This is a genomic window from Brevibacillus sp. IT-7CA2 (assembly GCF_949767855.1).
Classification (GTDB): Bacteria; Bacillota; Bacilli; order Brevibacillales; family Brevibacillaceae; genus Brevibacillus.
This window is the reverse complement of record NZ_CATKQT010000022.1, coordinates 576,190-633,860: the sequence shown is the minus strand read 5'-3', so window position 1 is coordinate 633,860 and position 57,671 is coordinate 576,190. Positions and strand designations below refer to the sequence as shown.

Genomic DNA, 57,671 nt, shown 5'->3' with positions numbered 1-57,671 from the left:
AAAGGTACGTTAAGAAAAAATTAATCGCCTTTTGCAGCCCAAAAGAATCACTTTTGTTCACGATTTTCCTCAACCAACATACGACGCAGGATTTTGCCGACCGCTGATTTTGGCAATTGTTCCCGGAATTCAATCAGTCTGGGTACTTTGTATCTGGCAAGATGTTCGTTGCACCATTGCATGATTTCCTCTTCTGTCAGCGTATGATCTTTTTTTATGACGATGGCTGCTTTGACTGTTTCTCCACGAAAGGCATCCGGTATCCCAAATGTACATGCTTCTGCTACGGCCGGATGCTGGTACAGAACCTCATCAATCTCGTTAGGATAAATGTTGTACCCTCCCGCGATGATCATTTCTTTTTTTCTACCGACAATGTACAAGAATCCATCTTCATCCATCATGCCTGTATCACCTGTGTAGAGCCAACCGTCACGTAGGGTGTGAGCTGTCTCCTCTGGCTTTTTCCAATAGCCTTTCATGATTTGTGGTCCTTTTAGCAGAATCTCTCCCGTAGCACCGACGGGCATTTCTTCCAAACCTGTCTCGAGATCCACAATTTTTACATCTGAATTCGGGACGGGTATTCCGACACTCCCTGTTTTTCTGACACCTTTTCCAAAGGTTCGAACGGTTACCGCGTTGGATTCCGTCAAGCCATAAGCTTCAGAGATGCGAACTCCCGACTTTTGTTCAAACGCTCGCAGTACTTCCAGCGGGATCGGAGCAGCCCCCGATCTGCATATTTTTAATGAGCGTAAATCATCTTCGTGAAAATTCGGATGATGAATGAGGGCCACAAAGACAGTCGGTGGCGCTGACAGATGAGAAGGTCGATACTTTCGGATGATAGGAAGGGCATCGTTAATACGGAAGTGCTTGATGGGAATATAGGCTGCTGCATGGAAGACGGAGGCGATCATGACCATTAAGCCAGCACCGTGAAACATCGGGAAAACGCCAAGAAATCGTTCTCCTGGACGTTGAAGAGCTCCTTCGTCTGTGATGGAGGTATGGTACGTGGATGCTATTGTATTGTAATGCGTGATCATGACCCCTTTTGGTGTTCCTGTCGTTCCCCCTGTGTACTGGAGCACAGCAATATCTTCTCTACTATTAACTTGCAACGGTGGAAGAGTCTCGTTTTGTTCATCGATCCATCGGGATAAACAGTCATAACCATTTTGAGCGTGATCTGCGTTTATGATCGTAAGCTTGTTTTTAAAACTTGTACGTTCCAGTTTCTCGATCTGGCTGCTATCGCAAATTAACCAATTCGGCTCCGAATCCTCCAGCATAAATTCCAATTCTCGCTGCTGATACATGGGATTCAGTTGAACGACAATCCCACTTAATCTTTGAACAGCGAAATAGGTGATGATGTATTCTTTGCAGTTGTATAGCATGATACCCACACGATCGCCCTTCTTGCATCCACGTCGATACAAGGCAGCGGCCAAGCGGTCCACAGCATGCTTGAGGTCTTTATAGGAGTACGCGATATCCGCTTCGATAACAGCTGTATGATTGGGGAAATCTTGAGCAGCACGCTCCAGAAAATGGTAGATAGAGCAAGAGGGAATTTGTAATTCAAACGGAATCGTTTTCGGATAAAAGGCGTGCCATGGCTTCTTCATGCTACCATGCTCCTTCCATGTTTAGTCCACTCTTGATTTGTTCTTCGGTTATGAATTGATGGGATAACAAATAATCGATTTGCCCCACTGTTTCGAATAAGGTGAAGCCAAAGGTGGATTGATAGCTTTTCGGGAATAAACGCTGACATACCTCAAAAATGGTCATCAATTCTTCCATGAGCCACTCTCTTACTTGCATTGCACGCTCGTGCTGTCTTTCTAACCGATGCTGTATCAATTCGTTCGGATTCAGGATATCTTCTCCATGCCCGGGCAAGACTCTCTGGATCGAAAACGATAACAGCCTGCGAAGTGTTTCGTTCATTTGCAACTGTGGTTTTTCGCGTTCTTCGCCTCTGTGCAGAGGTGGCTCTATAATTGGATTCGGCGAAATATGGGGCAACAATACATCTCCACCGATAAGAATCTTGTCTTGTCGATGAAAAAGTGACAAGTGGCCTTGAGCGTGACCAATCGTATGGAGTGCCATCCACTGTGGGAGTCCAGGTATTTCTGCTCCCTCTTCAACGTAGATATCCAGGCTGCGCTGCGCATTGGAAACAACTTGCCTATGTTTGTAGGCAAGATACGGTTGGGCTATATGAGGAGGTACACCAATCTGATGAAAAAAATCTTGAAAGAAAAAATCATGCTGCTCCAAAAATGAAGAGGTTGGATGCAGCCACCGTTCAGAAGAAGGGTGGCCAATTAACTTCACATCATGATCAAAGTAGTGAACAAGACCTGTATGATCCACATGGGAGTGAGTAAGGATAATCTGCTGAATATCCTTCACCTGATACCCAAGGGATTTCAATTGAGCTGTAAATGCGTCCCAAGCCCCCTTCACGTTTTGGCCTGCATCTACAAGTGTGAGGGTATCGTTATGAATTAGAAAAACGTTGACTCCCTCTGCCTGAAAAGATGTGGGGAGATTGATTTTAGAAATCTTGTCTTTCCCATTCATCGTAGGTTCACCTTCTTTATCGAACGAACGCCCGCCGCTGATAGCCCAAAAATCCCGTTAAGGAGTGACGATATTGGATGAAAGCTGAAAGCTGTCCAATAGAGCGAACAATTCGTTCAGTTTACTTCTGTCGCCAAATAATTCGAGAGAACCATCTGCTATTGCCTGGTCGAGTGTAAGTAGGCCAAGTCCAAGTTTATTAATAGTTGCTTTCTCTACCGTTAGGCTTGCGTCGGGGTGATCGTCCGAGTGATTCGCTTTATGGATGAAGACACTGTTTTCGAGATAAATGGCATACGATTGGCCTGTATCTGATACATTCACATTCATCGTAATTTTTTTACCTTCTGCTTTTGGTCCGTTTACTCTCACAGCGAGCAGCTTCAGGATTTCATCGACTGGCAAATGGAGAGCCGTTGTGGCTGTATGAAAGCCTCCCTGCTTTACACCATTTCGCAATTCATGAGCCCCAGCCAAATAAATGTTTCGCCAGATCACCGATTCCGCCTGATATCCCAGTTGTTCATACGTGTTTTCCAACAAAGCTTTCGCTTCGCCATGATCGGGGGCGGCCATCACGACATGTTTGAGGACCTGAGCCACCCACCGATACTCTCCTCTTTCAAAATCCACCTTTGCCTGATTCATCACATTGGCTGGTCCACCCATATACTGCACATATTTTTTTGCGGCTTCTACTTGCGGCAATGGATCGAGATCAGACGGATGACCGCTATAGTAGCCCAAGTAAAAATTGTAAATCCCCTTGACATTATGCTTCAGCGTGCCATAATACCCTCGATTTCCCCAATATTTATCGAGCGTCTCGGGGAGCTTCATTTCTTCTGCTATTTCCTCCATCGTATAACCATGATTAGCTAGACGCACCGTTTGGTCGTGCATGTATTTGTACAGATCACGCTGCATTTTCAGATGTGCTAAAGCGCTTTCTTTCCCCATCACAGGCCAGGCATGGGCCATCATTAAGGCTTCAATCTCTTTATCCATGAACAAATCAATCGTTTGATCCAGTGCATTCGCCCACGCTAGCGCATCACGCGTTTTTGCACCTCGTACCGTGTAGATTTGATGCATCGATTTATTGGCATTCTCTGAGGCGTAGATGACTTTGTAATCGTGAATATAAAAATGCATCTCGGATGGAGCTTCTGTGTTTAGCGTCAATAAAAAGGTAAAGGTAATGCCATCGATCTCCATCGTGTGTATGTCGTTTTCAATCTCCATCGTTGGCAGTTCAAAGCTGATTCTACCAGAACCCAAACCATGACCAATCCCGACATTTACTTGGCCCTTGGGATCAATCGGCAGCATAGATCCGCTCTGATACTGGGAACGACGGCTCATAATGGTACCTAGCAGCATTTGTTCACTAATTGCTTCTTTTGTAAAATTTTTAGGAGCAATGATGTTTATTTCCGAATTTTCGGAGTATGGTAGCACTCCTTGAATCCCGCCATGATGGTCTACATGACTTTGACTGATAATGACAGCGGTAACCGGTTTTTTCGGTCGATGCTTATAATAAATCTCCATGGCTGCTTGGGCAGATTCTACAGATGTTTGCGTATCACAAACAATGATGCCTGTTTTTCCTTCGATAATAATCGTAGTAGCCAAGCCTTGACCACGAACCTGGTAAATCCCATCTACTACTTTAAACAAACCTGTGATGGCCTGTAATTTTCCATTTCGCCACAAGCTTGGATTGACGGTCTCCGGAGCAGGATCTTGATCAAGAAACGCAATCTTCTCCAAGTCCCATGCGACTCTCCCATTTTCACCCATCACTTTCGTTTCCAAAGGGGCGATAAACCCTCGGTGTGCATCTTCAAAATCTTGATTGTCGTCAAACTTGTACACCTCTTCATGCACCTTTTTTGTATACGTTGTGGCTACACCAGATTGTGTTGATTGATTCAATGTCATACAACATACCTCCAGTTAGCTTTTCTTTAAGCGGTTACCGTTTCAGACATCGTTGCTTCTTTCACGTTATCAGGTTTTACAAACCATAAGAAAAGAATTCCAAAAGTAAGGAACAAGCCCGCCATGATGTAGATCGACTGATGGAAGCCAAGAGCAAGATTGGCGCCAGCAGCTTGTACGAAAACACCTGTAGTAATGGGGGCAATCAACTGGGCAATGTTGTTACCCAAGCTCAAAATACTGGACATGAAGCCAGCTCGATCAGGCATCATTTTGATCAAGATTTGCACCGCCATCGAGACATTCGTATAAGTCGCACCTTTTGCCAAGCAAAGAGCAGCGAAAATCCAGGTGATCGAATTTCCTGCCAGCGGAATGAAAGCAAGAGCGAGTCCACCGATGATCGTGCTAATTCCAGCAATCCAGACACGAGCTTTTCTGTAGCTCTGTGTTTTTTTAAACACGCTGTCGGATAGAGAGGATATGAGAAAAACGAGCACAATGGATACAATGCCTGTTCCCATGATGGTGTAAGCCATCTCCATCGGTTCCAATTTTATTACCTTCGTTAAATAAACAGGAGCCCATAATGCCTGCCACGTGACGAGCCATATCGCAGAGGCCGATAAGGCAATCGTTAAAAAACAGGCGGGGTGACGCAGGACTGGAGCAATATCTGTCCATTTCAATTTGCGAGCCTGCGGTACAGGTGCATTTTGCTTACGTTTGTCTTTACGGTCTACCAGCTTCCAGATGATGAATAGTACCAAACTGGCAAAACCAAGCAGCACAAAGGTCCAACGCCATCCATATGTTTCAATCAAACTGACCAGAATGGGTGCAGAAATGATTCCGCCGATAGATGATCCGGCAATGTAAACGGACACAGCCAAGCCTCGTGACTCTGCGGGGAAAATTTTCGAAATGTGATTCAGCCCCGCTGGAACCATTGGCCCTTCGACTGCCCCCAACAACACGCGATACAAGATCAGCATGATCAATCCCGAAATGGCAAACGAGCCAATTTGAACAAGACTCACGCCGATTAAAACAAGGAAAATCATTTTGGTTGTTCCGAAGCGATCGGACCAAGTTCCTCCAATCAGGCTGGTGACAATGAAAATGATGAAAAAGCTACTCCCGACAATTCCCCATTGCGAAGCGGTTAAGCTAAATTCATTCATGAGAGGTTCAGCTGCGAACCCGATAACGACTTTATCAGCATAGGTAATAAGGGAAGCAAAAAATAATAGCATAAGACTTATCCAACGCATGTCAAACACCCTTTCATCATTTTGTTTACAAGTGCGACCGATACAAGAGTGTTTTCTTTTTCAACGGATAGGATCAGGTAAGATGGATTGTGTGTAGGAATGAACTCCCATATCCCGCATGTTTATTACGTTAGATTGCCTGCTCCTTTCCCTCTGTGTCTGAAAATTGCTGATGAGACGCAGCTCTACATTCCCAAATTTTTTGCAATAATGGTCTTCATGATTTCCGTCGTGCCCCCGCCAATTGCCAAAACAGGAATGTCACGATAACGGCGGGCAATCGGATACTCCTCCATAAAACCGTATCCCCCATGCAATTGTAAGCAACGGGCAGCGATTCGCTTTACCATTTCCGGTACAAATGCTTTTGCCATGGATACCTCCGTATCGATTTTTTCGCCCTTCATATGACGCGAAATGATGTCATTCAAGAAGCTACGTGCCAATGACATTTCTGTTGCCATCTCTGCGATTTCGAACTGGGTATTTTGGAAGCTGCTGATAGGCTTTCCGAATGCTGTTCTTTGCTTGACATAGGCAATTGTCGACTTCAGCATCTCTTCCGCGACGATATAGGCAGAGTTTGCCGCACTGATACGCTCTTGTGCCAGTTTATCCATCAGTATGCGAAAGCCTTTCCCCTCTTCACCCAGCAGGTTCGATACAGGAACGCGGACATCTTCAAAGATGAGCTCTGTCGTATCCCAGGATCGCTGACCTAATTTTTTCAATTTACGGCCATTGGAAAAGCCAGGTGTCCCTCTTTCTACAATGATAACGCTTACACCTTTGTGGGCAGGAACAGCATTCGGATCTGTTTTTACGACAACAAAGAACAATTCCGCATTCAAGCCATTAGAGATGAAGGTTTTCTGCCCGTTAATGACATAGTGTTCGCCATCTCTGACGGCACTCGTCCGTATACTGGCCAAATCTGATCCTGTACCTGGTTCTGTCATGGCAACACCTGTAATGATCTCACCACTGACAAATTTGGGTAAATATTTTTTCTTCTGTTCTTCTGTCCCGTACGTTTCCAGATAAGGAACGGTAATCGTGCTGTGCAAGGATGCTCCTACAATACCGCCCCCTATTCGATGCGCTTCTTCTCCAAGGATTAAATTAAATCCGAAATCGAGTCCGAGCCCGCCATATGCTGGATCGACCTGTGTAGCGAGAAACCCTTGCTCACCCATTTTCGTAAAAACTTCGCGGGGGGTGTACTGGTTCTCTTCCCACTCCTCTAGGTGGGGGGCGACCTCTTTATCGATAAACTTGCGAAGAGATGTCCGAAACATCTCGTGTTCTTCCGTAAAATACGACCGTTTTGTTTTGAATAGATCGTATGTAGCTTGCTTCACTTGATAAGCTGTATTGGACATATCAATTTCCTCCATTCCTAATTTGTTCACGATTTTCCTCAACGAGCACCCTACGCAAAATTTTGCCGACCGCAGATTTCGGTAATTGTTCCCTGAATTCTATCTGCTTGGGGACTTTGTATTTGGCCAATCGCTCTCTGCACCATTCCACGATCTCTTCTTCCGTTAAGGAATGTCCCTGCTTTACAACAATCACTGCTTTGACCGTTTCCCCGCGGTAAGCATCTGGTATACCAAATGTACAGGCTTCGGCAATAGCTGGATGCTCATACAATACTTCGTCAATCTCGTTTGGATAAATATTGTACCCACCTGCAATGATCATTTCCTTTTTACGTCCGACAATGTACAGGAACCCATCCTGATCCATGATTCCTGTATCCCCTGTATGGAGCCACCCGTCACGTAGCGTCCGAGCTGTCTCCTCTGGTTTTTTCCAGTAACCCTTCATAATCTGAGGTCCCTTTAACAGAATCTCACCTGGTTCGCCTACTGGCAGTTCTCGTAGACCTGTTTCGAGATCCACAATTTTAACGTCAGAGTTGGGTACCGGGATACCCACACTGCGCGGCTTTCTTTCCCCGGTCTGAAAGGTACGAAGCGTAATGGTAGCTGATTCGGTCAGTCCATACACTTCTGAGATACGCACTCCCGATTTTTGTTCAAAAGCTCTCAGCACTTCCAGTGGCATCGGTGCCGCACCCGATCTACATACTTTTAACGAGCGTAAATCGTCGTCTTTAAAATCAGGATGCTGTAACATGGCGACAAAAGCTGTCGGCGGTGCAGAAAGCTGTGAAGGGCGGTACTTTCGAATTAGGGGCAGGGCCTCTTGGATACGGAAATGTCTAATGGGAATATAGACGCTCGCATAGTAAATGGCGGACAACATGACCATCAGTCCAGCTCCGTGAAACATCGGAAATACACCAAAAAAGCGTTCATCTGGACGACGAAGAGCCCCATCGTCTGTGACAGCAGTATGATATATATTGGCGGCAGAATTGTAATGGGTGATCATGACGCCTTTGGGTGTTCCCGTCGTTCCGCCTGTATACTGAAGAAAAGCAATATCATCTTGACTGTCGATCACAAGCGGCGGGAGCTCGTCGTTTTCTTCCTCGATCCAATCGAAAAAATAGGCATCCCCATTATGATCGCTATCCGTGGTAATGACCGTAAGCTTCGGTCTATAGCGCATACGCTCCAATTTCTCTATTTGATTACTCTCGCAAACCAACCACGTCGGCTCTGCATCATCCATCATAAAATTTAATTCATGCTGCTGGTACATAGGATTCAGCTGCACGACAATACCACCTAGACGTTGTACACCGAAAAAAGCAATGACATATTCTTTGCAGTTGTACAACATGATCCCCATCCGCTCGCCTTTTTTAAATCCTCGTCGATGCAGAGCTGCTGCAAAGCGGTCAACCCCAAGCTTGAGTTCGGAATAGGTGATGGTTGTGTCACTCTCTATGATAGCTGCATGATCGGGAAAATCTTGACTTGCCCGCTCCAGAAAATGGTAGATAGAACAAGACGGAATTTCCAATTCAAATGGAATCGGTTTCGGATAAAACGCATGCCATGGTTTTTTCATGTTCAAAACGCTCCTCCATACTGACATAACCATCATTGACGAAATAGTAAGAATCTTGAATCAATGATATTTTTACACCGCTCGTTTTAAAAGTTTAGAAATGAAAAGATATGTTTAAAAAATCTTAATCCAAAAAAGAATGCCATTACCTTCCACAAAAATGCGGTGGACGTTTTTCCATAAAAGCGGCTACTCCCTCTTTTACATCCTCTGTTTGAAAGCATAAGCCTTGTCCGCACGTTCTATTTCTAAAAAATCCTCTAACGTGACATTGGTGCTGCGATTAACGAGTTGCTTGATCAACCCGATCAACAGACTCGGTCCTTCTGCTAGCGTATTGGCGATTGAATTGGCCCGATCAATCAACTCATCATCATCCACGACTTCATTGATCATTCCGAGCTGAAAAGCCTGTTCGGCCGAGATGCGGTCCCCCAGCATCATCAATTGCTTTGCTCGGTGAGGCCCAACGATTTGCGTTAAAAAATGAAGGGCACCAAAGTCAGGAAGAGCGCCTACTTTCACAAAACTCTGGATAAAGAAAGCAGAACGAGACGCTATTATCGGCTTTTCCACATTTCTGATCAAGTGCAGAAGCTGATGAATTTGTTTCAACCTCTTTCGAGTAACAAATGCATCATACGTATCGCCTTGAACGTTTTTCAGATTCCCTCCGGCTGAGAATACTTTTACTACGCCGGTAATGACCACAACCTTTATCCGGTCGTCATATTGAGCGGCTGCAAGGTATCTATCATGGGCGACATGACTTCCGTAATCGGATTTCGGAGCTTTGATCTATTCATTTTCAGTACGCATACCTTGTCACCCGTGTTCATTTCGCCACCTCTATTCATCTTCAATATAGATTGATTTTCTTCTTTGGCTTGTATTAGACTAAGATTTATCCACTTGATTTTTAATAACGCCTTGACTTAGCAAAGCGCCAATCTGTTGCTCAGAATATCCAATCTCAGACAGAATTTCATTTGTATGTTCACCAGATTTTGGTGCCAACTTTCGAATTTTGCCCGGTGTTTCAGAGAGTTTAATCGGTGGGGAAATCAGTTTTACCTCGCCAAGCTCTGGGTCATGAAAGGTTTGAAACATGTTTCGTTCCAAAAATTGAGGATCTTCCTCTAAATCTTCCAGTTGATTTATGGGCGAAACACAACAATCTACTGTATCAAAAATTTCCATCCATTCCTGTCTTGTTTTTTGCATCAGAATGGATTGAATCTCTGCCTTCATTTCATTTTGCTCAGCATCAGATGTGTGAATTTTCAGAACAAAACTTTTCCTACCGATGACTCTGCAAAAATTCTCCCAAAATTTTCGTTCTGATGCACCAACGGACAAGTATCTACCATCTTTCGTTTCGTATACGTCGTAATTGGCTTTTCTTCCAGACACATCAAGTTTGCCACGTTCTTGTCGTTCTTTCGTCGCTAAATAGGATGGCAGAAGCACCTGCAACCACGAAAGCGCTCCATCCATTATCGAAACATCAATAAACTGCCCTTTTCCAGAGCGTCCTTTTTCAAAAAGAGCCATTAATACTCCAATTGTTCCCATCAATGCTCCCCCACCTATGTCTCCAATCTGTACGGGAGGGACAACTGGTTTTCGATCACTTTCACCAAAAAATTCTAGCAATCCCGCATAACTGATAAAATTGATATCATGTCCCGCTTTTTTAGAATAAGGTCCAGTTTGCCCATACCCGGTTATGGCACAATAAATGAGTCCGGGGTTGATCATTTTTAAAATGTCATAGCCGATCCCAAGGCGATCCATCACTCCAGGCCGGAACGATTCCACCACAACGTCTGCGTTTTCAACCAGCTTCAAAAAAACTTCTTTCCCTTGCTCTGTTTTTAGATCCAAGCAAATACTTTTTTTATTGCGATTGACAGAATGAAAAAAGGCACTGTCGTCTCCGAGCTTTGGTTGTATCGCTCTGGCATAATCGCCAAGCTCTGTGTCTTCAACCTTTATCACCTCCGCTCCATAATCAGCAAGAAGCATGGTACAAAAAGGACCTGGTAACAATCTTGATAAATCTAAAACACGAACCGAGTCTAATGCAAAAGACAAATTCATCACCCTTTCGATCGTTCACAAACTCCCATATTGTAAACGCTGTCATTTCGAGTGTAAGTTTGCTTTTCATTTTTTAAAAGTTTAGAAAATTTAAGGTGTGTTATGTAAATATTAATAGCTCCCATAAGTGTGCAACCCTAATAAACAGCTTGAATGAAAATCAATGTTGGAGGAATGCAGCTATGCGTATCGAGCAACTGATATACATAACGGAAATAGCGAAAACAGGCTCTATTGCCAATACGGCGGAACGTCTTTTTGTCTCTTCCCCAGGTATTAGTCTTGCGATCAGCAGTCTGGAAGAAGAACTCGGTGTAAAGATTTTCGAACGCTCACGAACTGGACTGGAGCCAACCGAAACAGGAAAAAAACTAATCGAAAGAGCGCAGGACATAATAAACCGTATTGAGGAATTTAAAAGCGAGGCAAAATGTGAAGCCTCCGAAATCGAAGGACAACTCTCCATCTCTGCTGTTCCGGGCATGTGTAGGAGTATTGTCCCGAAAACATTGGCTGCCATTAACGAAAAATTTCCGAAAGTGCATTTGCAAATAAAAGAAACACATCTTTTTCAAGTGCGGAAAGATGTGTTGAATGGAGAGGCGGATATTGGAGTCATCTACTCTTTTCCCTCTTCCCAGGAAGAAAACCAGCAACTGGCAGCCACACATATCATTGACAGCTCCATGATGGTTTGCTTTCGAAAAGATTCTCCATTGGCAAATAAAGATGAAATTTTCATGGAGGAATTGCATAAATACCCTTTTGTTGCTTCCGCGAACGTGGGCGACACCAAAAAATTTCACGCCTTTATCTTTGGGGAATATCACAAAATAAACTTCCTGGTCCAGTCGCAAAACTATGAAACAAAAAAGCATTTTATTTCGCAAGGATTGGCATTATGCCTTGAATCGGACATAACGACCAAATCCGATCCGTTTTTTCAACGTGAGGATATTGTCGTTAGGCCACTCATTGCGAAAGAACAAAAGCTCTCTTATTATTGCATCAAGCTAAAAAACCAAAATTATTCCGTTGCAGGCAAGGAGTTTTTAAAAGAACTTCAAGCCCAAGCGAATCAAATCAAATAATGAATAGGTAGCGCCGATTGGAGGAAAATTACCATTTACATGATACCAAAAGGTGTTATATTATCATTAAGTAAAACCTAAAGGTGTTATATTTACAAAAACGAAACGGAGAGATTTTTGTGGAGCAAGTGCAAGATATTAAACAAACGATCGTTTTCGAGGCGCCTATCGAAAAGGTATGGGAAAAAGTATCGACTGCTGAAGCGATTTCTACATGGTTTATGCCCAACGATTTCCAGCCGGTGGTAGGTCATGAGTTTCATATCCAATCCCCTTTTGGACCTTCGCCATGCAAAGTGTTGGAGGTAGAAGCTCCTCATCGCCTTTCTTTTGCTTGGGATACAGACGGTTGGGTAGTCTCGTTTCTGTTGAAAGACTTGGGTGATAAAACGGAGTTTACCCTGATTCATGGTGGTTGGAAAGCAGCGGATGAGATCATCGGAAAAGCAAACGAGAAGAGCGTAGTGATCCGCGACAGAATGAATCAAGGTTGGGTTGGTATTGTTCACGAGCGTCTGAAAAAGGTTGTGGAAGGCTAAATGTCTGCTTCAGCAGAAAAAGTTGATGTATTTCAAGCGATCGCTGACCCTACTCGTCGAGAAGTACTTCGCTTGCTAGCTGAAAAAGATTTGCCGATCTCAGCGATTACCTCTCATTTCCCCATCAGCCGAACTGCTGTGGTCAAGCATCTCCATATTCTTGCGGATGCAGATTTGGTCACGGGACATAAGGTAGGTCGGGAGAAAATCTATCGGTTGCATCCTGGCCCCTTGACCGAAGTAAAACAGTGGCTTTCCTTTTACGAACAGTTCTGGAACAACAAGCTGTCCATGCTCAAGCATTTGGTGGAGACGGATGGACAAACGGAGCTTACGGTCGTGCAAACAGAGCCGGATCTACAAAGGAAATAGGTGTGTCTTGCTCTTCCCCCTTGATTGTTTTACGCAAATCAAGGGGGATTTTTGATCCATCGAAAGAAATAGCAAAAAGACTGCCGATTATCTCGACAGCCTGGTGTTGTTTGATTACACAGTCGATTACTTATTCAACAGCTCAGTCAGTTCGCTTGATTCGGTCAATTGCAACGGTGCGGTTCCATACGTTTTGCCATCTTCTGAACCAAACATATGGTCTTTGTTGTCACCGCTCAATACGAAGAACAATGTCTTCGCCTTCACTTCAGCTTTGTTCTCTGTGCCTACATGAGCCGGCAATGTGTTTGTTGTTATTTCCGCGTAGTTGAATTCAACAGCCAATGCTTCCTTCTTGTCCTTTTCCACCGCTTGCGTGCTTTCGTCAAAACGCATTTCATAAGCCGGTGTCGCAAAGCGTTTATCTGTTAAAGAAAGAATTTCCTTGAACTTTTCATCTTCTGGCTTCAGGGATGTTTTCTCTCCCTGCTTGTATACCACGATTTCTTGCGGAGCCACAAGTACTTGCTGCTCCTCTTTCTTCGCTTCTTCTGGCTTTTGTGTCGTTGCTTCACCAGCTGGCTGCTGGGCTTGATTTTGAGTATTTGGTTGCTCAGCAGTTTGCGTGTTGCCGCAAGCGGTCAGGACTGCTAGCAGAAGTGCTGCTGGGATCAATGTAGACTTTTTCATGTTGAGAACCACCTTTTACATTTTCTCTCCATTGCTCTACTCGGTTAATAAAAATAAGGGCGATCGCGAACAATCGCGGACACGCCCGTGCGGTTGAACTGATACATGGAGTGTTTTTAACCCATGCATTATATTATAATCAAATTAAAATTGCAAATAATCACCAGTTGAAGTCTCCAGGCAAACATACCTTAATGATGATGGGCAGAATGGGAAAAATATTTCGTGGTAGTAAAATAGAAATGACGGACTCGTGTCATAAGGAGATGCCAAATGAATCATCAAAAAGTTGTTCATTTCAGTGATAAGGACTTGGATGGCGAGTCGTGTGCGATCCTGAGTTATCTTGCTTTTTCCAATCAAGAAGTCGTTTCCCGCGGAGTGACTCCGTACACGGTCAATCAAGAAGTACAAAAGTTTATGGAAGAAGACCTTACCCGCGATATGTATGTTGTGATTACCGATGTGAGTGTCAGTGACGAGGTGGGTTCACTGATTCAGAAAAAAGTCGATGACGGGCATGCTTTTGTCTTGATTGATCATCACCCTACCGCATTTCCATTGGCTTCCAAGTACGAATGGGCAAACGTTATCACGGAAGAAGCGGGAAAAAAGACCTCGGCAGCCAGCCTTTATTATGATTACCTGGTAAACCAGGGGCATCTGACCCCTACAGGTATTCTCTCTGACTATGTGGAGCTGGTTCGTTCTTTTGATACGTGGGACTGGGATGCGACTGGGCTTGTTCAAGCAAACCAGCTCAACATTTTATTCTATATGGTCGAACGGGATACATTTGTGCAAAACGTGCTCGGACGCTTGCGTGGTGATGATGTACATACGGATCAGTTCGTTTTTAACGAAATAGAATCGATTCTCATCTACACAGAAGAAAAACGAATCAATGAATTTGAGCAAAAAAAACTGAAGCAAATGAAGGTGATCCCCGTAGAAATCGATTTAGAAGAGCCAAAAACGTATCAAGTCGGCGTTGTGTTCCTCGAACAATATCACTCCACAACAGGAAATTTCCTATGTAAGAATGCCGAGATGATCGATTTCGTCGCGATGCTCGATCCCGGGAAAGGCAGAATCAGTTTTCGTACCATTCGAGATGATGTGGATCTGTCCGTGATCGCACAGCATTATGGGGGCGGCGGTCATCCAAAAGCTTCAGGCTGCTCCTTTACGGGCGTTACGTTAAAAGCCTTCGTGTACCCAGCTCTGAAAACGAACTAGAACAAGACAAAGAGCCAAGCAATTGCTTTGGCTCTTCTTGTTTCCAGTTGCTGTACGTTACAGTTCAACAATCTTCGTAGCAATGTTATTGCAAAACTCCCTGTCATGCTCCACAAAAAGGATCGTTGGCGAGTGTTCGAGAAGCAGCTCTTCAATTTGCATGCGCGAAATGACATCAATAAAGTTTAGCGGCTCATCCCAAATATGGAGATGGGCTTTCTCGCAAAGACTTTTCGCAATCAATACTTTCTTCTTCTGACCGCCGCTAAAAGCGGAGATGTCCTTCTCAAATTGCACGCGGGAAAAATCCAGCTTTCGCAAAATCGATTTAAACAGGCTTTCATCAATCCCGTTGTCTCGCGCAAAGTCCGTTAGATTTCCCTTTAGATGGGAAGTGTCTTGAGATACATACGAGATTTTCAGTTGGCTCCCCTTTCGGAAGGTGCCAGAATGATCGATGTTTTCCCCGCAAATGAGCTTGAGAATGCTGGATTTTCCAGAGCCATTCTTTCCTGCCAGCGCAATACGCTCCCCCTGTTCAATCTTAAAATTGATATCTGAGCAAACCAGCTTCTCTCCGTAATAAATCGAAACCTTCTCTAGTTCGACCAATTGATTTTTATGATAAGCAAGCTGTGAAATCTTTAAGCTATCCTGGTTTTCAATGTTTTTCAGGAGCTTCGATTTTTCATCGATTGCGGATTGCTGTCTTTGCTCAATCGATTTGGAGCGTTGCATCATTTTCGCTGCCTTATGTCCAATATATCCTTTATCTACCTTGGAACCGGAATTTAAGGTACCATTTTTCGTTTTTTCCACGGCGTGCGACCAGTTGCTTGTTCGTTTCGCTGCATCCGATAAGCGTTTAATGTCTTTTTTCAGCTTCTCGTTCTCAGCGAGTTCATAGTTATCCTGACGCTGTTTATTTTCCCACCAATCGGAGAAATTGCCTTTTTGAACTTCGATGTTGGTCTTATTGATGGAAAGGATGTGATCGACGCAGTTATCAAGAAATGCTCGGTCATGCGACACCAGAATATATCCGCTTTTACTATTGAGGTAATCACTGACGAGCTGTCGTGCATGCATATCTAGGTGATTCGTTGGTTCATCAATTAACAAAAAGCTATTTTCCTTAAGAAATAAGGCTGCTAACATTACTTTCGTTTGCTCACCGTTGGACAAGGATTCGAAGGGGCGATACAGGACATCCTCCGATACATTGAGGAGCGAGAACTCACGCATTAATTCCCAAAGCTGATAGTCTGGGATAATATCTTCGATAATATCAAGCGTAAGATATTCCTTGTGCTCGACTTGGAAAGGAAAGTATTCAAAGCTGACATGCGCGGTGATCTTTCCGCTGTACTCATATTTTCCCAGCAACAGATTGAGGAAGGTCGTCTTCCCTCTTCCGTTTCTTCCTGTAAAGCCCAATTTCCAATCTGTATCGAGTTGGAAGCTCACGTTTTCAAAGATATTATCGAAACTGCCCTCATACGCGAACGTCAGGTTCGTCACATTGATTAATGACATACAATCATCCTCCTGTATTAAAAATCAAAAAGCTACAAGAAAGTTACCCTCTCTTGTAGCTCAAATAAATACAGCAAATCCAACTCAAAAAGGAGTTAGATAAGGATATATTGATTGAGTGAAAAGATAATGTAACTTTCTTGCGTAGAAAGAATAAAACATGCGATGAGTATCGCTTTTCTGTTTTATTTTTTAAGCAAGAAAAGAATCCATTATACCTTTCAGCTCCTGTCATTGATTTAACTGGATTTTATCATAACCATAATTTAGTTGCAACTTAATTTTACTTAGCTTACCCGGTGCTGCATAGGAGTTCCATCAACCATCGCGGTATTATATAATTTTTTCCAACAAAAGAAGGAATTTACAAAACTATTTTGAATTTATCTAATCGTAATTGAATTCATTTTATTTCTTGCATACATATGGAGGAGAAAAGCTATGAAAAAATTGGCAAAAAGTTTGGGTATTCTCGTTTTGGCATCATCATTCCTGATCGTCCCGACTCAAGCAGCAGATGCGGGAGCAAAAGGAAAAGAGTCTTTCGTCCGTCCACAAAAAAATATCTTTGAAGGAAACTGGCGGTACGGTGATACGTTAGTAGTGGCATACGATACGTTCTTTCCGAATGGATGGGTCTCTATTGAAAAAGAGCCACATCGTAATGGTCAGCTTGGCTATGAAGTAGCAAAATATATTATTGGCGCTAATTATGGACAGGTGGAAAGAATCTACAGCTTTAACATCCCTTCTGGCTGGGTAGAAATCGGTCGAGGTTATAACAGCAAGAGACAAGCTTATTTGGATATCAGAAATGAGACGAAAAAACGATACCAACCTCAAGAGCTGGAGAATAAATGGGTCGCTACCAGCCAGCCTGTACCCTATGGCTGGGTCGTAGTAAATCTAAATCTCTTTGAAAAACATATCGTAAATATCACCAGTATCCCTACTGAATCCAGCATTGAAGCGATCAAGCATCCTTCGCCATCCTTTGCTTATGAAATACCAAGAGGCTGGGAGATCACTGTAGACGGACAGAATTCTCGAATCCTCACGAGAAAGTACTAAGAAAAACGGATATAATAAATAAACGACCTGTAGGTAGCACGATGGAAAACCATTCATGCAACCCACAGGTCGTTTTCGTTATGCGAAATGAAAGCTCTCCTTCGCCTTCCAATTACATGTGCAATTGAATCCGATTTCCAGAAGGATCCTCCGTAACAAAATGACCGCTCTCCTCCCGAACGGACGCACCGATTTCTCTTAACTGAGTGATTACACGATTTCTCGCTTCCTCATTCGGGAGCACCATGACAAACGATTCGAGTCCTGGACTTTTAGGATGTGGCGGTGGAGCGCCGACACCCGCCCACGTATTCAACCCGATATGATGATGGTACTTTCCAGTGGAGATGAACAGTGCTTGTGCTCCATACCGGTTCACTACTTCAAAGCCAAGTCCTTTGGTATAAAAATGTTCAGCTTCGTTCAATTTCGATACATGCAGATGAATATGTCCCATAATGGTCCCAGCAGGCAGACCTTTCCACGCTGTTTGTTCCCCATTGGACAACAAATCTGTAAAATTCAGTGGATCCGTTGCCATGTCTACGGTGCCTTCATGCCAGCTCCATTGATTAGGATCACGATCGACGTAAATTTCAATCCCATTTCCATCCGGGTCCGATAAGTATAGCGCTTCACTAACGAGATGATCTGAAGACCCGATACGCAAATTCAACGCAGAGAAGTGTCGCACAACGCTAGCCAAATCAGAGCGTTTTGGCAACAATAGCGCAAAATGATACAAGCCTGTCGTATGATTTTGTTTCGGTAGAGCGTCATGGAGTTGTTCAATGGATAGCAGCACTGTTTTGCCGTCCGCAGTCAGTTCCGCCTTTGTGGCAGATTGGTTCAAGATTTTAAATCCGATCACCTCCTGATAATAAGCCAGGGATCGATCCAGGTTTTGCACCTTGAGATTGACTTGTCGGACAAATGTATTCGGGCTTTGATGAAAATTCATGGGAGTGTTCCTCCTCGTTTTTATAAAATGTTATTTTTCGTACTACAGTCAAGCTGACCATAAACGACTGTCTCTATTCAGTGATGAACTTGCATTTCTTTTACTTACTATTTGTAATAAGCTTACTATAATACATTATTTGTGGAATGTCACGAAAAAAAGAGCAATACGTTTCATTCGTATATGGCCCAACATGTATTCGGGCTAATCGGCTAGCTCACTTATCCCGTGTTCACTGAACAGCATAGAGCGCACCCCAAAAAGCTCATTACCCATACTCAAAATATTCCTATTCCAATGTTCGGGAGACAATATTTTCACTCGTTTCAGTAATTTCAGTATTGACTAAAATAACTGAAAATACTTAAGATAATACACATAACACATCTTAGGAGGTGATGCATATGAAAAAGGCTGCTTCGATCAGTGCTATGCTCTTGTTTGTTACTTCGCTCGTAGGGGTTCTTGGCTCGTACAGCATCATTATGGCATTACCACTTATTGGAGAGGAATTTCATCTGAACCCAGTGGAACAAGGTGCGATCGTGAGTGTTTATTTTTTGGGCTTCGCGATTTTTACCATTCCAGGAGGGATCATTGCTGATAAGCGAGGATCGAAGCAGATTATTGTGATCAGCTTGGTACTGTGGGCAATATTGACTGCGCTTACAGGGGCGGTCACAAGTTTTGCAGCCTTACTCGTTATCCGTTTTTTGTTGGGGTTTATCGATGCCCCACTACTGCCTGCTATGTTAAAAGCAATTGCCGAACGAACACCAGCCAACATCCGTACGACCACATTATCCATCGTTTCATCAGCCGAACCAATTGGGACTGGACTTGCCCCTTTTCTAGTAGCACCGTTGATTGCGATACTGGGATGGCAGGAAGCTGCTTTTGTTACAGCAGCAATCGGCCTGATCTTGGCCCCCATTCTCGGGATATTCCTTCCCCGTCCTTTCGTAATTGAACAACCTTCATGCTCTACATCAAAGTCGAAACCTATCCCTTTCATGTCTCTTTTCCGGAACGGGCATTTGTGGAAACTAACAAGTATGCTCTGCGGCGTACAAATCGTGATGGTTGGATGCTTGACATGGGTACCTACCTACTTAACAACTGAAAAACATCTCTCTATTACCCAATCAGGCTTATACGCATCGCTTCCTCTTCTCATTTCCATGCTTGGCAATTTGGCTGGCGGTTGGTTGTTTGACCGTTATTTTCATCAAAAGTTTCGAACGATGGTCATTCCGTCCCTTCTGTTCGCAACGATTTTCCTTACGCTTATGATCCTATCTGAAAATGTCAACCAGTTTTTGTTTTTTGAGTCGATCTCTTTGTTTTTTCTCTCCCTTACCACTCAACCTATTCTTGGACTTACCATGCGTATCATTCCCTCAGACGCTTTGGGCACTGCTAGTGGCATCTTGTTAACCGGAGGAAAACTGGCAAGTATTCTTACACCAATAGCGATGGGCGCATTCATTCAGGCGTTCTCCTTTCAAGCTGGTTTTTCCTTGTTGCTAGTAGGTGCAGGAATCGCTTTTGTTTCTTCCTTTCTTATCCATCTCAAAAGGAGTGAGGAGCTTGACTGATTTTATACAAAAACTGCTGCAAGACATGCCTGATTACTCGCGTTTTCTAACGATTGAGGAATTGGACACCTCTTCCCGTGAATTGGCAGCTGCCTTTCCACATCTTGTTACCCTCAGTACCGTTGGTCACTCTACTGACGGACACCCAATCCTCATGCTGCGAATTGGAAATGGTCAGCATCGCGCGCTGTTCGTCGGTTGTCCGCATCCGAATGAGCCGATTGGAGCTCTATCCCTAGAGTACCTCAGCAAAAAGCTATGTGAGGATACTGCCCTATTAGAGCAAATGGATTATACCTTTTATATCGTCAAAGAAATCGATGTAGATGGTTGCCGACTGAATGAAGGATGGTACGGCGGCCCCTTTTCTCCAGACCGTTACATCCGCAGCTACTATCGTCCCAGTATGCTCGAACAGGTTGAATGGACTTTCCCATATGCGTATAAAACGTTCAGCTTCAGCGAGCCCATTCCTGAAACCGTAGCATTTATGCGGGCGATTGATGAAGCCAAGCCGCATTTCCTCAACAGCTTGCACAGCTCCGATCAAACCGGAACGTTTTATTATGTATCGACTCCTCTTCCTGACGCTGTGTGCCAACAGATCATAAAACTGACCCATGACCATCAATTACCGCTGATGATCGGCGAACCGGAAGCGCCATTCATGCCACCTATCCAAGATGGTCTTTATCAGCTGCCTGAGCTGTCTACTATGTACGATTACTACGAAAGTATCCTGCCTACTGGAGAAGACCCTGCGAAAGCAATCCTCATGGGGGGCTCATCCCGCGATTATGCCGGGGCACGTTATCATACCTTTTGCCTTGTTTCGGAATTATCGTTGTTTACGGATCCAAGGATGGGAGATAAGTCTGAAACCAAACATAGCTACAAGGATGCTACGCTGGACATAGCCAAACTGGAAGAGGAACAGATTGCTTTTTTATCCAAACAGTACCAAAGCGCACAGGCATTCATAACGGTACCAACCAGATTTCAGCGATCTGTAGAGGATTTTCTGATCGGTATGGAGGAAAATCGCTCCCATCATTTAAAATTAGCGGAAAGTGATGCAGCTTTAGCGCGCTTCGCAACAGTAGCTGAAATGTTTGACTTGAAACTACGCAGTTTATGGAGCTCTCTATGCTGCTGCAGCATGCTGATCCGCATGCTAGATGCCCAGCCCGAAAACATCACCCTTTCAGAGATTCGAGCAGATTCAGAAAAATGGCTGGATCAAGGCTTGCAAGAGCTACTCTCCTTTTTTAACTGGTCGATGCGTCCGCTTCGCGAATTGTGCGGTGTCCAGCTAGGTTCTGCCTTGATGATCATGGAGTACCTTCGTCAAACCCATGAAAGCACTGCCACGCCACTAAAATAATGAATGCCGTGAGCGCCTGTCAGCAGAGCAGGCGCATTTTCTTTTGGTATTTTCTGAAGAAAGCGATGACGATTGGTAGTATAATAGACAAAAGCATGGAAATCGGGCAAAACGAGGAAAAAGGAGTCATGAAGTTGGACAAATTAACGGCGGAAACGATGCAATTGATTGAAGAAATGGCTCTCCATCACGAAAATCAAGGATTATCCAGAATTGCTGGTCGGATTATTGGACTGTTGATGGTCTCACAGGAACCCCTTTCATCCGAGCAGATTGCCACTACCTTGCAGGTCAGTCTAGGAAGTGTGTCTACCAATCTGCGCATTCTTCAAAAATTTGGATTCGCAGAAAAAAAGAGTGTGACTGGCGACCGTGTGAGCTATTACATCATGGCACCAGACTCAATTGAGGAAGAGTTTATACAGGGTTTAGAGAGAATCCTATCATTAAAGAATGTCATAGAAAAAGGAATGCAAATTGAAAATTTGAAGCAAAGTGAGCTAGTTATGCAGCGATTCCATGAGACGCTGGAAGCAATTGACCTATACAGGGAATCTCTCAACCAAATGCTCGCTGAGTGGAAGTCTCGTCGCATGTAACATCAAACAGCTCGTATCAATGGAAAAGTAGAAAGGCAGCTTAGGCGCTGAAAAAGCCACGGCTGCCTTTTTTCATAAGAGATGGCATCGATCATTTGACTGGTGATAGCTCGTTTTCCGTCACCCATTTGTAGTTCTTAACTTCTCCTCCCCCTGTCGTGGGAGTGTAATCGATCATATAGACAGTCGTTGTATTTGCCGTATCAAGCTTGGCTGATGCATCGAGCATCCCTTTCACATGATCCGCCTTCAAGACGACTTCCGTTCCCGGATTATACGGTTGCTTGATATGGTTCTTGATTTCTTCTTGAATGATCCATTTATAACCCTTCACAGGGGGCTCACCCGTTGTAGGCGTATAGGTCACTGAATAGGCTGTTGTGTCGTAAGCCCCCACAATTTTCGCTTTCGCCCCTTGCATCCCCGGTTGGTGACTTGCTTTCAAGATGACTTCACTCCCTATTGTAAACGTAGGTTTCGGTACAATCTCTACTTGCTCCAGCACATCCGGTGCAGCAGCACCGCCACATGCACTTAACCCCATCGCGGTAATCAGCATAAGTGATATCAGTTTCCATTTTTTCATTCCAAACACCTCGAATTCTTTGTTGTCTGTCCGTAGTCGATTTCCTCTTGATGTAAGGTATTATGGGTACACAAGACCTTCCTTATCCACTTTCATCCTGCTTGTTGCTTTACTTAAATGCATCCTTGGACGGGATTGACAAATCCTTGTTTTCAATCAACTGTAAAAGCAGAGTGTAGAATTGCTTCCGCTGCTCAATTGGCAAATCCTCGAGTATATCTTCGGCAATATCCGTTTGCAGTGCCAAAACTTGATCAATGCTGGATTGGGCTAATTCCGTGAGCTGGATCAAGGTGGCACGGCGATCAGTCGGATCAGGGATCCGCACCAGCAGCTTGTCACGCTCCAAGGCATCTATAAAATCTGTGACGGTGCGCGGCTTTACACCCAATTTTGCGGCGAGCTCGTTCATGCGAATTTTTCCAGCTTCTGAAACGATAGAAAGCAACCGTAGCCTTGGCCCAGAGATATGGTATGGAATATCAAGCGCAGCCAATTTGGTCTCGAATTCTCGCTGAATAGAATTGGTGGCACGAATCAGGATGTGAATGATATCAATCGCTGGTGGACTCATTTGATTGGGAAACATGGTAGACCTCCTTGACAATTGTGCGAAAAACGAATACCCTCTATTACAGAGGTTACTCACTATTTTATAGTTATTTAGTGAGGAAACTCACTATGAGGAAACGCACTAATTTCATCGGTATTCTCATTATTGTAGCGAATCTTACGCTATTTGCAAATTCGAGTGGTCTGAATGCCTATTGAGAACTACCCTGGAAATGGAGGAATACACATGAATCACTCCGATTTTGCCATGGAGAATAGCAACAAGCTCCTTCGAGTCCTTGTCGTCACCTTGATTTTTTCGGTCATGAATGGAACGATGTTTAATGTAGCTTTACCGGAAATTGCACAGGAATTCCATCTGATGCCTTCGCAGGTTAGTTGGATTATGACAGGATACATGACCGTCTATGCCATCGGCTCGGTTGTTTTTGGCAAGCTCGCTGACCAATATAGGCTCAAGGACCTTCTGACATATGGTCTCCTTATTTTCGCAGTCGGTTCCATTGCAGGGATGCTCGCCAGCGAATATTGGATGATCATTCTTGGACGTATCTTGCAAGCCTCTGGAGCATCGGTTCTGCCAGCGACCGCCATGATTATTCCGATTCGCTATTTCGCTCCTGAACAACGAGGACGAGCACTTGGTACGTCTGCTGTCGGACTCGCCTTGGGAAATGCGTTTGGTCCGGTGGTGGCGGGCCTAATGGCTAGCTTTGGAAGCTGGCGCATGCTGTTTCTTATTTCTTTGCTACCGCTCTTTACTCTCCCATTCTTCCGCAAATATTTGGACGATGAAAAGGGAGCGCCTGGATCGATAGACTTTCTCGGAGGAGGACTACTGGCTTCAACGGTTGCTTTGTTTCTCCTGTCGATTACTGAGAGTAGCGGACTGTTATTCGCAGGGGGAATTGTGCTGTTGGCCATGTTCATTGTCCGAATTCGGACTGCCGAACATCCCTTTATTCAACCTGCATTATTCCGCAACCGAAGCTTTTCAGTAGGCTTGTTCATCGCTTTTCTATCGACAGCCCTGAGCTTTAGTGTCATGTTCATGACCCCGCAATTTTTGAGCGCACTCAATCAGTTGTCTGCCGGAAACATCGGCTTTGTACTTTTCCCTGCCGCAATTGCCTCTGCACTCTTGGGACGCAAAGGTGGTTTGCTCGCAGATGAACGCGGGAACTTCTTTGTTGTCTCGCTAGCTGCTTTCTTAATGCTCGTATGCTTCAGCCTGCTCTCAACCTTCGTCGGCATCTCGCCAATCACCATTGCTGTCATTCTCATTTTGAGCAATGTAGGTCAAACCTTCATGCAAATTGCCTTGTCCAATACACTTTCGAGAACGCTCGTGAAGGAACAGACAGGCGTCGGCATGGGACTATTTTCGATGCTGAACTTCATCTCAGGTGCCGTTGCTATGAGCCTGATTGGAAAAGCACTAGACAATCAAAATGCAACGATGAAGATCAATCCACTGGCAAATCCGGCAGCATCTGTGTACAGCAATATCTTCCTCCTGCTAGCCATTCTCATCATGGGAGTTTGGATGCTGTATCGCCTGCAGTTCCATGCCAGTAAAACTCTTGTCCATACAGACGAACCATCCAAGTAAAATGTTTCATGTAAAAAGAAACCAGTTCTAAGGACCTGCTCGTGTCCTGAACTGGTTTTCGTTCTATTCCGCTGCAAGTAGTATGTACTGTCTGAATAAAGCAAGCGGCCGCAAAGACTGGTCGTACAGCTCACTGCTACACACAACAATCATCTTTTTCGAAGGAACAATCAGTATGTACTGCCCTCCAAAGCCAAGGGCAAAATAGTAGAAGTTGTCCTCTGTCCAGTCATCGCTTGAATCGATTCTTGAACCCATGCTGCTGGAGCGATTTGCTTGTCTTGCCATTGACCGACTTGCAGATAGAGTAATCCTAGCTTTGCCATATCACGCGAAGTAAGGCGTAATCCGTCTCCCCCGTTATGAATCCCTTGTCCGTCCGAATACCAATACGAATCTTCGATGTTCAGAGGTTGAAAGAGATACTTTTTGGCAAAATCATATGTGCTCATTCCTGTTGCCTTTTGCAGGATGGCAGACAATAAATGCGAACAACAAGAATTGTAATTCATCTTCTCTCCCGGTTGGTAAAGCAACGGTCGATCCAGCACAAATCGCACCCAATCCGGACTGTGGAGCATCCGGGGAAATGATTGCCACTCGCCGAACTCTGGCCAATCGAAGCCGGGTTCATCGTGAGCAAATGAAACAAGGTAATGGAACCTTTAGCGGGATCGACAGACTTTTGATCTTTTGAAGTTTTTGCGCTTGCTTTGCTTCTTGTTTTTATGATATTCGTAAGCCCGATAACCGACTTGAATGATGAGGCAGCTGACGACCTTTTCTTTTCTGATCTTTCTGTCAAATTCATTCAAAAGCTCTGTGTCTAACCGCGTTATTGCAGGGTCTGCAAGTGGAAACAAGGGGGAATGCCCGTGATTGTTCCTCCTCCGACCGATTGGTATTTAAGACTCTTTCCCTGGTATTTCCCCCCGAAGGTATCGTTCGCCCCATTCACACATGAGATCCATGATTGGTTTGAGCGTTTCACCCAATTCACTCAATTCATACTCGACCTTTGGCGGTACTTGGCTGTACACGGTCCTGATGACAATTCCGTCCTCTTCTAGCTCGCGAAGCTGCTGTGTCAGGATTTTTTGGCTAATGTCCGGCATTTGTTTTTTCAATTCGCTCGTTCTTTTTGGGCCATAGTATAACTGACATAAAATTAAGGTTTTCCATTTGCCACCTAAAACATCTAGCGTTGCTTCAGAAGGAATCTGGTATGTATGTTTGAGCTTTGGCCTCATTGATTGGCTATCCTCCCTCATTATTTACGATTTTTTCAGGAACCTTTTTGTTCCTATGTTACTTTTTGGTATCGAAAGCACAAAAAAGTGCGTACTTTTCACATTCCATTATATGGTTCATGATTCGGATATACCAGCACCTTACTTGTAAAACAGGAGGCAAGGAACATGGCGAATCGCGTACTGATCGCGGGAGGCAACATGCGAGATGAAAGCGCATCAAAGATTTTGGCGTACAAATTACTACAAAAATAGAGGGGGTATGAAAATGAAAGTACTGACAGTTGTTACCCATCCACGAACCAATTCCTTGACCTTTGCCGTTGCAGATCGTTTCGTTCAGGGCCTAAAAGATGCAGGACATGAGGTTGAAGTTTTGGATTTGCATCGCAGTGGTTTTCATCCTGTTTTATGGGAGGAAGATGAGCCAGATTGGAACAATGGAGATAAGAAATATTCCGCAGAGGTCGAGATTGAAATGGAGCGCATGAAAAAGCACGACGCGTTAGCCTTCATTTTTCCGATCTGGTGGTTCAGCATGCCAGCTATGCTAAAAGGATATATCGATCGCGTCTGGAACAACGGGTTTGCCTATGGTTCACGTAAACTACATCATAAACATGCATTGTGGATCGGTCTCGCAGCTGCTCCTGAAGATCATTTTCAAAAAAGAAATTATGACCAAATGATGGTTCACCACCTCAATGCAGGAATCTCCAGTTACGTCGGGATCGACGATTCGAGGGTTGAGTTCCTTTATGACACCTTGGCGCAAAATCCTGCGCATATCGAGCAGCTGTTGGACCGTGCATATCAATTGGGATTGCATTATGGGAGAAAAGAGAGCCTCCAGGTATAAAAAATGTCTTTCTATCGAAGCCAAAGGTGGGCGTTGCAACTTTATCGCCCACCCCTTCTGACTTACTGGATGTTTACAATAAAAAAGAAAGCCCCCTTTTCTTATACGAAAAAGAAGGCTTTCGGCTATGTGCATACGCGTTACGCAAGAACCTCAACTGTAAATCCACCAGGAGCTTTCACATAAAACGTCCAACCATGCGATCTTACTGGCGATGCTACTTTGAAACCATCTTCTTTTAAGCGTTGATTGATTTCATTTACTTTCTCTTCGCTCTCCTGGATGAAGCCGATATGAAATGTCTTGGGATATTGGACTTCGGCACCCTTCATTAAGGTAAACACCAAGCCGTTATCGTCAAATAAGACCCCAAAATTTTCGCCACGGGCATCTTCCGACGTATCTAGCTTTTTCAGGCCAAAATATTTCTCCAAGAAATCAGAAGCAGCTGGAACATCTGTAACAGTAAGATTGACGTGATTCAATTTCATAATGACCACACATCCTTTGCACGAGATTAATTCAAGCGTAGCACATTCATGCAAGTGCTAATCTTGACAGGCTCAGAGGCTGATCAGAGTCATGAATATCCGTCACCTATCTTTAAGGTTTCACGATAAACCTATTTGCTCACAGCTACTTTTGATTTGTTTACGATATGAATCGCATGACCTAACACCGCTTCGGCAGCCTCCAGCCATACCTCGCTTAAAGTCGGATGCGGATGCATGGTTAACGCCACATCTTCTACACGTGCAGCAAGCTCAAGTGCCAGCACACCCTCCCCGATCAGATTCGATGCATCAGCACCTACAACGTGCATTCCCAACAATAAATGACTTTCTTGATCCACTATCACTTCCGCAAAACCTTCTCCTTCATCCATGGCGAGTGCTCTGCCATTCGCTCGATAAGGGAACGCCGCTGTCTTGACTTTGTACCCTTGAAGCTCAGCCTCTTCGCGTGTCATCCCCACACCCGCTATTTGCGGCTCGGTAAAAATCACATAAGGTACAAAAGGGGAATCTACGCTGCTAGGTAGACCTGCAATCACCTCGGCAGCCACAATCCCTTGCTTCGTCGCACGATGGGCTAACGCAGGGCCAGGTGTTACATCGCCGATGGCATAAATATGCGCCTTGTTCGTACTGCCAGTCGGTGTCACGGGAATATAGCCTCGCTCGTCCATTTCTACTCCCGCCTGCGCAAGTCCGAGTTCACCTGTGTTAGGCACTCGCCCTATAGTGACGAGCGTTTTATGTGCGGTGATACTTTCGGAACCGTTCTTTTCCGAAGTGCATGCGAGTGTGACTCTTCCGTTCGCTACCTCAGTCTTCTCTACTTTTGTCGCGAGCTTTACTGTCATCCCGAGCTGTTTCGCCTGCTTGAGCACTTCCTGAGAGAGATGGGCAGCTGCTTGCGGCAAAATACGCTCGGTTGCCTCAATGATGGTCACCTGCGATCCAAGCTTGGCGAAAGCCATCCCGAGCTCCATTCCAATATAGCCCCCGCCGATTATGGCCAGTGTTTCCGGTACTTCATCCAGTGCCAGCATATCAGTAGAATCCAGAATATAATCTCCATCTGTTTTCAAAAATGATGGAATGAATGGACGTGATCCTGTCGCGATAATCGCTTGTTTAAATTTGTACGTTTCAAAATCGCCACCCGTCTCGACACCTATCCGATCACTCGAGAGAAATGTCGCTGTCCCCTTCACGACTGTAACCCCATTGGCCTGACAGAGATAATCGACCCCTTTGTTCAGTTGAGCAACGACAGAAGACTTCCACGTCTGCCAGCTCGGCATATGGAAGGTCGCTTTCCCTGTCGGCAGTTGGATTCCAACCTTATTCAGACTACTTAGCTTGTGGTATTCGCCTGCTGTATGAATCAATGCTTTCGACGGGATGCATCCGCGATTCAAGCAGACCCCACCCAGTACTTCTTTTTCAATCAGAACGACTGATTTTCCCAGCTGTCCAAGACGAATAGCGGCTGCATAACCTCCTGGCCCACCACCGATGACAACCACATCTGTTTCGACTGCTACTTCGCCGACTACCATCTATACCATCTCCGCAAACAATAGATTCGGATCTTCCAGCAGCTCCTTGATCCGGTTGGTAAAACGTACCGCCGTCACGCCATCGATCAGGCGATGATCAAACGAAAGTGACAGGTTCATCATCCAGCGAATAACCCCTTCATCCTCACGCACGACCCAGCGCTTCTCCATTTTGTGCAAACTGATAATCGCCACTTCGGGGTGATTAATGATTGGAGTTGCTTGCAGCCCCCCGATTGGTCCTACATTGCTGATCGTGAAGGTTCCACCTGTTATGTGCTCCATCGTCAATTTGCCTTCTCGTGCCAAGCGTGCCAGTTGATCGATTTCTTCTGCGAGTTGAAAAATCGATTTGTGGTCTGCATCCTTGATGACTGGTACGATCAAGCCCTCAGGCGTATCGGTTGCAATGCCGATATGGTAAAAGCGCTTGAGCAGGATTTCATTCGTACGATCGTCAATCGATGCGTTCAGCGTCGGGAATTCCTTCAGTGCAATGACCAGCGCCTTGATAAAGAAGGGCAGGAAGGTCAGCTTGATATTTCGCTTATCCGCATGTGGCTTTAACTTTTCGCGCAAAGCACGCAGCTGATCCATCTCCAGCTCATCGACAGAAGTAACATGCGGGATGATTGTGACTGATTTCACCATATGCTCGGCAATCTTTTTCCGGATGCCTTTTAACGGTAGCCGTTCGATATCTCCCTGCGACGAAGTGGCTGCACGAGTAGCGGTTCCTGTTTTCGGCTGAACAACCGGTTCAGTCTCAACCGCCACTGTACTTGCCTCCAACAGACGCTCATTGCCAGGAGCCGTCGTCGGAAACTTAGCTGGTGCTGATTTTTGCAGTCGATTGGCGACTTGGCGCAAATCTTCTTCCGTCACACGCCCTGCTACTCCTGTACCCGTGACCAACTCGATATCCAGCTTCATCTCCCGTGCCAGCTGCCGAACGTATGGCGTGGCCAATGAGCGGCGGTGATCAGCACGAGCTGGTGCAAAATTGACTGTCTTATCCGGGTTTACGACCTTTTCTGGAAGCTTTGTCTCTTCCTTCTTTGCTTCCGTTCCTGCATCTATCACGAGAAGGGTAGTTCCGACCTCTACTGTTTCCCCTTCCGATATCAAAATTTCACGAATGATGCCAGTCACTGGCGCAGACAACTCAGCATTCACCTTGTCTGTCTGCACCTCCAGCAATGGCTGATCCAGTAGAACGGATTCACCTGTGCGAACCAATACTTTTACGATTTCTCCTTCATGCATACCTTCTCCCACATCTGGAAGCTTGAACTCAACCATATGACTCGCTCCTTCTCTTAAAACGTAGCCGTTTCCATAATTCCGTCCTTCACGCGTTCAGCCGTTGGCAAATAGTCATCCTCGATGCTGAATTGCGGGACAGGCACGTCAAATCCGGTAATCCGTTTCACGGGAGCCTTCATGTAGATCAATGCTTCATCATTGATTATGGAGATGATCTCTGCACCCAACCCAGCAGTCTTATGCGCTTCGTGTACGACAACTGCACGTCCCGTCTTTTTGACCGAGGCTATGATCGTATCCCGATCCAATGGATAGAGCGTGCGCAAATCAATGACTTCACAGCTCAAGCCGTTTTCGCGCTCGATCTGTTTCGCAGCATCCTCTGCGACACGAAGCATCGCTCCCCAAGCAAAAATGGATACATCCGAGCCTTCCTGGACGACCTTCGCTTTTCCGATGGGCACACGATACATTTCTTCCGGAACCTCTTGTTTAAATGCGCGATAGAGCTTGGTCGGCTCCAAAAAAATGACCGGGTCAGGATCTTCCATTGCTGCAATCAGCAAGCCTTTTGCATCATAAGGTGTGCTTGGTGCCACAACCTTTAAGCCCGGGACATGGGCAAAAAACGTTTCGACACTCTCCGAATGCAGCTCAGGACCGCGAATCCCTGCCCCGTACGGCGTGCGTATGACCATGGGTACATGATACTGTCCGCGAGTCCGATAGCGCATACGTGCAGCATGAGAAACAATTTGTTCGAAGCCCGGATAAATAAAGGCAAGGAATTGAATCTCGACCACAGGAATTTTCCCGTTCATGGCAAGACCGATTGCCGCCCCGATTATTCCCGCCTCAGCTAGCGGCGTGTCCACTACACGGTCCGGGCCGTACTTGTGAATCAAATCTTCCGTCGCCCGGAACACACCACCATTCACGCCGATATCCTCGCCGAGCAGCATCACGCGTGAATCATCTGCCAATTTTTGATCCATTGCCTCCGTGATTGCTTGAATCATCGTCAGTTTGCGTTTCATGCTGGGATTCCCTCCTGCTTCGATGGCTTGACGAGCTCGCTCTCCTGTTCGGTTGCCATCCACGATGGTTCAGCGTAGACGTGCTTAAACATGTCTTCCGGTTTGGACTTCGGAGAGCTCTCTGCTTCGACAAGAGCTGCGTCGATCTGTTCATTCACCCGTGCAACCAGCTCTGCTTCCTTCGTTTCATTCCACAACCCTTGATTCTCCAGATACACACGTAACCTTTGGAGTGGATCGCGTTCTTGGCGCCATTCCTCAGACAAACTCTCTTGATCCCGGTATTTCTTCGGATCATCTGCGGTTGTGTGTGCACCATAGCGGAATGTGACGGCTTCAATTAATGTCGGTCCCTTACCTTCTAACCCACGTTGCATAGCTTCTTTCATGGTCAGCCAAACAGCGAAGATATCATTGCCGTCTATTCGAACCCCAGGGATGTCATAAGCAGCCGACCGTTGTGCAATCGTTTTTGATGCAGATTGCTGTGAAAACGGAACACTGATCGCGAAGCCGTTGTTTTGACAGAAGAAGATGGTCGGTGTTTGAAACACGCCTGCAAAATTCAATGCCTCATGAAAATCGCCTTCTGAGCTTGCCCCGTCACCAAAGTAGGCGATACTGACATGCTTTTCGTTTTGCAGCTTGCTCGCCCAAGCAGTCCCTACCGCATGGACCATTTGAGTCGCGATCGGTACACATGGCGGCATGATGTTCAAATGTTTCGGGCTGATACTCCCTTCCATGTGGCCCATCCAATAAAGGAACACCTGTGCCATGGATTGACCATGGACGATCGCTGCCGCATGGTCTCGATAGGTTGGGAAAAGCCAATCTCCAGGTGTTAATGCCATCGCGCTGCCTACTTGTGAAGCTTCCTGCCCTTCAAAGGGAGCATACGTGCCCATTCTTCCTTGTCGCTGCAGGTTAATCGACTTGCGGTCAAACTGGCGAACGAGCACCATATTTTCATACATCTTGATCATCGTCGCCTCGTCCAATAGCCCCTTGAGATCGCCTACCAGCTCACCCGTTGGACTCAATACCTGATATAATGAAGACATGGAAACATCCCTCTCTTTTTCAATGAAAAACACCGCGGTGTCTTTCGATAATATGATTCTGATCGTCTTGCTTCTGCTTTCGTCCCTATAGATAAGCAAATAGCATGCCAATCATTTGAAAGCGATTTCACAACAAAACGATTCGAAAATGATCATTTTTGCATATGCATGATTGCGCACGGATGATTGATTCTGATTATTCCGTTTACAAGCCTGCTGAGGAGGACTTCGATGTATCAAACCAAGTATTTCCAGACCAGTGACAATCATGAACTTGCAAAATTGCTGACGACCATCTTCAGTACGTCCCACGATGGATTGGCGATCTGTGACCGTAACGGCTACGTCCTGCTCTATAATGAGGCGTACTTGAACATCACGGGAGTTCCCGCCGACATCTTGAACAATTTTAGCTTTATGGAGCAAAAAGAAATGCATCTTGTTCCCGACTCTTCTGCTGTACGTACGATTTTGACAAAACAAACGCATAGTGTCGTGATCGATTATGCGAACGGTCGGCAAGCGATCAATACGGCTACCCCGCTGCTCGATCCAAACAAGGAATTATTGTTTGTGGTGGGAAATGTGCGTGACGTCACAGAGCTGAATCAGCTTCAGAAGGAGCTGGAGGAAACACGTCAAATCAGTTCAGCGTATCAAAGGGCTTTGGAGCATATCCAAACCGATGGTGACTTTGACGAGCAGATCATTTATCGCAGTGGGCTCATGCATCGAATAGCTTCACTCGCCAAGCGCTTCGCGACCAACGACTCCCCTGTCCTTTTGCTAGGAGAGTCTGGTGTCGGTAAGGATGTCATGGCGAACTACATTCACGCCCAAAGCGGACGTACAGGGGAATTCATTAAGATTAACTGTGGGGCAATTCCCGAGCATTTACTCGAGTCCGAATTGTTTGGCTATGAGAAAGGCGCTTTTACGGGGGCAAGTCAATCAAAGGAGGGATTGTTTGAGCTGGCGGATCGAGGAACCATTTTTCTCGATGAGATTGGAGACCTCCCTTTTCCTTTACAGGTGAAGCTCTTGAATGTGTTGCAGGATGGACGGATTCGCAGACTCGGGGGAAAAACATCGCGTCAGGTTAACATGCGAATCATCGCTGCCACCAATAGCGACTTGGAAGCGATGGTCGAACAAAAACGGTTTCGGCAGGATCTGTTCTACCGGCTAAACGTACTAGCCCTCACCATTCCACCCTTACGTGAGCGCCGCGAGGATATTCCCGCTCTCATTTTCTACTATTTGAAAAAGCTCGAATGGAAGTACCAGCAAGAGATGCGCATCGAAACAGATGCGTTGGAGGCACTGATGGATTATGATTGGCCAGGGAATACTCGCGAGCTGAAAAATGTGGTGGAACGTTCTTTCCACATGTGTGAAAATGGGCGAATTACATTTGATCAGTTGCCGGCGTCGATTCGCAATACTCAGCAGACAGCCCTGCCGCTCCACCTCGCCAAAATGGATGAGCTGTTGCCGCTAAAAGAAGCAGTTGAACGGTTTGAACGTGCGTATATCCAAAGACTCTTAAAAGAGACAGACACCATGCAGCAGTGTGCGGATAAGCTGCAAGTGAACATATCCACGCTCGTGCGAAAAAAACGCAGCCTCGGCATTAAATAGCGCAATAGTAAAAGCCCGATACACTTAGGTTCGGGCTTTCTCGTTATTTCAGACTATGGTCTCGCAAACATCCAGGGGCTATCTCACAAGCCCTTCTCTTAATGTGTTGATCCCGTGCTCCAGATACCCCTTCAAACAGCTTAATACGTAAACCCAGCCTTCTTTATTGTCGACTATTTTTTGAAGGAGCGCAGGATCACTTTCTTGAAAGCCTTCTTCGTTCACTTCAATGATCGTCGTGGCTTTATCTAACTCGTTTAACGTAATCGTTACGGTATTTTCTTCTCCAGCCCACTGAAAAAGGATTCGTTTATTCACTTCGATTTCGTGAACGGTAATCCCTACTTCTGCGTTGTAAATATCGTAGAATAACGTAATGTTCTTCCCTTCTTCCCACCTTGCCGTGCTGGAAGAAAACCAGAAGTTGCCGATTTTCGCCGGGTCCACGAAAGCTTCGAACACTTCATGAGCAGGCCTGTTAATCTGAAATTTTGTAAGATTATTCATGCGTCCGTCAACTCTCTTTCTGATTGCTGCTTCCACCGTATCACAATCACACTTGTTGGACAAATGATAGAATGACTCCCTTTTATTCTTTTACTGCCCCAGAAGTCAATCCTGAGATAATCCGCTTCTGGAAAATCAATACCATCACTACGAGTGGGATCGTCACTATGATGGAGGCAGCAGATATTTCTCCCCACGGGATTGTAAACATTCCTTGAAACATGACGATTCCCACAGGCACAGTCTTCATCGCTTCCTGTGTATTCAACGTCAAGGCGAACAAAAATTCATTCCACGCTGCTATAAAAACGAGGATGGCCGTCGTAAAAACTCCAGGCATGGCGAGTGGGAAAAATACCTTGGTCATCGTTTGCCAAATGCTCGCGCCGTCTACTTTGGCTGCTTCACCCAAATCACTCGGTATTTTGCGGAAAAAGATGGTCAGATTCCAGATCGCAAGCGGCAGCGCAAAAGTTGTATAAGGAATGATCAGGCCTATGTAGCTGTTCGTTAAGCCCATCGATTGCATGAACATAAAAATAGGTGAAATGGTAGCGATCTGCGGAAACATGGACACAGCCAGTACAACACCCAAAATAATCGTCTTTCCCCGAAAGGACAGCCAGGCAATCGCATATGCAGCAAAGGAAGCGATCGTAATGGAGTAGAGAGTAGTTAACGTCGCCACGACAGTTGAATTCCACAAGTAACGGGCAAACGGTCTTTCTGTGAAGACGCGGACAAAGTTGTCAAAAGAAGGATTTTGGATGATAAAATGAAAGGCTCGCTCTCCAAACAGCTCCGCTGGTGGCTTCAATGCTGCGAGGAAAATCCATAAAAACGGGAACATCACAAGAAAAACGAATAGCAGTAGACCCACATAAAACAAGGGACCCGTATGTTTGCGCATCCAATCACCTCCTTATTTGCCACTGCCATCACTCAGCAGATCAGCTCCCAATATTTTGACATAGCCGATGGAGATCAACGCCACACATAAAAAGACAATGACTGCAAGCGCAGAGCCTTCCCCGAAGCTCATCTGAGCAAACATCGTTTTATACGCGTAGATGGAAATGGTCTCAGTCGAGTTGCCGGGTGCCCCACCAGTCAGCGTGTAAATCAAATCAAATACGCGGAATGCATCAAGTGTACGGAACAATAACGCCACCAGAATGGTTGATTTCAGCATCGGAAGCGTAATACGAAAAAATTGCTGGGTGCGGGTGGCACCGTCCACAGAAGCTGCTTCATACAAGCTTTGCGGGATCGTTTGCAGGCCTGCGAATATGAGCAAAGCCATGAACGGCGTTGTCTTCCACACATCTGCCAAAATGACGGAAAACATGGCTCCAGCCTTTGTCGTCAGGAGCATCCCCATATCTGAGATCAGCCCTGCCTGCTCAAAAAGATAGGCAACGATGCCATTTTGCCCGTCGTACAAAAACTTCCACATCATCGCGGAGATCACAGTCGGAATCGCCCACGGTATTAACACGGTTGCTCGAACAAGACTCCTTCCACGAAAAGGTCGATTGATCAACAGTGCAATCAATATGCCGAGCACCAATTCAATGGCAACGGAGATAACGGTAAAAAACGCCGTATTGTACAGAGCCCCCCACATCCGAGCGTCCGTTAAAAACTTCTTGTAGTAGGCAAAGCCAACAAAGTTGGGCTCGATAATTGAAGCTTCAATGCCTTGGATCACGCCTAGAGCACCCTCTGGCTTCGAAAGCAGCTTTTGTTCACTCATTTGTAAAAGGACCGCTCTGACTTCTGCCAAGCTGGTTTTGATTGAGTCTGTTTGTTCGTTCGAGAGACTCACATATTTGAGTTCTGTGGGGACTGGTTTAAAGTCCAGCAATAGCTGGTCGATCATTTGGTATCTGCTCGCGATCTCGCCTGTTTGGTTGAGGGAAGTGTTCATTTGTTCGATTTGCGCTTGGAGCGCGTTCAATTTTTCCTTTGATGACCCTTCTGCAGAGTCCACCTCCCTCTTCACATACCGGAGCAGATTGGGTAACGTGCTGACGTAGCGCTCCATATCTAGTCCGTATGAAGAGTGAATCTCTGATTTCGTCGGGTCGTTCAACCGGATATCGTGTAGACTGATCCAAAAGGATCGCGTGACAGGCCAAATCGCGATAACAAGTATGATGAGCAGTGCAGGAAAAATCAGCAAATACCCCATCTGTTTTTCTGAGAGAGACATTTTGGTTGATCGATTCATCCGTTCACCACCTTCCTTCCCGCTAGAAGCTTGGTTGTGCTTGCCAGATCGTTGGGCAACTTCCAAGGAAGCCGGTTAGCCCCCCTTGGAAGCCCCACTTGTTGCCGCTTATTTTTTCATTAGGTCGTTCATCTGCGTTTCCATGTTTTGCACCGCTTTCTCGGCTGTTTGCTGCCCTGCGAGCGCTTTCGATACTTCGATTTGGATCACTTCCGAGATTTTTGGATAGATCGGAGTCGTTGGACGAGATACAGCAGCGCTTACGCCATCGACGAAATCTTTGTTCGCGAACAACGGACTGGATTTTTGAACATCAGCATCATCGTAAGCTGGCAGGTAGGTTGGGGCGAGCCCACCTTCTACCGCTGAAATTTCCTGCCCTTCTGGACCTGTCATGAATTTGAGGAATTCCCATGCTTCTTTCGGGTGCTTAGAAAACTTGTTGATTCCACCCATCCAACCGCCGAGTGCTGCTGCGGAGCCCGCATCGCCTGCTGGCAGTGGAGCGATCGCGACTTGATCGACGATTTTGGACTGGGCCTGATCCTGAGCCATCGCGAACTGGTACGGCCAGTTGCGGATAAAAGGTGCCTGCCCCTCGAGGAAGGCCGTATGTGATTCCGGCTCCATAAATGTGGTGATATTCGTTGGGACGAAATCAGATTTGACGACCTCGATCATTTTTTTCAACCCTTTGATCGTAGCTGGATTGTTGACCGCTACTTTGCCTTGTTCATCTAAAATTTTTCCACCGTACGATGCACTGAACTCGACAAAGTTACAAACCAATCCTTCATATTGCTTGGCTTGCATCAAGTAGCCGAACTTCGTGCCGCCCTTACCTTTCGTTGCTTTTGCTTGGGCAATCAAGTCATCCCACGTCTTTGGAGCTTCGGATACGAGATCTTTGCGGTAGAACAATAGACCCGCGTCGATAAACTTGGGCATAGTCCATTGCTGGCCGCCAAAGTTCCCGGCATCCATGGCCCCTTTGATGTATTTTCCGGTTTCGATTCCATCTTGCTCCATCAGGCGGTCGAGCGGCAGGAGATAACCTGCTTGTGCGAATTCAGCCGGCCAAATGACATCGAGGTCAAACACGTCGATCTCGGACGATTGCGCACTGAACATGGTGACGTATTGATCATGACTCTGCCCGGAATCAGCAGGCATCTCACGGATTTCTACTTCGATATTCGGATGGGCTTTTTGGAAAGCTTCCACGAGCTTTTTGGTGGAATCCGTCGCGTCTTTTCCGCGTGCGTAGACAAGCTTGATTTTTTCGTCTGTGGGCTGTGCTGGCTCTGTTTTGGGTGCGGATGGGGTTGTATCTGTAGAGGCTTGCTGAGGTGTGGAAGAACATGCTGCCAATGAGATGGCCATTAATAAGGTAAGTCCAACGGATGTAAGTCTTTTCGCAACTTTCATCTAAGTAACCCCCTATGCTCATGTTAGAAACGGACTGCTTCACCTTTTTGTGCGGATGTGTAGATGGCTTCGATCAATCTGTTAATATACAAGGCTTGTTCCGGTGTGCAGAGAATCTCTGCCTTCCCTTCGATGGCGTCGATGAAATTACGGAATAAGAGTACGCGTTCTTTTTGAGGTTTTGGTGTTAATTCTGTCGAGGCAGATACGCCGTTCCATTCGTGGTAAAGCGTGAACTGGTTATCCAATAAACGAAGGGATGCCCCGCCCTCTTGTCCATACAGTTGAAGGAAAACGTTTTCCTCTGCGATGTGAGAAGCCCAGCTTGCATCGAGCGTAAGAGACAATCCGTTCTCAAAGGTGATCATCGCCACTGCCATATCTTCCACGTCAAACTTCCCGCTATCATCGATCTTTCCCCACTCTGATAAGCCACGTTTGTGAGGTCCGAATTGCGCGTACGTTTGCCCGAGGACGGATACTGGCTTTGGATGGTCCAAGAGCCATAAGGTCAAATCGAGCATATGTACCCCAATGTCAATCAACGGACCGCCGCCTGCCCATTCTTTTTGCGTAAACCAGCTCCCCCAGCCTGGAATCCCGTTACGTCTGACCCAACCGGTTTTGGCGTGATAAATATTTCCCAGCTTTCCTTCCTTCAGCCATGTTTTGACTTGCAGGGAATCGCTCCGGAATCGGTTGTTTTGGGCTACCATGAGGATTTTGTCTGCTTTCTTCGCGGCTTCGATCATTTCTTCTGCTTCCTGGGCATTCATCGCCATCGGCTTTTCGCACAGCAAGTGTTTGCCTGCTGCGAGCGCACTTTTGGTTACTTCAGCGTGCAAGTAGTTCGGGACACAAACAATGATCGCGTCTGGATCAGACTCTTGTAGCATCGTCTCGTAATCAGTGAAAACTTGCGGAATGTCATGCCGTTTCGCACGATAGGAAGCCATTTCTGCGGAAATATCGGCAATGGCAACTACCTCTGCTCGCGGTTCTTCCTTGATCGCCTCCAAGTGAGCTTCTGTAATCCCCCCTGCACCGATGATTCCGATTTTCCATTTGCGTCCATTCGTCATTTTCTCCCCTCCTACACCCACCATAGATTTTGGACTGGTTCTCGCAAGATGACTTGCTCCAGGTTTTGAACAGCGCGCAAAAAGCCTTCCTCAATTGACATGATGGCGTCCTCGTGCTCAATGCTCACCACATAATCGTATCCATTCATACGCAGTGCACTCATCATATCCGCCCACGTCTGCTGCGGATGCCCATAGCCTACGGTTCGGAAATACCACGCACGTTCATGTAGATTGGCGTAGGAATTCATATCCGTCAGCCCGTACATGTTCACTTTTTCCTGGTCAATATACGTGTCTTTGGCATGGAAATGATAGATGGCTTTTTCTTTGCCCAAGATTTTGATCGCAGCTACCGGATCAATCCCTTGCCACCACATGTGACTTGGATCGAAGTTTGCCCCGATTCCCTCGCCTACCTGTTCCCGCAGCTTTAGCAGCGTCCCTGGTGTGTGGACGAGAAAGCCGCCATGTAGTTCCAGCGCAACCTTGACATGATGCTCAGTCGCATAAGCGGTCCATTCGCGCCAGTACGGGATGAGCTTCTCGTTCCATTGCCAATGGAGCACGTCGCGATACTCATTGGGCCAAGGAGCAACGGGCCAGCTCGGGTACTTCGCTCCGTCGTGGTCGCCTGCCGTGCCAGAAAAGCAATTGACCACTGGCACCTCCAGCAGCTCGGCCAGCTGTACCGTTTTCACAAACGTATCGTGGGATTGCTGCGCAAAGCTTTTCTCTGGTGTCAACGGGTTACCGTGACAACTAAGCGCGCTGATTATCAATCCCCGATCCTCTACTGCCTTTTTGTACGCTCGTCTTTTTTCCGGACTTTCCAACAGCTCATCCAGATTGCAGTGCGCATTGCCCGGATAGCAGCCTGTGCCGATTTCCACCGCCTCTAAACCTGCTGCCTTCACATGATCCAGCATTTCCTCGAACGACTTCTCGCTAAAAAGAACGGTAAATACGCCAAGCTTCATATCTCTTCACCCCTTTTGAATGCGTAAACTTGTTTGCTTCTTCTATATGGTAAGACTTGTTGCCTCACTCCAGTAAAGCGCTTACAGTTTGGCGAATCACGAGATGGTGTGGCACAGTGCTCATTCTCTCTACAGGTTCATTGCGGATTTGTCTAAGTAGCTGCTCTGCTGCGGCTTTTCCGTACATGAACGGGTCATTGTGCACGGTTGTGAGCATGGGGCGGGAAAGGGAGGCGAGCTCCAAATTGTCGAAGCCCATGACGGAGATGTCTTCTGGTACACGAATGCCATGGTCGTACAAGTAATTGAGGACGCCAACCGCCATCAGGTCTGTGGCGACAAATACGGCTGTCGGACGAATTTTTTCCTCACAAATACGGCGCATGGCTTCGTAACCGCTCTTGGCTGTAAATTCTCCTTCCACGACGAATCCTTCATGGATGGGCAAATCATGTGCCCGCATGGCTTTTCGGTAACCGCCCATGCGATCCAGACCACACGGCGGGTCCCACAATGGCCCAGATATACACGCGATTTTTGTATGGCCTTGCGAGATGAGATAGGCAGTAGCATCATAGGAGGCTTGCACATTGTTGACGTTGACAGTCGGAATCTGATAGCCGGGCAAATCGTGGCCGGTAACAACAAGAGGAACTTGAATCTCTTGCAGCGTCTGGATATTGCCCTCCAGGAAGTGAATACTCGCGATAATGACACCGTCGATTTGTTTTTCTTTGAACAGTCGCAAGTACTTCAGCTCTTTGTCCACCACTTCATCGGATATCGCCAAGAACATGCTGTAGTCGTACTCGCTAATGACGCTGTCGATTCCATAAATGAGATTGGAGTAAAAATTGTTGGAGATATCGGGAATCATCACCCCGATGATGCGGGTTTCCTTGCTAACCAAGCTCCTGGCAATCGCATTCGGTTGAAAGCCCGTCTCATGCACGATTCTCAAGACTCTTTCTCGCAGCTCTGGACGGACTGGCTTGGAATTGTTCAGCACGCGCGAAACAGTCGCGATGGAAACGTTGGCGAGTTGTGCGATGTCTTTAATGGTTACAGTAATGGTTCTTCACTCACTTTCTATGTAACGGGTAAACGTTTTCCTAATGTGAAAATAACACCCATGTTTTGTTTTGTCAATATTCAGTTAATTATAAATATCATTGACATCGCAGTAAAGTTACTAAATAATTTAGTTAGTAAATTAATTGCATATGAAGGAGGTTTTGTCATGAATGTTTTCCTTACAGGAATAACAGGTTATGTCGGGTCCGTAGTCGCCGAGCATTTTCAATCTCTGGGGTATCAGGTTGCTGGCCTTGTTCGATCGGAAGAGAAAGCGGAGCTGTTGCTCTCACAAGGGTTCACCCCTATTGTTGGAGATCTTGCGGATACCACACTGTTAACAGAAAGTGTTAAAAAATTCGATGGTGTCATTCATATGGCGATCTCGCACACACCTGATATGGAAAAACTGGATATAGCAGCGGTTCAGGCAATGCTGGATGGTTTGGAAGGCACAGGGAAGCCATTCATTTATACGAGTGGAACGCTGATCTATAACGATACGTACGAGAATGTCGTGAATGAGGACTCTCCTCTTCATCCCTTGCCTTTTCTCCAATGGAAAGCGAACCAGGAGCAGGAAGTTTTGGGAGCTGCCGAGCTCAATATTCGTACGATCGTCATACGTCCTACACTTGTATACGGTCGAGGTGGTGGACTCGTCCAAGCAACGATTCAAAGGACGAAGCTCTCTCAATCAGCCAACTATATCGATGATGGGCAAACGGCATGGTCTACTATCGATGTTGATGATTTGGCGAGACTTTACGAATGCGCTTTTTTACGAGCACAGCCAGGCTCATTATTCAATGCAACTTCCAAGGAAATGATCATGACGAAAGAGCTCATGACTTCGATAGCCAAAATAGCTGGGGTAGAAAAAGTGGAATCATGGAGCTATGAGGATGCGGCCAAAGCATTAGGACCAGCCGCTTGGGGGGCGAGCATCAACCAGAGAATATCTGGATTGCGCGCGGAACAACAGCTGCAATGGAGCCCCTCTGCGAACTCGCTCCTAAAAGAGCTGGAGGAAGGTTCTTATCAAAACAATAAAAAACCATAGTCCATCTTCGAACTATGGTCGTGCTTCATCGCTATCCTGATAGGTATGCAGGAATCGGATTGATTTCGTTAATATCCGTATGAGTGCCTGCGCATCATCCGTACCAAGATGCTCATACAATTGCTGAAAACGATTAAACAGCTCTTGCTCTCTCGCTGCAACAAAATCAAAGCCCTCTTTCGTTGGGGCTACGAGAATAGAGCGTCGATCCTTAGGTCCCACTGTACGGGTGATAAACCCAAGCTGTTCGAGTGATTGAATGACATGCGTCACAGCTGCTGACGTTATTTTCAACTGCTTGCCTAGCTCGGAAACTCTGATGCCGTTCGTGCCTGGGGGACTTACGTAGGTCAAGTGAACAAGCAAATTCAATTCGCTCTGACGGAGGTCTTTCGAAGGACTGAAAACATGTCCGATCCGCTTTAACTGACCAAATACGAGAGCCAGCTCTTTCGTCGTATGATCAATTGTAACATCCGCGTTTGTATGGTCTGTACTCATCCGTTTAGACTCCCATTCTTTGATGGTATCAATCGATTATTTACGAAATGAAATGACATTGTCAAGAATGAGAGTCCAATTACGACTCGAAAAAGCACCGTATGCCACGGTCTGAACTCCGGCATACGGTGTTTATCCTACCTACTCTATCCTGGAAAGCAATACTGCATCTTGCTAAACGATCTGCGCAATTCGATCACCTTAGACTGGACCACCTCGGGCTTTTCCTTGCCTGACAACACACTTACAATCAGCTCTGCAATCGTGTCCATCTCTTGTTCCTTCATGCCAAAGCGAGTGACTTCTGTCGTCCCGATACGCAGACCGCTTGGGAAGTCCCAATCCTCTGGTCCGTCGCCTGGAATCAAATTTTTGTTCGTGATGATATTCGCTTCTGCCAATCGCTTGCCTACCTCGTAACCACCGCCAAACTCTTTTACGTCCAGAATGACTTGATGTGTACGTGTATAGCCTTTGTGTGCGCAAAGCACCCGAATTCCCCGTTCATCGAACGCTTTTCCCAGTGCTTGTGCATTCGTCACAATTTGTGCCATGTATTCCTTGCCAAACGCCAAAAATTCTGCCGTCGCTGCAGCTAATGCCGCTACCCGGTTGACTTGATGTGTCGCGGCAAGAGCTGGGAAGATGGCATCTGTAATCGGTCCCGATAGTTCCGGGTCTTTCCAGACGATGATGCCGCTTTGTGGGCCACTAAACGTTTTCCCAGCCGAGCCAGTCATCACACATGCCCCTTCTCGCAACGGATCCTGAAATTGACCACCACCGATCAACCCCAACTGGTGTGCGCCATCGAAATAAATGCGCCCGCCCCATTCTTTCACGATCTCAGCCATCTCCTTCAGAGGAAATGGAAATAAGGTCATAGACGCGCCCAGGGTAACGAGCTTTGGCCTAACTTGCCGTGCGACTTTGGCGAACTCGTCCAGATCAACGGTAAGCTCAACGCGGTCCATTGGCACATCGACAATTTGCAAACCGCGAATGCCAGCAGGCCCGTCCACCCGGTTGCTGGAATGCCCCCCAAACGGTTGCGCGATCGTCATAATCGTATCGCCCGGTTGCGTTAACGCCGCATAGACTGTCATGTTCCCGATCATGCTCGCTACCAATCGATGGTCAGCAAAATTGGCGTGGAATACTTTTTTCAATAGCTCAACACATAACGCTTCGATTTCATCGATATATTTCGTGCCAGCGAACCATCTCTGTGTGCTGCCGATATGTCCTTCCGCAGCGCGAGTACCAACCTCAGAAGCGAGCAGTTGACGTACGATAGGAGTGGTAGGTGCTTCTGGTGCGAGCAAATTCAGGCATTCCTCGCCCCGCCAAATCGCATTGCGGTTTACCGCATTCACGATCTCTTGCTGAATCAGACGGTGGGATGGGCTCTCTTCAATAATGGAACGCGCCCATTGCAAAACACGCGAATCATGTACTTCCCCCTTCATTTCAACCGTACTCATGCCATTACCCCCTATTCATCATTGGAATGGTCCGTAAGCAATCTGCCAAGGTTGATCCAGTTTTCTTCCATCAAAGAAGAGGCAAGCTGACTGTTGTTGTCTCGAATCGCTTCGATGATTCTGCGGTGCTGTTCTACTGATTCCACCCCTTCTAAGGACCCGAACCGAGCAAATTCCAAACGCCGAATTTTCGGTACAACTCGCTCAAGTGCCAGGTAGATTTCACGATTCCCCGCAGCCTCGAGGATCACGTCGTGAAAGCCATCATCTGCTTCAATCGCTTTGATCACATCTTGTTGTTCGAGTGCGACCTGCAGCTTTTCATTCCACTGCTCCAGACTACGGATGACCTCCGATTCAGATGGCATCGCCAATCGTGCTGCCAACCCGTGCAAGGCTGCAACAACAGGAAAAGCGTTCTTCGCCTCCTTTTCAAGTAAGGGTGACACCCGTGTTAGAGAGCCGGGAACAGATTCAATAAGCCCTTCGTCCTCCAACCGTTTGAGCGCTTCTCTCACAGGTGTTCGACTCACGCCAAATAAAGCCGCCAGTTCGTTGTCGTTGACTCTTTGTCCTGGCTTTAGCTCTAGGATGATGATAGCTTTCTTCAAGCCTTGGTATACCTGTTCGCGTAATGAGGGGCGTTCGATTTGTTTGATTAGGTTTGTATCCATAAAACCAATATATTGGTTTTATTTAATTCTGTCAATTTCAAATATTTCGATATATAGGAGTCGCGGTTTGAATGGCAGGTATCTCATACAAAGTTGTTTAGTCTTCTTCCGCGTGCGTGATTTTGAAAAGCGAATGATTTTCCCCCCTCGAACTATTAGCCGTTATACCAAACGTACAGAAAAAGAGACTGCCCCACCAGTATCATTTACGAATGGGATAGCCTCTTCATTATTGAACGTAACTCTATGATCCTGCCGGAGGGCTACAGTACTCTCGAATCATCTGCTCCTTCATCTCTTCCACCGGAAACCCTTCTGGATAAGTCGTCATCATCAGCATTGCGCCTTGGAGCGCCGAAGAAAAATAGAGTGATCTCAATCTGGGCTGCTTCACGCCTAACTGTTTGAAGATCCGGCACTGCACTTCAAACTGCCTAAGTGACTCCTCATTTAACTGCTCTCTGTAAGAAGCAAGTACCCGATCATCTTCGGGCTGCGTTTGCAAATTCAAGTAAAAACGATAGACATCCGGTCGCTGGTAGACGTTATCAAGCGCACCGTCGACAATATGGCGCAGCTGTTCGTGCGGCGTTGCAAGCTTCGTAGCAGCCTCCATCACTTCTTTTACTTCTTCGATCCGTACCTGGACCATCGCGGCGAGAAGCTCTTCTTTGCCTTTGTAATAATTGTAAAGCAGTCCCTTCGATATCTGGGCCTGTTTGGCTACATCGTCGATTGAGGTCGCGTGGTAGCCTTTTTTTATGAAAAGCGTCATCGCGGCTGCATGGATTTTGTCTTTTGCGGCTTGGCGAATACGTTCATTTTCAGCTGGGGTACGGGGCACGGTTCAGTCAATCCTCCAAAAATTCAGTGATAGCGCGGGCGATTTCTTCAGGATGCGTCAACGTTGGTTTATGATCGGCACCCGTAATCTCAATAAACCTTCTCTCCGGTAAAACTTCTTTAAAATATTCAGCCATCCGTTTCGCATCCAGGGCATCTTCCTTGCCGATTATCAAGCATGTTTGATTGGCTAATTCTTCGAGCCGCTCAATGGCAGGCGGCTGCGGCCATATGGACTCCCATGTCGACCACTCGGATATTTTTGCTAAATTATGCTTCGCCATCTCTACCAAAAGGTCCTTCTGCGGACTTCCCATCACGAGGCGGTACGGGCAGGCCGATAAGGAAAGCTCTACCATACGGTCAACATCCGGTTCTTCTTGGATTTTCTGCATCCATTCCGTGAATGGCTGACTCGATGTATAGCCTGTCAAACCTGGAGCAATCAGCACAAGTTTACTCACTCGCTGCGGATAGGTCAGCGTAAAATCCGTTGCAATTCGTCCGCCTATCGAGTGCCCTACGAGCGTGGCTTCGTCCAACTGGAAATGATCCATGACGGAAAGCAAATCAGCAACGTAGTTGGCTGTCTCTGTTGGAGACGGCGATTTTCCACATCCGCGTCCGTCGAAAGCGATGACCTGATAATGCTTCGCCAGAATCGGCGCGACAAACATCCAATCTCGCAAATCAGCACCGCCACTGTGCAATAGAATGAGTGGTTTTCCTTCCCCTGAAACCTCATAGTACAAATCCATCGGTGATCCCTCCGTGAATTGTAGATTTGGTATATGATCCCAGTTTATTATTGAATGAACGTTTAGTCAATAAAAAAACAAATGCATTCCCATACAAAACAAAAAGCCCTAATCAACATGATCAGGACTTACCTCTACACGTCAAACACAGAACAATCACGCCTCCGACTGAATGCGCTTCGCCTCAGCATACAGCACTTGAATGAACTTTTTCATATTGATCCGAATATCTGAATTCGGCGATGCGGCATTGCTCTTTAACTCCGCCATCTTCTTCCACACATACGTAAAATCAAAAAACTGCGAAGCGTAATTTTCGAACTTCCAATTCGAGAGGTCCGCAAGCCCAAGTGACGCCAAATGGTTCAGCGACTGATAAATCGCTCGACGGACTCTCTGCTCAGAAGCTTTGACAACCTTGGCGACTTGTGGATCGTCCACAGCTACTCCGAGCCGGTCCTGTGCTACTGCCACAAAGATCTCTTTCAGGGCCGGAAATCCATTTTTAAACGTATGCGTCTGTTCGTATCCATGCAAGAAGTCCAAAATCTCAAGCAAGTCATTGCTTCCATTGTCTCCCGCGATACCCAACTCCGTTAACAGAAACTGACCCGCCTCACGAAGTGGTTTGCCCTGTGACGGACGAAGTTGTCCGGAAGGCTGCTGGTCCACTTGCATGACGGCATTCAGTGATTTGTGAATGTCCCGTATCGAACGCTCGAGGCGAATTTTCTCGATCACTTTTTGGAGGATCGTTACGACTTCGATCTTGTTTACAGGCTTGATAATATAGTATTCGCTTCCAAGGGCGTAAGCTTGAGCTATCAAATCTTTCGTTTCTGCCTGAGAAATCATGACGATCTTTCCTGTGAATGTCGGCTTCACTTGGCGAATCGTCTCAATCCCATCCCGGTTGGGCATGAATAAATCGATCAGCAAAATATCTACGTTGCGTGCGGTTAACGTATGACCGTCTACCATCGAGCCGTCAGATGCTTCCCCCACGACTTCGCCCAGATTCTCGTCTTCTATGATTTCCGTCAACATGAGACGTACAGCATCATCGTCATCAACTAAATAAAACAGCATCTTCTCACTCTTTCTTCGTTATCGGATCAATTGGTAATCGCATGAGAAATGTTGTCCCCTTCCCATCTACTCCATCCTGTAAGGAGATTTCTCCTTGCCATTGTTCCACCAATTGTTGTACATAAGACAGTCCGATCCCTGTAGAGGGGTTGCCGGTTTGATCGTATTTCGTAGTAAAGCCAGGCTTGAACAGCAAGGCCTTTCGCCGTGGAGGTACTCCCGGTCCGTCATCGTTGATTCTGATTTCCACAAGATCGCCTATCCGATCAATTTCAATGGAAATGGCTCCTGTTTGCTGGATGGCTTCCACTGCATTTGCCACCAGATTATTGATCAGGGAAAGCATCATGAAAACGTGGTAGAGCGGATGTGTCCCCGAAATGGAAGCTGTGATTTGTATGTCCTTCTCCAACAAAGTTGCATACTTCATATTGCTTCGTTTGATAATGTCCACGATCTGGTGGATGTCCATGTAATCCGTGATGCTTTCATCGGATATCAGCTTGTGAAGCCCTGCAAAAATGCGTTGGTTGTCCTTTTTAATTTCGTGAACCTCGCCTGCGACAATCAATGCTTGCTTGGCAAAGCTCTCTACATTCGTGGCCACCTGTTCCTTATGAAGCTCCTGCAAGCCCTGGTAAAGCTCGAAAGACTTCATACTAATACTCTCGGCATTTTGCAGTGTTTTTTTCAGATGAATCGATTCCTCATACAAGGTGGAAATCAGCATAAGGATGTGTTCGTTCTGTTTTCTTGTCTGTTGCTCTCTCGACTGTGCTTCGTACAGCTTCATCATGTTGAGAAAACTAATCACGATAAAGCTGTGGGACAGAGCGATAACGAGCATCTCTTGCACCGCTTCCCATGTGAGGACGGTATCCAGCAGGACATGTTGCGAGAGAAACTCAATAAGGTCAGCCAATACCTCGATGACCATTCCCATCAATCCAACCAAAATTGTCCTGTTGTGTAAACGACGCATTCCGGTTAGATAAAACAGAACAGAATAAGCGAAATAAAAGAAAAAGCTAGAATAATGCGCTTGGAGAGAAGCCTCCCATGCTGTATGATACCCGGCGATGAGGTCAATCACCATCCGAAAGCATACGACCGTAATCCCCGTCAAAAAGCCAGCGAGAACAGATGGAATTCTTTGAAACAGTAATAAAAAGAAGAAAAAGGTAGGAGCTCCAAAGCTAATTCGAAATGTCTCATTGACGGGATAAAACTTCAACTCTCCTGCCAATGGGACCGTAATCAGCATGAGCGCCAGTATATACCAATCTCGTTTTACTTGTGTTTGTACACGCACGCCTTTCACATCCCATGTTGTTTCTTGATGCCCCTATCTATTTTTACCGAGGATACACATGTAGGACAAGTCTCAAAAAAAAATGTAACACTCAATTGAATCAATCTGTGAGTTTTTGTTTTATTTTGTAGGGTGGTTGTAAAGTGTTCATTATATGTATTTCGCGAGGCATGGAAGCGCTTTCTCTTCCTCTTTGCGTAAGAGCAGTGTATTCGATTTTTGGGGGGAAAGGCGTTGATTCAACAGGTTTTACTCGTGGATGAATTACAGCAATGGGTGGAACAATATCGTTCCAAGGCATCTGAAGGAAAATGTGCCAGTTATATCCCTGCTTTGGACAGAACGGATCCGAATCAGTTAGGTATTTGTATCATCGAGCCTACAGGAAAAATGCACACGGCGGGTGACTGGGAAGTTCCTTTCACGATGCAAAGTATTTCCAAAGTAATCAGTTTTATTGCTGCTTGCTGCTACCATGGTATCCCTTACGTGTTGGATCGGGTAGATGTAGAACCGACTGGAGATGCATTCAACTCCATTATCCGTCTGGAAATGAACAAACCAGGTAAGCCTTTTAATCCGATGATCAATGCGGGAGCGATTACGACATCTTCACTCCTCCCTGGTCAAACACCGGATCATAAACTGCGCTACTTGTATGCATTTTTCAGTAAAATTACAGGTGTTACACCAACGGTGAACGAGGAAGTGTTTCTTTCCGAATGGGAAAACTCTCACAGAAACCGGGCACTCGCCCACTATTTAAAGGATACCGGCTATTTGGCGTGCGAAGTGGAAGACGCTTTGGAGGTCTATCTCACCCAATGCTCGATTGAAGTAACCACCGAGCAAATTGCCTTGATCGGTCTCCTTTTGGCACTCGATGGCTACCATCCGATGCGCAACGAACAAGTTCTTCCGAAAGATGTCGTCCGTTTAGCCAAAGCACTGATGCTCACCTGTGGCATGTACGATGCATCGGGCAAATTCGCCGCGAATGTTGGTTTGCCAGCAAAAAGTGGCGTCTCAGGCGGAATCATGACGCTGGTTCCTCCTAACCGCAAACCACATTCACCATTTCAGGATGGCTGTGGAATCGGTATTTTTGGACCTTCCATTGATGGTTGTGGAAACAGTGTAGCGGGCGTTTCTTTGTTAAAACATATGGCTCAAGAATGGGATGTAACGATTTTTTAGAGAATACTAAGGAAAAATTCATAAGAAAATTCGAGGTGACACGATGCAACAATTCCTACTCGATGTAACAACTTCCGTAAACGATTTTTTGTGGTCCTATATTATCATTGTCATGCTAATCGCGTTAGGCTTGTTCTTTACCTTCCGGGGTAAATTTTTGCAAGTACGTATGTTACCGGAAATGATCCGTTCCATTAAAGAAGGGAGAGCGAAAGACGATGGCGGCATCTCCCCTTTCCAAGCTTTCGCTATTAGTATGGCCGCGCGTGTCGGTACAGGGAACATTACGGGAATTGCTATTGCGATCGCATTAGGTGGTCCTGGCGCCGTATTCTGGATGTGGGTCATTGCGATTATCGGTTCGGCATCCAGTTTTGTTGAGAGTACGCTCGCTCAGATTTATAAAATCAAGGATAAGAGCGGTTTTCGTGGCGGTCCGGCTTATTACATGGAAAAAGGGCTGAACAAACGTTGGATGGGCGCACTGTTCGCTGTCCTCATCACGCTTTCGTTTGGTCTCGTATTTAACGCCGTGCAATCCAACACCATCACGATTGCCTTTGAAAATTCGTTCGGTACCGATCGATTGACAATCGGAATTATCATGACTATCGCATTTGCATTGATTATTTTCGGTGGTGTGAAACGCATCGCAAAAATGTCTGAGTACATCGTGATTGTCTTGGCTGTGTTGTACATAGGTATGGCCCTGTTTATTGTGATGATGAACATCACCGAGATGCCTGCACTGATCACGTTGATTGTGAAAAACGCGTTTGGATTCGAGCAATTCGCTGGTGGAACCCTGGGTGCAGCTCTGATGCACGGCATCAAGCGTGGTTTGTTCTCTAACGAAGCTGGTATGGGTAGTGCACCGAATGCTGCGGCAACGGCAACAACGAGCCATCCAGTGAAGCAAGGTCTGATTCAAGCATTCGGTGTTCTATTCGATACCCTCGTAATTTGTACAAGCACAGCTTTCATCATTTTGCTGTCTGGCGCGTACACGCAACAAGGATTGAGTGGCATTGAGCTGTCCCAAGCAGCACTGAGCATTCATATCGGTTCCTGGGCTTCTGGCTTCCTTGCCATTATGGTTTTCCTGTTCGCCTTCAGTACTTTGATCGGGAACTACTATTACGGCGAGACCAACATCGAGTTTTTAAAGACAAGCAAAGCATGGCTCATGCTGTATCGTTTAAGTGTACTTGCCATGGTGTTGTTCGGATCAGTGGCAAAGGTACAGCTCGTATGGGATTTGGCCGATTTGTTCATGGGCTTCATGGTCATTGTCAACCTGATTGCGATTGCCATGTTGTCAAAAGTTGCGTATGCTGCGCTACATGATTATTTGGAACAGAAAAAAGCAGGAAAAGATCCTGTGTTCTACAAGGACAGTATTGAAGGTGTCGATAATATTGAAGCATGGGATGCTGCTCCATCGTCCAACAAATAGCTCTGCAAATCAAAACGAGAAGCCTGCTCAGTCAGCAGCTTCTCGTTTTTCATTTACAATCGCGGATCGATCTCTTTTTCCTTCGCCACTTCAAAGAGCATCGTTGCGACTGCTTTTTGATACTCCGTATTTTCTGGAGAAATGTCGTCGAATTTGAAACCAAGCATCCTTTCACCCAGCTTGTGTTCCTTCATCGAAGTCTTGAGCTTTTGCGTAATATTTTTCTGTTTGAAAAGCTTGCGGTACTTGTGTGGGAAACGGTAGTCGTATCCATAAATAATCGACATGTACTCCGGATTGCGAACCTTCATGGCAGGCACGACCTTCTGATCGATGAGCTCTGGTTTGATCACGATGCCTTCCATCTTGTTTTCCAGTGTAATCGTGGAAAAGTAACGTGCCGCTTGTTCATACGCATTCGGCTCAGACAAATCGATGGCAAGAAAATGATCGTCATTTACGAAGCGATACATATCGGATGTTTTCCAATCGGGCAATTGCTCGTCTCCATTCAAATAGACAGCCTTTAGAATGGAAAAAGGCTTGTAGTCAAGCTCCCCTTCTCCTGCATAGAGCTCCATCTGTTTTTGGTAAATGTGATAGGCCTCCAAATGCTTGTCGACAGGAACGTAACTCTCTTTGATTTCTCGCGTATACTTGTAGTTTTGATACAAGCTCGAACCGAATTTTTCCGTGAGCGCACTCTTGGATAGGTGGAACTGGTCTTTTTCGAATCCGCTCTCGTCATAGTTGTGAATGAGTTGGTGAAGCGCCTCTTCAAAACGGTTTTCCTGCAAAAATGCAAATTCACTGCCCAGCGCGGATTCGATTGGTTTGAACTGCTTTTCGATCAAGCCCTTCCCTATTGCACTCCACGGCAACAATTCGCCATCTAAGATAAGCATCGCCATTTCATTCTGCTCCATATATTTGCGGAACCTTGCATGTAACTTGTCATAAATCGGTGACAAATCAACCTGATTGATGGCATAGCCATTTCTGCTGATCGCAAAGCATTTATCGCGATCAAGATGGAGATAGAGATTGCATCGCGAACCCATGTATTTCGGCTGCAACACGACCTGATGAATGCCTCGATTCGCGAAATAGTCCAGCCCCGCCTTCAAAGACTCCAACTCCTGAGTCGCCTCATCCTTATCCGCTGGAGGCATCGTTCCGGAAATAAAATTGACCTTATTTTGCGAGCAGTAACGGAGTCGACGGAGTTCTTCCTCTTCCAAATCTCCCATGGATACTTGTTTTTCTGCATGGAACAGGATCGGTAGCTCCTCTGTCATCACCCGATGCTCAGACTGAACCGACTTGAAAAACGGCTTGTGTGCGATCACGACGGATGTCAAAGCATTTCCGTGCACACATCCGGTATCGAGATGGAGTTTGTTCTTTTGGCGAAACGTTTTTTGTGCCGCGATATGTCCAAAAATATGGTACGGATGGTTACTGACTGCCTCAACCGTCAAAAATGCGAGTTGCTCTTCCAAAGAAGCTGTTCGGTCTATCCGAAAATTGCGTTGGCGCCGCAACGAATTCGCATCAAGCTTTCCGATATACTTCTTTTTGCAGGGAGCGTGAGTTACATAATAGGACGGGCCAGTCAGTGCGTTAGATCGATAAAACGGCTGAGCCAGCGTATACAGGTGATTGAACATCGCTGTTAATTCAGTGTCTTTTTCCAGGACGTGTGTGGAATCAAAATAAGTATCCAGTAGCTGTGGGTCTACCCCTTTTAGTTCCTTTCGCAAGTACTTGTAGACAAAATTTTCGTGGTTCCCGAGAACAAACAAGAAATGCTGTTGATTCTCGTATAGAAACTCAATGATCTCCCTAGTTTGCGCTCCTTTGTCGATCCAGTCCCCTGCTACGATGATTTTGGTATGCTGCACCTTGTCAGTCGAGATGAGACGATTGTCCTCGAGCTTGAATCCGTAGGTTTGCAGGAGACCTTTTAATTCATGGACGCATTCGTGAATGTCTCCGATGATAATGTATGTTTGATCTTTGGGAAGGATCGTAGCCAGATATGCATCCTTATTTTCGATCACGACATCATAACGAGGATTAGCCACCCCATCAGCTAGTGCGTAAAAATCTTTGTGCCGTATCCGGTGAATGTTGTGGTACCCTTCCTTTGATAATGCCCGGAGCACTTCTTGCTTCAACCGGAGAATATGGTTGGTAATCAGTTTTTTTGACCGTTCGGATGCATAGTAATCTTCCCGATTGCGATAATCAAAGAGGATCACTTCCAAGCGGTAATTGTTCTCTGCTGCGATTTCGCGGACTTTCGAGCGGAAGTCTTCTGCTAGTCCTGTTGTATCGACAACCACGAATTCGGCGTTGATCGGAAACGTGGTTACCAAGCGAAGCTTTTCAAACAGTAGCTGAAATGCCTGCTCACTGGCCTCCAGCATCACCTGATCATACTTGTCGTAATCATAGCCCAGCAGTTCCTGGCGAATGCTGTCCGAAGAAATGTATTGGACATTTGCTTTTACGTTTTTTTGTTCATCTTCAAATGAAAGCCTCGGCATGAGTACTTCCTTGGCAAAAGTCGTTTTCCCACATTCTGTGGGACCGACGAGCATAAAAATCGTGTGAACCTGTGTCTGTAACAGCATCGTTACGCCCCCTTTCTCTGGACAATGACGCCTTGTGTGGTGTGGATGTCGTTCACGCCGTCACCAATGGACACAAATTGCCCCTGCACCCCGGCTTCTTCCATGATCTCGGTCATCCATGCCTGGAACTCTTCTTGTCCCATTTCCCATTTATGATCGTCGTGGCGATAGCCTTCCAGCTCATAGAACTGATTAAAATCCGAGTTCGGTGTCGTAATGATAAAATGGTCAAAATCCAATCGACTGCAGATTTGCTTAATGAGCGCTCTCGCTTCATCTTTGCTCATATGCTCAATGACCTCAGTCAAAATGACATCTACCTGTTCACCGTTGTAATCCTGTAAAAACTGATCGAGCGAGGGAAACAAAATTAGATTCGAGATTTCTTTTTCCTCGGCCCTGCGTCTGACTAATTCCAGCGATTGTTCATCGATATCGATGGCATAGTAATACTGCGGCAGCTTGGTAGCGAACGGAATCGCATAAAAGCCTTCTCCGCAACCGATATCTACAATCGATTTGGTAAAAGGAAGCTTACTCGCGATGTAGTTTCTTCTCTGCAAACCGGTGCTGCCATACTCCAATTGAATGGGGTAGCGGCTCGTCTTCTCGATCTCGGTCTTGTACTTGCGATAGCGCTCTCTCGTTGTCAGGAAGTTGCGAGCGAACAGGCTTCGTATGTAAAAAGGTGCGTCGATGACATGGATGCTTTTGATGTATTTATCCAGGATGTTATCGGATATATCGATGTACTCTTTTCCGAACATACTCAAGAATAGACAGAGCACGCTCACGACGTGGAGAAGCTGATGCATACTCGTTCTCGTTGTGATGGTCAAAGCGTAGCTTTTATCGGCGTGGTGCTTGAGTTCAAAGGTGAAATCCTTGAGGTGCTTCTCAAAAAATGTCAGATACAGCAGTCGTTCGATGTGAATCATGTTAATGAAAAACACATGCTCGTACCCTTCTACATCCCGTTCGTCGTGTTGCTTCATCGGAGCGGAAAAAAATTCATTGATCGCATTTAACGGAAACAAGGGTGTATTGTACCGAGAGACATTCAAATATTCAAAATGCTCCTGTTCGGATTGTTTATAGGAGACCTCATTTTCTGCATCTTTAAAGTAAACGTTGTATGTATCCGTATTAGAAAACCACCCGTATGCGATACCTTTTCGAATGGATCGTAAACTCAGTCCAGAATTCGGATTTTTCTTGATCATGAACGAAAAGTCCGGGTTCTCTGATTGTAGCTGAACAATGGCCATACGTTGTCTCACCTCTGGAAAAGAAGAATCAATACCTACTGACAATCTTCGCTTTTTCATCCCATGCTGAACAGGGTAAAAGTATTACGACCTACCAAAAATTACAGGAACATTTGCTACGAGATGCTGTTCTTGGTATAGTGAAATCCGCGATAACAAACCAGCGGGAGGTGCGTCAGATGCCTTATTACAAGCCGATTGAGATCGCTCGCGAGCTACATATTAGCACGAGTGCTTTGCGCCATTATGAATCATGGGGAGTGGTTCCTGCTCCTGATCGTGCAGATAATGGTTATCGACTTTATACAGAAATCCATCTTGCCTATTTTCGTTGCCTGCGCGCTATGTTTCCCGGCTTTGGGGTCGCTGTCACCTGTGAAGTCCTTCGATCGCTTCAAAAAACAGATATGGATGCTGCCTTTTGGCTCGTGAATAAAGAACAGGCCAACCTCCAACAAGAGAAGGTCGCAGCAGACCAAACACTCGAACTATTGGAAAATCTCGACGTCTCCTTGCCCCCAAACAAAAAGTGGCGAAACCGCATGACGATTGGTGAAGTCGCTGCTTACACAGGAGTCACAACGTCTGCGATTCGCCATTGGGAAAAAGAAGGCTTGCTAGTACTGCCACGAGATCCTGAGAATGGCTACCGCCAATTCACTCCCCTGGATATTCGGAAGATTTTGCTTATCCGCACATTGCGCAATACGGTCTATTTTTTAACGAACATGAAAGAAATTGTACAAGCAGTCGAAAATCAAAGTATTGAGCAGGCCAAAAAAGTGACGGCAGATGCGATCAGAAGCATTCACGATCGCAATCGCCATCAGATGTACGGGGTTAGGCGGTTGGTTGAATTGTGTGAAGTATTGAAGCTCGTGTAATTATCTTCCTGTAAAACGCGGTGGAGTCTTGTCCAAGAAAGCTTTGGTTCCTTCCCGGAAGTCTTCGGTGGATGCCACGAGTCCGAAGTAGTCTGCGCCTAGAAGTGCGGACTCCTCTACTGTCAGGTTACTCCCTCGATGAATCGCATCCCACGTTAGTTTCACTGCCAGCGGAGACTGAGACAAAATTTCTAGGAGAAGCTCCTCTGTTTCTGCCAGTAGCCGCTCACGCGAAACGACCCGATTTACCAGACCCATTCGGTATGCTTCATCCGCATCTATCGCTGATCCTGTAAGAAGCAACTCCGCGGCGTGCACGATTCCGCGATTTCAAGGCCCCCGCCTAGCGCATAGCCGTTAATCGCAGCCACGATTACTTTTCCCAACGATTCGATTTGACTGGTTACCGAAACGGCCAACTGAGCAAAATCCCTTACTTCCAGCGGTGTCGCCTGATGCAGATACGAGATGTCCGCGCCGGCCGAAAATGCTTTTTCTCCCGCCCCTGTAAGGATGACCGCTTTCACACTGGGATCAGTTTTGATCCTGTCTAAGATGGTCGAAAGCTGATTAAGGACATCTCGGTTCAATGCATTCAATGCCTCTGGTCTGTTTAGCGTAAGGGTCACGATTCCTTTCTCATTCTTGTACAAAACAACCTCTTCAACGCTCATCTTTCCATCCTCCCATCGTTTTAGAAGCTACAGAAATAAAAAAGCACTATTTGACCAAGCAAACTTTTGGGCGATACCTGCATACTTTGCTCTCCAAATGAAAACTCCTTCTTCTTCCATATGCAAAATAAAAAAGGATGACCCCGGAGCTCCAACCATCGAAGCACCTTTACGGTCATCCCATTTCTTATTTCTTTTCTACGGCATGTCCACCAAATTCATTGCGCAAGGCTGCGACCACTTTTCCGTGGAACGTATCCTCGTCCAACGAACGGTAACGCATCAGCAAGGACATCGCAATCACGGGTGTAGCTGCCTGTAGATCCAGCGCGGTTTCCAGCGTCCATTTTCCTTCCCCGGAAGAATGCATGACCCCACGGATTTCATCGAGCTTGGCGTCTTTTCGAAAAGCTCGCTCTGTTAAGTCCATCAGCCAGCCTCGAATGACGGAACCATTTGCCCACACGCGTGCGACCTCAGCAAAATCGTAGTTATACTGGCTTTTCGCAAGTACCTCAAAGCCTTCCCCGATCGCCTGCATCATGCCGTACTCGATTCCGTTATGAATCATTT

General features: G+C 46.1%; 55 protein-coding genes (1 of these 55 running past the window's edge). 15 read left to right on the top strand and 40 right to left on the bottom strand.

Going from position 1 to position 57,671, the window contains the following annotated elements; all coding sequences use genetic code 11:
• Positions 1-47 precede the first annotated feature (47 nt).
• The 9 genes from ACM6JA_RS16025 to ACM6JA_RS15985 all read right to left on the bottom strand — a co-directional run bounded on the left by ACM6JA_RS16025 (position 48) and on the right by ACM6JA_RS15985 (position 10,916).
• Entirely contained in the window at positions 48-1,637 is a 1,590-nt protein-coding gene (locus ACM6JA_RS16025; protein WP_414853075.1) for a long-chain-fatty-acid--CoA ligase, read from the bottom strand.
• 1 nt (position 1,638) lies between these two features.
• A complete protein-coding gene (locus ACM6JA_RS16020) occupies positions 1,639-2,604 on the bottom strand; it encodes an MBL fold metallo-hydrolase (protein ID WP_414853074.1) in 966 nt (321 codons plus the stop codon).
• Positions 2,605-2,661: 57 nt separating this feature from the next.
• Positions 2,662-4,551, bottom strand: a complete 1,890-nt coding sequence (locus ACM6JA_RS16015) for an alkyl/aryl-sulfatase (RefSeq protein WP_414853073.1) — start codon at positions 4,549-4,551, stop codon at positions 2,662-2,664.
• Between the two features lie 26 nt (positions 4,552-4,577).
• Positions 4,578-5,825, bottom strand: a complete 1,248-nt coding sequence (locus ACM6JA_RS16010; protein WP_414853072.1) for an MFS transporter — start codon at positions 5,823-5,825, stop codon at positions 4,578-4,580.
• 185 nt (positions 5,826-6,010) lie between these two features.
• Positions 6,011-7,207, bottom strand: coding sequence for an acyl-CoA dehydrogenase family protein (locus ACM6JA_RS16005; protein ID WP_414853071.1), 1,197 nt, complete (start codon positions 7,205-7,207; stop codon positions 6,011-6,013).
• Position 7,208: 1 nt separating this feature from the next.
• The gene (locus ACM6JA_RS16000) at positions 7,209-8,813 is read right to left on the bottom strand and encodes a long-chain-fatty-acid--CoA ligase (RefSeq protein WP_414853070.1); all 1,605 of its coding nucleotides are present in this window, start codon (positions 8,811-8,813) and stop codon (positions 7,209-7,211) included.
• A 201-nt stretch (positions 8,814-9,014) separates the two neighbouring features.
• The gene (locus ACM6JA_RS15995; RefSeq protein ID WP_414853069.1) at positions 9,015-9,524 is read right to left on the bottom strand and encodes an enoyl-CoA hydratase/isomerase family protein; all 510 of its coding nucleotides are present in this window, start codon (positions 9,522-9,524) and stop codon (positions 9,015-9,017) included.
• A 5-nt stretch (positions 9,525-9,529) separates the two neighbouring features.
• Positions 9,530-9,670, bottom strand: a complete 141-nt coding sequence (locus tag ACM6JA_RS15990; protein WP_414853068.1) for a hypothetical protein — start codon at positions 9,668-9,670, stop codon at positions 9,530-9,532.
• A 40-nt stretch (positions 9,671-9,710) separates the two neighbouring features.
• Positions 9,711-10,916: a CaiB/BaiF CoA transferase family protein gene (locus ACM6JA_RS15985; protein ID WP_414853067.1), complete on the bottom strand. Its 1,206-nt coding sequence runs from the start codon at positions 10,914-10,916 to the stop codon at positions 9,711-9,713.
• A 182-nt stretch (positions 10,917-11,098) separates the two neighbouring features.
• Between ACM6JA_RS15985 and ACM6JA_RS15980 the strand changes: the two genes are divergently transcribed.
• The 3 genes from ACM6JA_RS15980 (at position 11,099) to ACM6JA_RS15970 (ending at position 12,918) form a co-directional block, all read left to right on the top strand.
• Complete coding sequence (locus ACM6JA_RS15980) at positions 11,099-12,007, top strand: LysR family transcriptional regulator (protein WP_414853066.1); 909 nt, start codon at positions 11,099-11,101, stop codon at positions 12,005-12,007.
• A gap of 119 nt (positions 12,008-12,126) precedes the next feature.
• Positions 12,127-12,546: an SRPBCC family protein gene (locus ACM6JA_RS15975; protein WP_414853065.1), complete on the top strand. Its 420-nt coding sequence runs from the start codon at positions 12,127-12,129 to the stop codon at positions 12,544-12,546.
• Positions 12,547-12,918 carry an ArsR/SmtB family transcription factor gene (locus tag ACM6JA_RS15970; protein ID WP_414853064.1) on the top strand — a complete coding sequence of 124 codons (372 nt, stop codon included), beginning with the start codon at positions 12,547-12,549 and terminating at the stop codon, positions 12,916-12,918. It begins immediately after the preceding gene.
• A gap of 126 nt (positions 12,919-13,044) precedes the next feature.
• Here the strand turns inward: ACM6JA_RS15970 and ACM6JA_RS15965 are convergent, their stop codons facing one another.
• On the bottom strand, positions 13,045-13,608 hold the full coding sequence (locus ACM6JA_RS15965; protein ID WP_414853063.1) for a hypothetical protein: 564 nt from the start codon (positions 13,606-13,608) through the stop codon (positions 13,045-13,047).
• A gap of 273 nt (positions 13,609-13,881) precedes the next feature.
• On the opposite strand from ACM6JA_RS15965, the gene ACM6JA_RS15960 reads away from it, so the two are divergent.
• Complete coding sequence (locus ACM6JA_RS15960) at positions 13,882-14,847, top strand: DHH family phosphoesterase (protein WP_414853062.1); 966 nt, start codon at positions 13,882-13,884, stop codon at positions 14,845-14,847.
• A 57-nt stretch (positions 14,848-14,904) separates the two neighbouring features.
• Here ACM6JA_RS15960 and ACM6JA_RS15955 read toward each other — a convergent pair whose 3' ends face one another.
• Positions 14,905-16,383, bottom strand: a complete 1,479-nt coding sequence (locus ACM6JA_RS15955) for an Lsa family ABC-F type ribosomal protection protein (protein WP_414853061.1) — start codon at positions 16,381-16,383, stop codon at positions 14,905-14,907.
• A 441-nt stretch (positions 16,384-16,824) separates the two neighbouring features.
• Between ACM6JA_RS15955 and ACM6JA_RS15950 the strand changes: the two genes are divergently transcribed.
• Positions 16,825-17,454, top strand: coding sequence for a hypothetical protein (locus tag ACM6JA_RS15950; protein ID WP_414853060.1), 630 nt, complete (start codon positions 16,825-16,827; stop codon positions 17,452-17,454).
• Between the two features lie 112 nt (positions 17,455-17,566).
• Here ACM6JA_RS15950 and ACM6JA_RS15945 read toward each other — a convergent pair whose 3' ends face one another.
• Positions 17,567-18,415 (bottom strand): VOC family protein, encoded by an 849-nt coding sequence (locus ACM6JA_RS15945; RefSeq protein ID WP_414853059.1) that lies wholly within the window; start codon positions 18,413-18,415, stop codon positions 17,567-17,569.
• 404 nt (positions 18,416-18,819) lie between these two features.
• Here ACM6JA_RS15945 and ACM6JA_RS15940 point away from each other — a divergent pair, with 404 nt between their 5' ends.
• From ACM6JA_RS15940 to ACM6JA_RS15930, 3 genes are all read left to right on the top strand, one after another.
• Positions 18,820-20,013 carry an MFS transporter gene (locus tag ACM6JA_RS15940; protein ID WP_414853058.1) on the top strand — a complete coding sequence of 398 codons (1,194 nt, stop codon included), beginning with the start codon at positions 18,820-18,822 and terminating at the stop codon, positions 20,011-20,013.
• Positions 20,006-21,397 (top strand): M14 family zinc carboxypeptidase, encoded by a 1,392-nt coding sequence (locus ACM6JA_RS15935; protein ID WP_414853057.1) that lies wholly within the window; start codon positions 20,006-20,008, stop codon positions 21,395-21,397. The genes ACM6JA_RS15940 and ACM6JA_RS15935 overlap by 8 nt, the downstream gene beginning before the upstream one ends.
• Before the next feature lie 95 nt (positions 21,398-21,492).
• Entirely contained in the window at positions 21,493-21,996 is a 504-nt protein-coding gene (locus ACM6JA_RS15930; RefSeq protein WP_414853056.1) for a GbsR/MarR family transcriptional regulator, read from the top strand.
• Between the two features lie 91 nt (positions 21,997-22,087).
• Here the strand turns inward: ACM6JA_RS15930 and ACM6JA_RS15925 are convergent, their stop codons facing one another.
• Positions 22,088-22,582, bottom strand: coding sequence for a DUF1541 domain-containing protein (locus ACM6JA_RS15925; RefSeq protein WP_414853055.1), 495 nt, complete (start codon positions 22,580-22,582; stop codon positions 22,088-22,090).
• A 109-nt stretch (positions 22,583-22,691) separates the two neighbouring features.
• Entirely contained in the window at positions 22,692-23,171 is a 480-nt protein-coding gene (locus ACM6JA_RS15920) for a MarR family winged helix-turn-helix transcriptional regulator (protein ID WP_414853054.1), read from the bottom strand.
• 210 nt (positions 23,172-23,381) lie between these two features.
• On the opposite strand from ACM6JA_RS15920, the gene ACM6JA_RS15915 reads away from it, so the two are divergent.
• Entirely contained in the window at positions 23,382-24,767 is a 1,386-nt protein-coding gene (locus ACM6JA_RS15915; RefSeq protein ID WP_414853053.1) for an MFS transporter, read from the top strand.
• A 170-nt stretch (positions 24,768-24,937) separates the two neighbouring features.
• Here the strand turns inward: ACM6JA_RS15915 and ACM6JA_RS15910 are convergent, their stop codons facing one another.
• Both ACM6JA_RS15910 and ACM6JA_RS15905 read right to left on the bottom strand, forming a co-directional pair.
• Positions 24,938-25,348, bottom strand: coding sequence for a serine hydrolase domain-containing protein (locus tag ACM6JA_RS15910; protein WP_414853052.1), 411 nt, complete (start codon positions 25,346-25,348; stop codon positions 24,938-24,940).
• Positions 25,349-25,672: 324 nt separating this feature from the next.
• Complete coding sequence (locus ACM6JA_RS15905; protein ID WP_007721669.1) at positions 25,673-26,017, bottom strand: winged helix-turn-helix transcriptional regulator; 345 nt, start codon at positions 26,015-26,017, stop codon at positions 25,673-25,675.
• Between the two features lie 268 nt (positions 26,018-26,285).
• Here ACM6JA_RS15905 and ACM6JA_RS15900 point away from each other — a divergent pair, with 268 nt between their 5' ends.
• Positions 26,286-26,876 carry an NAD(P)H oxidoreductase gene (locus ACM6JA_RS15900; protein WP_414853051.1) on the top strand — a complete coding sequence of 197 codons (591 nt, stop codon included), beginning with the start codon at positions 26,286-26,288 and terminating at the stop codon, positions 26,874-26,876.
• Positions 26,877-27,016: 140 nt separating this feature from the next.
• Here ACM6JA_RS15900 and ACM6JA_RS15895 read toward each other — a convergent pair whose 3' ends face one another.
• The 5 genes from ACM6JA_RS15895 to pdhA form a co-directional block, all read right to left on the bottom strand.
• Positions 27,017-27,367 (bottom strand): VOC family protein, encoded by a 351-nt coding sequence (locus ACM6JA_RS15895; RefSeq protein WP_414853050.1) that lies wholly within the window; start codon positions 27,365-27,367, stop codon positions 27,017-27,019.
• Between the two features lie 131 nt (positions 27,368-27,498).
• Positions 27,499-28,944 carry a dihydrolipoyl dehydrogenase gene (gene lpdA / locus ACM6JA_RS15890; RefSeq protein WP_414853049.1) on the bottom strand — a complete coding sequence of 482 codons (1,446 nt, stop codon included), beginning with the start codon at positions 28,942-28,944 and terminating at the stop codon, positions 27,499-27,501.
• Positions 28,945-30,246 carry a dihydrolipoamide acetyltransferase family protein gene (locus ACM6JA_RS15885; RefSeq protein ID WP_414853048.1) on the bottom strand — a complete coding sequence of 434 codons (1,302 nt, stop codon included), beginning with the start codon at positions 30,244-30,246 and terminating at the stop codon, positions 28,945-28,947.
• 17 nt (positions 30,247-30,263) lie between these two features.
• The gene (locus ACM6JA_RS15880) at positions 30,264-31,247 is read right to left on the bottom strand and encodes an alpha-ketoacid dehydrogenase subunit beta (protein WP_047069276.1); all 984 of its coding nucleotides are present in this window, start codon (positions 31,245-31,247) and stop codon (positions 30,264-30,266) included.
• A complete protein-coding gene (gene pdhA, locus ACM6JA_RS15875) occupies positions 31,244-32,311 on the bottom strand; it encodes a pyruvate dehydrogenase (acetyl-transferring) E1 component subunit alpha (protein WP_414853047.1) in 1,068 nt (355 codons plus the stop codon). The genes ACM6JA_RS15880 and pdhA overlap by 4 nt, the downstream gene beginning before the upstream one ends.
• A gap of 231 nt (positions 32,312-32,542) precedes the next feature.
• On the opposite strand from pdhA, the gene ACM6JA_RS15870 reads away from it, so the two are divergent.
• Positions 32,543-33,952 (top strand): sigma-54 interaction domain-containing protein, encoded by a 1,410-nt coding sequence (locus tag ACM6JA_RS15870; protein ID WP_414853046.1) that lies wholly within the window; start codon positions 32,543-32,545, stop codon positions 33,950-33,952.
• Between the two features lie 78 nt (positions 33,953-34,030).
• On the opposite strand, the gene ACM6JA_RS15865 is transcribed toward ACM6JA_RS15870, so the two are convergent.
• The 7 genes from ACM6JA_RS15865 to ACM6JA_RS15835 all read right to left on the bottom strand — a co-directional run bounded on the left by ACM6JA_RS15865 (position 34,031) and on the right by ACM6JA_RS15835 (position 41,233).
• Positions 34,031-34,522 carry an SRPBCC family protein gene (locus tag ACM6JA_RS15865; protein WP_414853045.1) on the bottom strand — a complete coding sequence of 164 codons (492 nt, stop codon included), beginning with the start codon at positions 34,520-34,522 and terminating at the stop codon, positions 34,031-34,033.
• Positions 34,523-34,541: 19 nt separating this feature from the next.
• Positions 34,542-35,369: a carbohydrate ABC transporter permease gene (locus ACM6JA_RS15860; protein ID WP_414853044.1), complete on the bottom strand. Its 828-nt coding sequence runs from the start codon at positions 35,367-35,369 to the stop codon at positions 34,542-34,544.
• Between the two features lie 12 nt (positions 35,370-35,381).
• A complete protein-coding gene (locus ACM6JA_RS15855) occupies positions 35,382-36,692 on the bottom strand; it encodes a carbohydrate ABC transporter permease (protein ID WP_414853043.1) in 1,311 nt (436 codons plus the stop codon).
• Positions 36,693-36,800: 108 nt separating this feature from the next.
• Positions 36,801-38,120 (bottom strand): ABC transporter substrate-binding protein, encoded by a 1,320-nt coding sequence (locus ACM6JA_RS15850; protein ID WP_414853042.1) that lies wholly within the window; start codon positions 38,118-38,120, stop codon positions 36,801-36,803.
• A gap of 23 nt (positions 38,121-38,143) precedes the next feature.
• On the bottom strand, positions 38,144-39,202 hold the full coding sequence (locus tag ACM6JA_RS15845; protein ID WP_414853041.1) for a Gfo/Idh/MocA family protein: 1,059 nt from the start codon (positions 39,200-39,202) through the stop codon (positions 38,144-38,146).
• Between the two features lie 11 nt (positions 39,203-39,213).
• Complete coding sequence (locus tag ACM6JA_RS15840; protein WP_414853040.1) at positions 39,214-40,182, bottom strand: sugar phosphate isomerase/epimerase family protein; 969 nt, start codon at positions 40,180-40,182, stop codon at positions 39,214-39,216.
• 64 nt (positions 40,183-40,246) lie between these two features.
• Positions 40,247-41,233 (bottom strand): substrate-binding domain-containing protein, encoded by a 987-nt coding sequence (locus ACM6JA_RS15835; protein WP_414853142.1) that lies wholly within the window; start codon positions 41,231-41,233, stop codon positions 40,247-40,249.
• Positions 41,234-41,422: 189 nt separating this feature from the next.
• Between ACM6JA_RS15835 and ACM6JA_RS15830 the strand changes: the two genes are divergently transcribed.
• Positions 41,423-42,319, top strand: a complete 897-nt coding sequence (locus ACM6JA_RS15830; RefSeq protein ID WP_414853039.1) for an NAD-dependent epimerase/dehydratase family protein — start codon at positions 41,423-41,425, stop codon at positions 42,317-42,319.
• A gap of 12 nt (positions 42,320-42,331) precedes the next feature.
• On the opposite strand, the gene ACM6JA_RS15825 is transcribed toward ACM6JA_RS15830, so the two are convergent.
• From ACM6JA_RS15825 to ACM6JA_RS15795, 7 genes are all read right to left on the bottom strand, one after another.
• The gene (locus tag ACM6JA_RS15825; protein ID WP_414853038.1) at positions 42,332-42,820 is read right to left on the bottom strand and encodes a MarR family winged helix-turn-helix transcriptional regulator; all 489 of its coding nucleotides are present in this window, start codon (positions 42,818-42,820) and stop codon (positions 42,332-42,334) included.
• 146 nt (positions 42,821-42,966) lie between these two features.
• Entirely contained in the window at positions 42,967-44,304 is a 1,338-nt protein-coding gene (glyA, locus tag ACM6JA_RS15820; RefSeq protein WP_414853037.1) for a serine hydroxymethyltransferase, read from the bottom strand.
• A gap of 11 nt (positions 44,305-44,315) precedes the next feature.
• Complete coding sequence (locus ACM6JA_RS15815; protein WP_414853036.1) at positions 44,316-44,978, bottom strand: GntR family transcriptional regulator; 663 nt, start codon at positions 44,976-44,978, stop codon at positions 44,316-44,318.
• 244 nt (positions 44,979-45,222) lie between these two features.
• The gene (locus ACM6JA_RS15810; RefSeq protein ID WP_414853035.1) at positions 45,223-45,822 is read right to left on the bottom strand and encodes a TetR/AcrR family transcriptional regulator; all 600 of its coding nucleotides are present in this window, start codon (positions 45,820-45,822) and stop codon (positions 45,223-45,225) included.
• Positions 45,823-45,829: 7 nt separating this feature from the next.
• Positions 45,830-46,579, bottom strand: coding sequence for an alpha/beta fold hydrolase (locus tag ACM6JA_RS15805; RefSeq protein WP_414853034.1), 750 nt, complete (start codon positions 46,577-46,579; stop codon positions 45,830-45,832).
• A 156-nt stretch (positions 46,580-46,735) separates the two neighbouring features.
• Positions 46,736-47,668, bottom strand: a complete 933-nt coding sequence (locus tag ACM6JA_RS15800) for a response regulator (RefSeq protein ID WP_414853033.1) — start codon at positions 47,666-47,668, stop codon at positions 46,736-46,738.
• 4 nt (positions 47,669-47,672) lie between these two features.
• On the bottom strand, positions 47,673-48,932 hold the full coding sequence (locus ACM6JA_RS15795) for an ATP-binding protein (protein ID WP_414853141.1): 1,260 nt from the start codon (positions 48,930-48,932) through the stop codon (positions 47,673-47,675).
• 267 nt (positions 48,933-49,199) lie between these two features.
• On the opposite strand from ACM6JA_RS15795, the gene ACM6JA_RS15790 reads away from it, so the two are divergent.
• Positions 49,200-50,177, top strand: coding sequence for a glutaminase (locus tag ACM6JA_RS15790; protein ID WP_035291144.1), 978 nt, complete (start codon positions 49,200-49,202; stop codon positions 50,175-50,177).
• 43 nt (positions 50,178-50,220) lie between these two features.
• Positions 50,221-51,633, top strand: coding sequence for an alanine/glycine:cation symporter family protein (locus ACM6JA_RS15785; protein WP_414853032.1), 1,413 nt, complete (start codon positions 50,221-50,223; stop codon positions 51,631-51,633).
• A gap of 53 nt (positions 51,634-51,686) precedes the next feature.
• Here ACM6JA_RS15785 and ACM6JA_RS15780 read toward each other — a convergent pair whose 3' ends face one another.
• Both ACM6JA_RS15780 and ACM6JA_RS15775 read right to left on the bottom strand, forming a co-directional pair.
• Positions 51,687-54,272 carry a metallophosphoesterase gene (locus ACM6JA_RS15780; protein WP_414853031.1) on the bottom strand — a complete coding sequence of 862 codons (2,586 nt, stop codon included), beginning with the start codon at positions 54,270-54,272 and terminating at the stop codon, positions 51,687-51,689.
• Between the two features lie 2 nt (positions 54,273-54,274).
• The gene (locus ACM6JA_RS15775; RefSeq protein ID WP_414853030.1) at positions 54,275-55,540 is read right to left on the bottom strand and encodes a class I SAM-dependent methyltransferase; all 1,266 of its coding nucleotides are present in this window, start codon (positions 55,538-55,540) and stop codon (positions 54,275-54,277) included.
• 179 nt (positions 55,541-55,719) lie between these two features.
• Here ACM6JA_RS15775 and ACM6JA_RS15770 point away from each other — a divergent pair, with 179 nt between their 5' ends.
• A complete protein-coding gene (locus ACM6JA_RS15770; RefSeq protein WP_414853029.1) occupies positions 55,720-56,424 on the top strand; it encodes a TioE family transcriptional regulator in 705 nt (234 codons plus the stop codon).
• Here ACM6JA_RS15770 and ACM6JA_RS15765 read toward each other — a convergent pair whose 3' ends face one another.
• The 3 genes from ACM6JA_RS15765 to gnd all read right to left on the bottom strand — a co-directional run.
• Complete coding sequence (locus ACM6JA_RS15765) at positions 56,425-56,682, bottom strand: enoyl-CoA hydratase-related protein (protein WP_414853028.1); 258 nt, start codon at positions 56,680-56,682, stop codon at positions 56,425-56,427.
• A gap of 20 nt (positions 56,683-56,702) precedes the next feature.
• The gene (locus tag ACM6JA_RS15760; protein WP_414853027.1) at positions 56,703-57,098 is read right to left on the bottom strand and encodes an enoyl-CoA hydratase/isomerase family protein; all 396 of its coding nucleotides are present in this window, start codon (positions 57,096-57,098) and stop codon (positions 56,703-56,705) included.
• 187 nt (positions 57,099-57,285) lie between these two features.
• Positions 57,286-57,671: the end of a phosphogluconate dehydrogenase (NAD(+)-dependent, decarboxylating) gene (gene gnd, locus ACM6JA_RS15755; protein WP_069845130.1), read on the bottom strand. Its footprint extends 511 nt past the window's final position; the window shows 386 of its 897 coding nt (coding positions 512-897); its start codon lies beyond the right edge, outside the window; it ends in the stop codon at positions 57,286-57,288.

Bases quoted from the DNA above. Each gene is read 5' to 3' on its own strand.
- ACM6JA_RS15825 (WP_414853038.1), bottom strand. From the start codon at position 42,820: ATGAGTACAGACCATACAAACGCGGATGTTACAATTGATCATACGACG.
- glyA (WP_414853037.1), bottom strand. From the start codon at position 44,304: ATGAGTACGGTTGAAATGAAGGGGGAAGTACATGATTCGCGTGTTTTG.
- ACM6JA_RS15830 (WP_414853039.1), top strand. From the start codon at position 41,423: ATGAATGTTTTCCTTACAGGAATAACAGGTTATGTCGGGTCCGTAGTC.
- ACM6JA_RS15860 (WP_414853044.1), bottom strand. From the start codon at position 35,369: ATGCGCAAACATACGGGTCCCTTGTTTTATGTGGGTCTACTGCTATTC.
- ACM6JA_RS15775 (WP_414853030.1), bottom strand. From the start codon at position 55,540: ATGGCCATTGTTCAGCTACAATCAGAGAACCCGGACTTTTCGTTCATG.
- ACM6JA_RS15760 (WP_414853027.1), bottom strand. From the start codon at position 57,098: ATGAGCGTTGAAGAGGTTGTTTTGTACAAGAATGAGAAAGGAATCGTG.
- ACM6JA_RS15800 (WP_414853033.1), bottom strand. From the start codon at position 47,668: ATGCTGTTTTATTTAGTTGATGACGATGATGCTGTACGTCTCATGTTG.
- ACM6JA_RS15910 (WP_414853052.1), bottom strand. From the start codon at position 25,348: ATGCTCCACAGTCCGGATTGGGTGCGATTTGTGCTGGATCGACCGTTG.
- ACM6JA_RS16025 (WP_414853075.1), bottom strand. From the start codon at position 1,637: ATGAAGAAGCCATGGCACGCCTTTTATCCGAAAACGATTCCGTTTGAA.
- ACM6JA_RS15990 (WP_414853068.1), bottom strand. From the start codon at position 9,670: ATGAATAGAGGTGGCGAAATGAACACGGGTGACAAGGTATGCGTACTG.
- ACM6JA_RS15985 (WP_414853067.1), bottom strand. From the start codon at position 10,916: ATGAATTTGTCTTTTGCATTAGACTCGGTTCGTGTTTTAGATTTATCA.
- ACM6JA_RS15895 (WP_414853050.1), bottom strand. From the start codon at position 27,367: ATGAAATTGAATCACGTCAATCTTACTGTTACAGATGTTCCAGCTGCT.
- ACM6JA_RS15870 (WP_414853046.1), top strand. From the start codon at position 32,543: ATGTATCAAACCAAGTATTTCCAGACCAGTGACAATCATGAACTTGCA.
- ACM6JA_RS15940 (WP_414853058.1), top strand. From the start codon at position 18,820: ATGAAAAAGGCTGCTTCGATCAGTGCTATGCTCTTGTTTGTTACTTCG.
- ACM6JA_RS15950 (WP_414853060.1), top strand. From the start codon at position 16,825: ATGAAAAAATTGGCAAAAAGTTTGGGTATTCTCGTTTTGGCATCATCA.
- ACM6JA_RS15765 (WP_414853028.1), bottom strand. From the start codon at position 56,682: ATGGGTCTGGTAAATCGGGTCGTTTCGCGTGAGCGGCTACTGGCAGAA.
- ACM6JA_RS15900 (WP_414853051.1), top strand. From the start codon at position 26,286: ATGAAAGTACTGACAGTTGTTACCCATCCACGAACCAATTCCTTGACC.
- ACM6JA_RS16005 (WP_414853071.1), bottom strand. From the start codon at position 7,207: ATGTCCAATACAGCTTATCAAGTGAAGCAAGCTACATACGATCTATTC.
- ACM6JA_RS15805 (WP_414853034.1), bottom strand. From the start codon at position 46,579: ATGGATTTGTACTATGAGGTTTCAGGGGAAGGAAAACCACTCATTCTA.
- ACM6JA_RS16000 (WP_414853070.1), bottom strand. From the start codon at position 8,813: ATGAAAAAACCATGGCATGCGTTTTATCCGAAACCGATTCCATTTGAA.
- ACM6JA_RS15955 (WP_414853061.1), bottom strand. From the start codon at position 16,383: ATGTCATTAATCAATGTGACGAACCTGACGTTCGCGTATGAGGGCAGT.
- ACM6JA_RS15915 (WP_414853053.1), top strand. From the start codon at position 23,382: ATGAATCACTCCGATTTTGCCATGGAGAATAGCAACAAGCTCCTTCGA.
- ACM6JA_RS15885 (WP_414853048.1), bottom strand. From the start codon at position 30,246: ATGGTTGAGTTCAAGCTTCCAGATGTGGGAGAAGGTATGCATGAAGGA.
- ACM6JA_RS15945 (WP_414853059.1), bottom strand. From the start codon at position 18,415: ATGAATTTTCATCAAAGCCCGAATACATTTGTCCGACAAGTCAATCTC.
- ACM6JA_RS15965 (WP_414853063.1), bottom strand. From the start codon at position 13,608: ATGAAAAAGTCTACATTGATCCCAGCAGCACTTCTGCTAGCAGTCCTG.
- ACM6JA_RS15850 (WP_414853042.1), bottom strand. From the start codon at position 38,120: ATGAAAGTTGCGAAAAGACTTACATCCGTTGGACTTACCTTATTAATG.
- ACM6JA_RS15960 (WP_414853062.1), top strand. From the start codon at position 13,882: ATGAATCATCAAAAAGTTGTTCATTTCAGTGATAAGGACTTGGATGGC.
- pdhA (WP_414853047.1), bottom strand. From the start codon at position 32,311: ATGTCTTCATTATATCAGGTATTGAGTCCAACGGGTGAGCTGGTAGGC.
- ACM6JA_RS15845 (WP_414853041.1), bottom strand. From the start codon at position 39,202: ATGACGAATGGACGCAAATGGAAAATCGGAATCATCGGTGCAGGGGGG.
- ACM6JA_RS15905 (WP_007721669.1), bottom strand. From the start codon at position 26,017: ATGAGGCCAAAGCTCAAACATACATACCAGATTCCTTCTGAAGCAACG.
- ACM6JA_RS15925 (WP_414853055.1), bottom strand. From the start codon at position 22,582: ATGAAAAAATGGAAACTGATATCACTTATGCTGATTACCGCGATGGGG.
- ACM6JA_RS15840 (WP_414853040.1), bottom strand. From the start codon at position 40,182: ATGAAGCTTGGCGTATTTACCGTTCTTTTTAGCGAGAAGTCGTTCGAG.
- ACM6JA_RS15880 (WP_047069276.1), bottom strand. From the start codon at position 31,247: ATGAAACGCAAACTGACGATGATTCAAGCAATCACGGAGGCAATGGAT.
- ACM6JA_RS16010 (WP_414853072.1), bottom strand. From the start codon at position 5,825: ATGCGTTGGATAAGTCTTATGCTATTATTTTTTGCTTCCCTTATTACC.
- ACM6JA_RS15780 (WP_414853031.1), bottom strand. From the start codon at position 54,272: ATGCTGTTACAGACACAGGTTCACACGATTTTTATGCTCGTCGGTCCC.
- ACM6JA_RS15980 (WP_414853066.1), top strand. From the start codon at position 11,099: ATGCGTATCGAGCAACTGATATACATAACGGAAATAGCGAAAACAGGC.
- ACM6JA_RS16020 (WP_414853074.1), bottom strand. From the start codon at position 2,604: ATGAATGGGAAAGACAAGATTTCTAAAATCAATCTCCCCACATCTTTT.
- ACM6JA_RS15770 (WP_414853029.1), top strand. From the start codon at position 55,720: ATGCCTTATTACAAGCCGATTGAGATCGCTCGCGAGCTACATATTAGC.
- ACM6JA_RS15930 (WP_414853056.1), top strand. From the start codon at position 21,493: ATGGAAATCGGGCAAAACGAGGAAAAAGGAGTCATGAAGTTGGACAAA.
- ACM6JA_RS15815 (WP_414853036.1), bottom strand. From the start codon at position 44,978: ATGGATACAAACCTAATCAAACAAATCGAACGCCCCTCATTACGCGAA.
- lpdA (WP_414853049.1), bottom strand. From the start codon at position 28,944: ATGGTAGTCGGCGAAGTAGCAGTCGAAACAGATGTGGTTGTCATCGGT.
- ACM6JA_RS15855 (WP_414853043.1), bottom strand. From the start codon at position 36,692: ATGAATCGATCAACCAAAATGTCTCTCTCAGAAAAACAGATGGGGTAT.
- ACM6JA_RS15970 (WP_414853064.1), top strand. From the start codon at position 12,547: ATGTCTGCTTCAGCAGAAAAAGTTGATGTATTTCAAGCGATCGCTGAC.
- ACM6JA_RS16015 (WP_414853073.1), bottom strand. From the start codon at position 4,551: ATGACATTGAATCAATCAACACAATCTGGTGTAGCCACAACGTATACA.
- ACM6JA_RS15785 (WP_414853032.1), top strand. From the start codon at position 50,221: ATGCAACAATTCCTACTCGATGTAACAACTTCCGTAAACGATTTTTTG.
- ACM6JA_RS15920 (WP_414853054.1), bottom strand. From the start codon at position 23,171: ATGTTTCCCAATCAAATGAGTCCACCAGCGATTGATATCATTCACATC.
- ACM6JA_RS15795 (WP_414853141.1), bottom strand. From the start codon at position 48,932: ATGCTGATTACGGTCCCATTGGCAGGAGAGTTGAAGTTTTATCCCGTC.